Raw genomic sequence first — 57,671 nt, 5'->3', positions numbered from 1 at the left:
TCTTGATAATACGGTTTCTCAAACTCTTCTTCCAGCTGATTCCACCAGCTGTCTTCTAAAAGCTGTTTCAAGATTCAGGCCTCCCTTACGAACGATGAAGTCTGGAATAGACAGGTTTGCCATCCCAAACGATTTCACTTTTTGCTTCCCGTCTTTTCATCTCAGGCTCTTCAAGCAGGACGGCAAAGTTTTTCGTCGGCAGTTCCCCGAGTCCGTGCTTTTCACTTAAACGATCCAAATATTGTTTCCGCTTGGCGCCAAGGTCCGCGGACTGATTGTCTCCCGCGTCACTGAAGGCATACATCACACTGGCGCAAGGGACACGCTTCACCCGGTAATCCTTCGCCGCGCGCAAATAAAAATCCCAGTCCCAATAATTGTGCACATCAGCATCGAAATAACCGATTTCAGCATGCAGAAAACGTCTGTACATGCTTCCCGACGGCACATATGTAGAGAACACTCTCATATCCTCGTAGTCAGCGGTATAAGCAAACAACTTTCGCGAAATTGGATATCTTGTTCCGTTTTTCTCTTCAAATGAGACAATCTCCGCATCAGAATGAACGAAATCCGCCGTTTCTATTTCCTTCGCCATTCTCTCCACATGCCCCGGTGTAAAGAAATCATCGTCATCACAAAGCATAATGCAATCGCCAGACGTCTCTTTTACACCGGCATTTCTCGCAGCCACATGCCCCGAGTTCTTTTCTAAATTGATGACAGCAATCGGCAGCTCCGGATACAGTGCTTTGACCGGCACGACCGATTCCCCGGCATCATTCACAATAATGACTTCATAAGGCTTCAAGGTCTGCTGCGAAATCGACTCCAGAAGCTCACACAAAGCCGGAATCCGATTATAGGTCACAATTACGATAGAAATCTTCATGATGCTCTCCTTCACATTTTCATAGTCATGTACTATTAAAACATATATTGGACGGGAGATCAGTGGGAATATCCTACTGAAAAGGGAAAGGTCGAAAAGAGAATACTAGATGAATCGATAAGCTTTCTATATTGTGATACAGAGAAAATCTAACTATAATGAAAGACAAAACATGATGGAGGTTCAAGACATGTCTATGCATAAAGCACTTACCATTGCCGGCTCAGATTCCAGCGGCGGTGCTGGGATTCAAGCTGATTTAAAAACATTTCAAGAGAAAAACGTATACGGGATGACCGCCTTAACAGTGATCGTCGCGATGGACCCGAACAACAGCTGGGACCATCAGGTATTCCCGATCGATACTGATACAATCCGCGCCCAGCTTGCAACGATTACGGACGGCATCGGAGTGGACGCCATGAAAACAGGAATGCTGCCAACCGTTGATATCATCGAGCTTGCGGCAAAAACGATTAAAGAAAAACAATTAAAAAATGTGGTGATTGACCCGGTCATGGTTTGCAAAGGGGCAAATGAAGTCCTTTATCCGGAGCACGCCCAAGCCCTGCGGGAACAATTAGCGCCGCTAGCCACTGTCATTACACCGAATCTGTTTGAAGCCAGCCAGCTCAGCGGCATGGATGAATTAAAAACAGTTGACGATATGATCGAAGCTGCTAAAAAAATTCACGCACTCGGCGCCCAATATGTCGTCATTACAGGCGGAGGCAAACTCAAACACGAAAAAGCCGTTGATGTTCTCTATGACGGAGAAACAGCGGAAGTCCTCGAAAGCGAAATGATCGATACGCCTTATACCCATGGCGCAGGCTGTACGTTCTCAGCAGCCGTGACAGCGGAGCTCGCCAAAGGTGCGGAAGTCAAAAAAGCCATTTACGCAGCGAAAGAATTCATTACCGCTGCCATTAAAGAATCCTTCCCGCTAAACCAGTATGTCGGACCTACGAAGCATTCTGCGCAGCGTCTGGATAAACAATCATAAACAACATCGGCTGCCTTACTTAGAGGCAGCCTTTTTTATATAACCAATAACTTTTCACAAAAAAAACTGCCGATCCCATCGGCAGCCTGTTTATTTGATTTTTAAATTGTTCGCAGATTTCCTCAAAAATGTTTCTATCGACTGAACAAAAAGTGCGTATTCCTTCATTTGCTCATATGCCCGTGAAAGAATTTCCGCCGTTTCACTGTGCGGTGCGGTCCCGCCAAGCATTTTTTTCAGCTGCAGCAGCACATCCTTATATTCTTCCCGCTTATCTTCAACCTGGTCCGCAGCCTTTTCCAAACATTCCGGTGTTATCTTCTGTTCATGTATATTCAAGAAAACAACTCCTTTTACAGAAAAAAATAGTAGGTTATCGTTGAAGAATAGCACAGATGGCACAGATTTCACATAAGAAAATAGAAGGATTTTCTACATAAGTGTCCAAATTCCGACATTCATTTCAGATTTTCCGGTCGAACTGGCTGTCACGTCATGATTTCCCGGGAAAGGAAAATATCTTGCACTAAAGACCTCTTCTCCATGATTGATAAAGATTTCTATAGATGACGCGTCGATAAACATGTGCACGGTATGCAAATCCTTGATGCGGCAATGTCTCGCTTCTGTTCGTTTTCCGTCGAAGCTCGTTCGCTCCAGCGTAATAACCCCCTCGTTCTGATCAAAGGAGAACGCAGCCGTTCCGCGGATACTGATTGAAAAACCGGACTCTGTCTCAATGTCTTCGATCAAGATCTCAGCTCTTTCAGGGTTTTCAACTGGAAGCGTCCCAGATGATCCATGCATGTTGATTTGTATGTTCTTCTCATTCCTGCGCATGGCTTTCAGCTCAGGCAGCGGCTGCTGAATCAGTTTCTGCCCTGATAGCGTCAGCTGTCTCGGCAGCGTCATACAGTGAATCCAGTGATAGTCAATTGTCGGATGAGATCCTTCATCCTGATCAGGCACAGCCATCCATGCAAACAAAATCCGCCTTCCCTGATCGTCTTCAAATGTTTGCGGAGCGTAAAAATCAAAACCTTGATCAAGCTCAATAAAATCGCCATGCTTCAGTTCAGGCTTGTTATAATCAAGACGTCCGACAACATAACCTGATTGATACACGTTCTGATAATGAAAACCGTCAGCCTCAAGACCCTGAGGTGAGACAATCAGCACATCGGATCCCTGAAGAGTAAACAAGTCAGGGCATTCCCACATGTACCCGAAATCGTCCAGCCCATTGAAGCCCGCGCCAGTTACCGGGCCGAGAAACCTCCACTCCGTCAGGTTATCAGAAGCAAACAACACAGCGTGTCCTTGCCTATTCTCCGTTTGCGCGCCAATCACCATATACCATGTGCCTTCATGCTCCCATACTTTCGGATCGCGAAAATGCGCCGTGTATCCTTCTGGAAGGCGGGCGACAACACCTTTCTTCTCAAAGGTCAGCCCGTCATCAGATACAGCAAGGCATTGATATGTTTCTCGGTTCCCCTCCTGATCCCTGACATTTCCAGTGTAAAACAGATAAAGCCGACCGTCTTTCGTGACAGCGCTGCCCGAGTAGCAGCCGTTTTTATCGAACCAATCACTCGGCGCTAGCGCAATCTCTTCCCGCTTCCAATTCACAGCATCCTGACTCGTATAATGGCCCCAGAATTTTGCGCCGTGCCCCGTCTGAAACGGCTGCCACTGAAAAAAAACATGAAAGCTGCCCTTCCAATATACAACGCCATTCGGGTCATTCAGCAGCCCAACCGGCGGCATGATATGAAAATGCTGGCGGTGCGGATCACTGTCAGCGATAGGCTCTTTTTTCTCCACTTCTTCATATGCCCGGCGACGAAGCTCCTGATCATGTGATGTCATTTTTTTCTCCCCTCATCCTCATTAATCTTCATAATAAACGCTGCGGTAAACGATGACACTCCCGCAATGGCCATCCCAATCAGATAGTTGATCAAGTTTCCAACGCCAAACGGCGCAGCAATGGCGATCATCGGAATCCCTGTTAACCCGTAAGCGTTTGCAGCAACATGTGTAAAGACGACATACGCACCGCCCAATGCGCCTCCGATCATCGCGGCGATAAATGGCTTACGGTAGCGAAGATTGACTCCGAATATGACTGGCTCAGTAATGCCGAGAAAAGCAGAGAATGCAGCCGGAAGCGCAATTTCTTTTGTCTTTGCCTTTTTCGCCATAAAGAAGACAGCAAGGCCGGCCCCACCCTGTGCGACATTCGCCATTGACCAGATCGGCAGCAAGTAGTTTTTGCCGATATCAGCAATAAGTCCTGCCTCAATCGCATGAAAGCTGTGATGAACGCCTGTCAGTACGATGAGTGAATATGTGCCCCCGAAAACCAAACCCGCAACAAAACCGGCATGATCATACACATAAGTCAACGCAATCGTAATGCCTGAGCCAAGTGCTCTGCCCAAAGGACCAATCGCGATAAAAGCGACAAACCCGGTGACAATCACTGTGACAAATGGTGTAACAAGCAAATCTACCGAATGAGGAACCACTTTTCTTGTCCATTTTTCAATCTTGCTCATGACATAAACCGCCAGCAGGACAGGGATGACAGTCCCCTGATAGCCCAGAAGCGCGATATCAAATCCGAAAAGATGCATAAAATCTGGTGTTGCTTCCGCCAACCCCCAAGGATTCAAAAGTGTCGGATGAATCATGATTCCCCCGATAACCGCTCCCAAGTAAGGGTTGCTGCCAAACTCTTTTGAAGCACTGACCCCGATTAAAATCGGCAAGAAAATAAAGGCTGCGCTTGAAAACATATCAAGCAGCTGCAGCAAAGCAGATTCCTTGCTCATCCAATGAAACGCATTGATCATACCCAGTAAGCCCATTAACAGGCCACTGGCGACAATAGCCGGAATGATTGGAACAAAAATATTAGAAAGCGTTTTCGCAAATCTCGCAGCGGGATTCAGTTTTTCTTTCGCCGCATCCTGGTGATTTACATGTTCGTCGCGCTCGACATCAACTTCCTTCGAAAAAGCATCGTACACCTTATTGACAAGGCCTGTTCCGAAAATGATCTGGTACTGGCCAGAGCTGCTGAAAGCGCCTTTGACGCCATCAAGCTCTTCTACTTGTGTTTGATCTATCTTTGATTCATCCTTAATCACTAAACGCAGTCTTGTTGCACAATGAGCCGCGCTGATAATGTTTTCTTTGCCCCCGAGAAGCTCGGTGAGGCGTTTTGCAGTCTCTTTGTAATCCATCTGTTTTTCCCCCTTTTATTTAAACAAAAAAGACCTAAAATTCGCCAACGAATAAAGGACACAGCGATCCTTTTTCATCTACGCAAATTTTAGGTCTTGCCTGCTTTACCAGTCACAATCCCGCTTATTCAGATTGAGAATACGCTTTCATCATAAATCATGACAGCGTTTTCGTCAACTGTTTTTTAGTTAAAAAGTTTGATAAAACATTTAGTCATAAATTCGTAAAATTTAATTGTGAAATACTTCACAATATCATGCTATACTATGCTCAATCATCAAAGAAAGCAGGAAAAGAACATGGAAACTCAAGCATTGCAAAAGGTTGAACAGTACGCTTTAAAAAAACAAAATATATTTATTTCCAGTAAATTCCGTTATTTGCTTAGATCCATTCTGGCCAGCATGTTTATCGGTTTCGGCATTACAGCCGCAAGTAAAACAGGCAGCTATTTCTTCATGGCTGATTCTCCGTTTGCCTTTCCGGCAGCCGCTGTCACATTCGGAGCCGCTATTCTGCTGATTGCTTACGGCGGCGGGGATTTATTTACTGGCAACACCTTTTATTTCACCTATACCGCACTCCGAAAAAAACTTCGCTGGCGAGACACCCTGTACCTGTGGATGACAAGCTATGCCGGCAATTTAATTGGCGCCATCCTATTTGCTATTCTGATCAGCGCGACAGGACTTTTTGAGGAGGCTTCTGTTCATTCCTTTTTGATTCATCTGGCAGCGCACAAAATGGAAACGTCAGCTTCCGAACTGTTTTTCAGAGGTATGCTGTGCAATTGGCTTGTGTGCCTCGCCTTTTTCATTCCGATGTCTCTCAAAGGAGAAGGAGCCAAGCTGTTTACCATGATGCTTTTTGTTTTCTGCTTCTTTATTTCAGGTTTTGAGCACAGCATTGCCAATATGTGCACATTCGCCATCGCACTTTTGATCGAGCACCCTGATACGGTGACACTGATGGGAGCGGTCAGAAACTTAATTCCTGTTACGCTCGGAAATCTGACCGCAGGAATAGTGATGATGGGCTGGATGTACTACACGCTCAATCCCGATAAATAAAAAAACTTCCAGAGATCACTCTCTGCAAGTCAAAGCGGTTATTCCGAGAGATCTTGAAGACGCTGGACATGCAGCGTGATATAGCCGGCCTCGGACTCCGGCAAATGTAATTGATATTCACTTTTCAAAAACTCCGCCAGCTCCAGCGCACATTGATAGGCAAATGAATACTTTTTTTGGATGAAATAAAGCATCTCCTCATCCATATGATGGAGCGCTTCATTTGATTCCAACCGGCTGACCGCGTATCGCAAATGCGTGACAAGGCGTTGATAGGAAATGCTGTTTTCATCCACCTTTCGATTAAAGTAGTTTTCTATTTTCTCTATCATTTCTTTAATCATGGTCGTATGCTTCAGCGCTGAATACATGCTCTCCGCATCCATCTTCGCCGTATGGATGTGAAGGGCAATATAACCCGCTTCATCTTCAGGCAGAGACACGCCCAATGTCTCTTTTACATGTCTGATTGCCCACAGGCCGACCTCATATTCTTTTTTATAGAGCGCCTTTATCTCATGCAGCAGTTTATTCTGCACAAGCAGCCCATTTTGAACCCTTTCGATCGCAAAGGACAAGTGGTCAGAAAGCGCGATATGAATGTGGTCGCTCAACGGCGCCGCGAGCTCCCCCTCCGCATAGCTGATGATATCCTCAGCGATTTCAATATGCTCCTCCGGCAGCGTTTGCAGGATTTGTTTAAACTTTTCATTCTCGTCGCGCACGACAAAGATCTTTTCCACTTTATTCATAGGGATGAGATCATTTTTCTTTTTTTGAAATGCGATTCCCGGTCCCATCACGATTTTTTCCTGATCATCCTCTTTTATTAAAGCCGCATTGTTGTTTAATACTTTATAGATTTTCAAGAGGCTATCTCTCCCGCCAATTTGCTTTTGACTGGGATTTTACCTCCTTTTGACCGCCATGTAAAGGTGCGGTCCAGCTCTCTCCTGCTTTGGCGATTCCTTGAAGGCTTGCAAACACCTTCTTTTATAAAGCGCGGCGGCTTTCGCTTTCTGCTTTTCTTCGTCATTCACAGCCATCCGCCATTCATAAAACGAAACAAGTCCTGCGGCCTGCACCGCCGCTTTTCTTTGGTATGTACGCTGAGCCGAATAGACCGCAGCAGCCGCAGTTTTTCTGTCCGGCGTCACCCAGTTCATCAAAAAGACCATCCACACCCGTAAAGATACAAGCAAACGTTTCATAGAAAAACATCCCTCCGCTTCTTTTTGGCAGGCAGCCTTTTTAGCAGCCCGTTTTCTCAGCCGCAGCCCGCGGGAAAAGACGGCCGATTTCTTTTCTCGCAAACTAGCGGCTCTAGCAAAACTCATGACTCTATGATAGACCGCGGAAAGAGAATTCTTTGTCACAATATGAGTGAAAAAACCAACTAGTTTTTAGAAGTTTTGTTGAAAGCTGAAAGAAATGAAATGAAAATTGGAGAACTGCTCCAAAAACTTTATACACAAGTTATCCCAAAGTTAAGAACAACTTAGTCACAAGAGATATCCACATGTCCACAATCCCTCTCAATATTTTGTATAGGAACATATATTCCCAACTACATATATACACAGGTTTATTCACTTATGCACAGGGTTCTGTGTATAACTCCTTCCTTATACACAGAAGAATTTCAATAAATGGTTCATTTGACACAAGGATTTTTTTGAATTTTCAAGAAATATATACTAGGTCTTTAACATTTTTTCTAAAACACAAAGGGGGAAACACATTGAAAAATGGGATTATTCGCTTTCTGCTTCTAAGTTTCATTTTATTTTTCACGTTATCCACAGGTATGACAGGCGTACAGGCAGCTCCGGCTTCTTCAAAAACGTCGGCTGATCTGGAAAAAGCCGAGATATTCGGTGACATCGACATGACAACTAGCAAAAAAACAACCGTAATTGTGGAGTTAAAAGAAAAATCCTTGGCAGAGGCGAAGGAAGCAGGTGAAAGCCAAACGAAAAGCAAGCTGAAAACCGCTCGCACCAAAGCAAAAAACAAGGCCATCAAAGCGGTGAAAAACGGAAAAGTAAACCGGGAATATGAGCAGGTATTCTCAGGCTTTTCTATAAAGCTCCCAGCTAATGAAATTCCAAAACTTCTCGCGGTAAAAGACGTAAAGGCCGTATACCCAAACGTCACGTATAAAACAGACAATATAAAAGATAAAGACGTCACGATCTCCGAGGACGCCGTATCTCCGCAAATGGATGACAGCGCGCCGTATATCGGAGCAAACGACGCATGGGATTTAGGCTACACAGGAAAAGGCGTCAAGGTGGCGATTATTGATACCGGGGTTGAATACAATCATCCTGACTTGAAGAAAAACTTCGGGCAATATAAAGGATACGATTTTGTAGACAATGATTACGATCCAAAAGAAACACCTACGGGCGACCCAAGGGGCGGAGCCACTGACCACGGAACACATGTAGCCGGAACTGTGGCCGCAAACGGAACGATTAAAGGGGTTGCGCCTGATGCCACACTTCTTGCTTATCGCGTGTTAGGCCCTGGCGGAAGCGGCACAACGGAAAACGTCATCGCCGGCGTGGAACGCGCAGTACAGGACGGAGCAGATGTGATGAACCTGTCTCTCGGAAACTCTTTAAACAATCCGGACTGGGCGACAAGCACAGCGCTTGACTGGGCCATGTCAGAAGGCGTTGTCGCGGTCACGTCAAACGGCAACAGCGGACCGAACAGCTGGACAGTCGGATCACCGGGCACATCAAGAGAAGCGATTTCTGTCGGTGCGACTCAGCTGCCGCTCAATGAATACGCCGTCACATTCGGCTCCTACTCTTCAGCAAAAGTGATGGGCTATGACAAAGAGAATGACGTTAAAGCGCTCAATAACAAAGAAGTTGAACTTGTCGAAGCCGGAATCGGCGAAGCAAAGGACTTTGAAGGAAAAGATCTGACAGGCAAAGTCGCCGTTGTCAAACGGGGCAGCATCGCTTTTGTGGATAAAGCAGACAACGCCAAAAAAGCCGGCGCCATCGGCATGGTTGTGTATAACAACCTATCTGGTGAAATTGAAGCCAATGTGCCTGGCATGTCTGTGCCAACAATCAAACTTTCATTAGAAGACGGTGAAAAACTCATCAGCGCCATGAAAGCAGGCGAGACAAAAGCAACATTCAAGTTGACGGTCTCAAAAGCGCTCGGTGAACAAGTCGCTGATTTCTCATCCCGCGGCCCTGTTATGGATACATGGATGATTAAACCTGATATTTCCGCACCAGGCGTCAATATCGTCAGCACCATTCCGACACACGATCCTAACAACGCATACGGTTATGGATCAAAACAAGGAACGAGCATGGCATCGCCTCATATTGCCGGAGCGGTTGCCGTTATCAAACAAGCAAAACCGAAATGGAGCGTTGAACAGATTAAAGCCGCCATCATGAATACCGCTGTCACCTTAAAGGACGGCGACGGAGAAGTGTACCCGCATAACGCCCAAGGCGCAGGCAGCGCAAGAATCATGAATGCGATCAAAGCCGACTCCCTTGTTTCACCGGGAAGCTATTCATACGGCACATTCTTAAAGGAAAACAAAAACGAGACGAAAAAAGAAACCTTTACAATTGAGAATCAATCTTCTATCAGAAAGTCATACACGCTGGAATACTCATTTAACGGCAGCGGCATTTCCACATCCGGCACTAGCCGCGTTGTGATTCCGGCCCATAAAACCGGAAAAGCTACTGCAAAAGTAAAGGTCAATACAAAGAAAACAAAAGCCGGCACCTATGAAGGAACGGTCATCGTCAGAGAAGGCGGGAAAACCGTCGCTAAGATGCCTACATTGCTGATCGTCAAAGAGCCGGATTATCCGAGAGTAACATCTGTCTCCGTCAGCGAAGGATCTGTACAAGGCACCTATCAAATTGAAACCTATCTTCCTGCGGGAGCAGAAGAGCTGGCGTTCCTCGTCTATGACAGCAACCTTGATTTTGCAGGCCAAGCCGGCATTTATAAAAATCAAGATAAGGGCTATCAGTACTTTGACTGGGACGGCACGATCAATGGCGGAACCAAGCTTCCGGCCGGAGAATATTACCTGCTCGCCTATGCCGTGAACAAAGGCAAATCAAGCCAGGTTCTGACTGAAGAACCTTTTACCTTGGAATAAGAAAAAGCCTTGCCGATTGGCAGGGCTTCTTCTTATTCATTCGCAAATGCTTCCTGTAACAAGCGGTAAGAATCAAGCTTATCTTCAAAATGATGCGTTATGGTTACCGCCATGATTTCCTCCGTCCCATACGCTTTACTCAAAGCCAACAGCTGCGCCTTCACCTGTTCTTTTGTGCCGACAATCATTCGATTTCGATTATCAGCAACTCGTCTCTGTTCATACGGAGAATACGTATTTTCCCGGACAGCTTCATACGAAGGAACTCCTTCTAAAGGGATGCCCTGCTCCCCCGCCAAAAGCGTGAAATCAAGCACTGCCGCAAGCTCCTCTGCCTTCTCCTCTGTGTCAGCACAAAGAACAAAAACAGCGACTGCCGCACGAGGCATGTCTCCTAAAACAGACGGCTTGAATCGTCTCTTATACTGTCTGACCGTATCCTCTCCGCCCTCTCCATTGATAAAGTGGGCAAACATATAGCCAGCGCCTGTCTCAGCGGCAAGCAGCGCGCTTTCTCCGGATGAGCCGAGCAGCCACACATCCGGTGCGGTGGAAATATGCGGCGCTGCCGTCAGGTTCGGAAAACGGTGTTTGTCATCCGCCAAATCATGCAAATACATGGCCAGCTCCTTGATTTGCTGCGGATACTGATCAGCATTGCGCTTCCCGCCGTCATTCAGCGCCCATGACGCAATCGGCATTCCCCCCGGTGCTCTGCCAAGCCCGAGATCAATTCTTCCCGGTGTCAGCCCCTCCAGCACACGGAAATTCTCAGCTACTTTATAAGCGCTGTAATGCGGCAGCATGACTCCGCCTGAGCCAACACGGATTCGCTTCGTTTTCGCCGCTATATGACTGATCAGCACCTCAGGGCTGGACCCTGCCAACCGCTTTGAAAAGTGATGCTCAGATACCCAGAATCGCTTATATCCAAGATCCTCCGCAGCCTGCGCAAGCTCGACGGTTTGCTTCAACGCCGTTTCAGCAGAACTTCCTTCCGAAACAGGAGATTGATCTAAAATGCTTAATGTCATCATCCTTATCACCTCATCCTAGTGTATCACTGAACCTAAAGCCTTCTCACACTGTTTCATTTTTTTGGTTGAGCGTGTCTATATTTGTCGCATTATGTTACACGTGAAACATAAAAGCCTCTCCGTCAACAACAGAGAGGCTGCGGCATTATTTTTTATTAAAGCCTTTTTCTTTTACATATTCATTTAAGTACGTACGCGGCTTTTGCTTCATAAACTGAAGAATTTGGTCAGACCACGTCTCCACACGCTGACCTTTTGTTCTTTCCTTATAATAATCAGAAATCGTTTGATCATACTCCTTCAGGTTTTGGCGAAAATTCTCTTCATTTAGGTCATAGGTATTTTCATGATAGACAGCCTGCTTCGGCAATCTCGGCTTTTTGCCTGATGGGTTTGCAGGATGCCCTACTGCAAGGCCAAAGAGCGGAAGCACGTGATCTGGGGTTTGCAGCACCTCAGCCACCTTGTCCAAATCATTCCGAATGCCGCCGATATAACAAATGCCTAGTCCCATTGATTCTGCGGCAATGCTCATATTTTGAGCTGCAAGCGCCGCATCAATTAAACTAACCATAAACAGTTCCGTATTTTCCAGCAGCTCAGAAATATTCTCGCCTTTTTCCTCAGCTAGTTTTTGATGGCGATATAAGTCCGCGCAAAATACAAAAAAGTGCCCGTTCTTCTCAACGTAAGGCTGAGGCCCTGCAAGCACAGACAGCTCACGTTTCTTCTCAGGATCGGAAACACCGATAATGGAATACGCCTGCACATAGCTGGACGTAGAGGCAGCCTGCGCACTTTTCACTAATATATCAATTTCTTCAGCTGTCAAAAGCTGATCAGTAAAAGACCGGATCGACCGATGATTCAAAATGGTTTCGATTGTGTTATTCATCACAAGAACCTCCTTATCTATTTTTTATCATATCCGAAAAAAAGAGAACTCAAAAGCAAAATGCTCTGCAACAAAAAAGACAGCCTCTTCCAAGGCTGTCTGCATATTAAGAATTAAACAGATAACTTCTGTATTTCGTCAGCTGCACACTCGCGTTATACACAATTCCAAAGCCGATTAGCGTGGAAAGTGTCGAGCTTCCCCCGTAACTGACAAACAACAACGGAATCCCGGTAACAGGCATAATGCCGATGTTCATACCGATATTCTGGAATGTGTGAATCACAATTAACGCCGTAAATCCAACGCAAAAGAAAGAGGCGAAACGGTTAAACGGATGAATCTTGTCAATCAGAACGACAAGCCTGTAGATTAAGAAGAAGAACATGATGACGACAAAGGCACAGCCTAAAAAGCCAAATGATTCACCAATAATTGAAAAGATAAAGTCAGTCGTACTTTCTGGAACATAAACTTTTAGATCAGAAATACCATTTCCTATAATTCCGCCTGAACCTATTGCCATAATAGCCCTTTCAACCTGCCAGCCATTATCACTGGCTTCTTGGGTGTCTACCGCAGAATCCGACATCCATGATGTTACCCTGTTGATTTGGTACTCCTGAATCCCCAAGCTTTGTGCCAGATCAGGGAACTGAATAATGACAAATAAAACTAGGGTTATTAATAGAACCCCTGATCCGCTAATAAGCGCAATCAGTTTCCAGTTAATACCCGACATAAAAATCATTACAAGAACGATAAACATACAAATACCCGCCGTACCAGCATCTTGCATCAGAATAAGACCAACAGGAATAACTGATACACCCGCAATTTTTAATAAAAGGTTAATATCATCCTTAAACGTCCGAACTCCTTTAGGGCTGGCTTTTCCAATGACTGAAGCAAGCATCATAATTAAACCAACCTTCATGAATTCTGAAGGCTGTATTGTAATTTTTCCAATCCTAAACCAACTTTTTGCTCCTTTAATGACAGGTGCAATGGACTCAGGACTGATTTTCAGGATAATCAAAGATAAAATACCAAGAATAAAAATATATAAACTTAACTTTTCAAGCTGTTCTAAATCAAAGTACAGAAGAACTGTAATAGCAACAGCCCCCAAAAAATAAAAGACAATTTGCTGTATCCAATCGGTGTTCCCATACTGCCCAAACTGACCGGCAGCATAAATTGAAACTACACTTATAATAAAAAACACACCAAATATAAAAATCAAATCCCCTTGGTAAAAGGGGTTTTGCTGTTTCTTATATCGACTCATTCTATCCCGCCTTACATTTTCATCGGAAAATCACTAATGTTTATTATACATGAACCACGTTCAAGATGACACGTGAAGCTCGCTTCCATTTATGTTTTTTGCGCGCATACATGGCGCTTTTTCAGCTACACGAAATATGACGTATCATAAACCGAAATGTTTCGATTGATATTAAACTTTTCAAATAAAAAAACCCCATATATATAGGGGGTTAAAAGAAATCCATAAGAAATGGAGGTTTTAACTGAAAAACATCATCAAGTCGTTTGATTTCCGATACCGGTCCTTTTATCATACCTGTTTCATAAAGAAAACGGGCACTTCTGGCGCCAAGGAAGAAAGCGGTTAAAGAAGCTATATCGCATTCTATTAGATGGTCAGACACCTCTTCCGAAATGACCTGTACTTGCCCCGAATCGACGCGGAAAGTCTGTTGATTCCATGGAGCCCATTGATCCGTTACCTTAAAGACAAAGGGTGCTGTCATGCGAGGTTTTGGATATTCCCGCAAAAAACCCTCAACGTCTACGATGCGTGCCATACTATAAGGATATACCTCCTGTTTGACACGGGGTTCGGCAGTTAAAAAATCAAGATCTTCTTCCATCCTTACAGTCAGTTCCACTTCATTTGCCATCGAGTCATGCTGGCAAATAAAATTCCACAAGCCTCTCTGTGCCTCCCTGTTCAAATACACAAATTCCTCAACTCGCATCCTCTTATTCTTGATGTCATACACAAGATATCCACAAGGCTTCCCATCTTCAGAGATATAAATAGCTTTCAATCCAGAGACCTTCTCTGCCCAATGCTCCTTTGAACGCTTCATCAGCCCGTTATGCTTTGTTCTGTACTGATTATAGATGGCATTCATTGTATCTGTTTCATCCTTTTGAAGCCTTCTTACATATCCTGAAACATGGTCTAGCTTTTGCAACTGTTCTTTAAGATACGTCAGACGTTTTTGGTAGAAACAGAGCTCCCACCCAAATTTGCGGTAGAAGGAAATGAGGAACGGATGTAAAAAGCTGATGGTTTGGTTTTCTTTCTTCATGACCGTTAAAGCGTTTAGAATCAGCTCCTTTACTGTTCCTTTTCTTCTGTATTCAGGCCAGGTTGCCACTCCGGCAATACCGCCCATCTTCATCTCCTGCTCCTCCAGCATGACAGAAAAGGGAATGATGTGAAGCTTAGAAAGTAATTTCTCTTGTTCTTTGATTCCAATGACGTAATGGTTCTCTAAAGCCTTTACTTTCTCTTCTCGTTCCTCATCACTGAGTTCTTTCTGAAAAGCGTATTCAGACATATAGATCACTTCCCGCCAGTCTCCTCTTTCAAGCTTTATTACTTGGTACATCAACATCCTCCTTAAAAAGAAAGTCCCGTACATTCTCCTAGCTTATAACACTAAAAAATAAGAAAATAGGTCCAGACCAATTCCGCAAAAACATGTATCAATTTCTGGAAAACATGGTATAATAATTGTAACAAAATGTTCAAAAAACGACCACAAAACAGACACAAATCAGTTCCTCTATTTCATTTTTGTAAACGTTATCACAAAATGAAAGGAGACGGGTATGATGGACATGTTTTTTGCTTATTTATTGGTTGCCAGCGCAACTCCTCTTTTTATTTGGCTTGATAACAAAAAAGTCGCACTCTCAGCTATTCCGCCAATCATCTTAATGTGGGTATTCTTCTTCTTTTACGCAACTGAAAGCCTTTCTCCACTAGGACACACTCTCATGATTATCTTGTTTGCCGTCAATGTCATTGTCGCTCATATCGCCGCATTTATCATTTACGGTCTTCCGTATCTTCGCAGAAAGCGAAGCAGCAGCTGAAACAGCAAAAAAACCCTCTTCTGACGAAGAGGGTTTTTGCTTATTCGTGATGGCCTGAATGCTCTGAGTGTTCAGTGCCTCCAGGAGGATTTCCGTCCATATGGTCACCATGGTGATAGTGAGCCGCGAATATCCAGATGGATCCAAGTACGATAACGATCGCGCCAAAGAATCCGAATAGCGTGTTTCCGACTTGGATGGTGCCGTTTTCGCTCTCTGTCATGTGCATGAACATGAGAAGCTGCAGCGCCGCCTGGATGAAGGCAAAGCCGAAAATGATCCAAAGTTTTGCTGATGGGCTCAATTCAGTATACACTGCAACCCATAGAGCCAGCAGGGTCAAAACGATAGACAGTGCAAAACCTACGATGTGCTTCCATGGAAAGTGACTGTGTTCAGCAGATTTGTTTGCCATTTTACAGACCCCCCAATCCCATGAGATAGACACCTGTAAAGATGAAAATCCATACAACATCTAAGAAGTGCCAGTATAAGCTTGAGATAAAGATTTTAGATGAAGTTTGCGGAGTTAGGCCGCGTTTCTTCAACTGAATCAGAATTCCTATGATCCAGAAAATACCGATTGTTACGTGAGTTCCGTGAGTTCCAAGTAAAACAAAGAATCCAGACCAGAACGCACTGGTACCGAGAGATGCTCCTTCATGTACATAGTGGACAAACTCGGTAATCTCAAAACCGACGAAGCCGGCACCGAGAAGAAGAGTGATAATTGTCCAAATGACGACGCCTTTTAAACTTCCGCGGCGCATTTCATGAACAGCGATCCCGCAGGTAAAGCTGCTGATAAGCAGCAAGAACGTCATAATCATTACCAGATTGACTTCAAACAGTTCGTCCGGTAAGACACCTCCTGCTGTTCTGTTTTGAAGAACGAAGAAGGTTGCAAATAGTGTTGAGAACAACACAATTTCTGCCCCTAAAAAGATCCAAAACCCGAGAATATTAAGTCTGCCGGTTTCAGATTGATATTCCATAGGCGCGTTAGAATTGCCGTGTTCTGCATGTTCCATAACTCACGCCTCCTTATTCGGAAATCTTTCTTTCCGTCTCTTTTATTTCATCAACACTAATGTAGTAGCCGTTGTCGTATTCGAATGAACGCAGAACCATGCAGAGCAGGACTCCGATCAATCCGACTACGCCCATCCAGTACCATTCAAAGACAAGTCCAAAGCCGGCAATACCGAAGGCAACAGACATAAAGAATGGTCTGCCTGAGTTGCTTGGCATATGGATTTTCTTGAATTTGCTTTCAGGGTATAACTCCGTTTTTTCTTCTTTCATCTGATGGAATGCATCTTTAGATTTGACTTCAGGAAGCACCGCAAAGTTGTAATGCGGCGGAATCGCAGAAGAAGTCGCCCAATCAAGCGTACGTCCCACACCCCATGAATCCCCGCTGATTTCACGAGTAGAGTAGCGGAAGCTGTAGTAGATGTTATAGCAAAGGATTAAGAAACCTACACCCATCATGAAAGCTCCGACAGTTGAGAGAAAGTTCAATGCAGTCCAGCCGTCATTCGGTCCGTATGTGTAAATACGGCGAGGCATGCCTTGAAGCCCCAAGAAGTATTGTGGGAAGAAACATACATTGAAACCGATCATAAAGATCCAGAAGAACCATTTTCCGATTCTTTCGTTCAGCTTGTGGCCGAACATTTTTGGATACCAGAAAATAAATCCGGCGAAACAAGCAAATACAGTACCCGCGATCAGCACATAGTGGAAGTGAGATACAAGGAAGTACGTATTATGGTATTGATAATCCGCTGCTGCCATCGCAAGCATAACCCCTGTCACCCCGCCGATGACGAAGTTAGGAATGAACGCAAGCGCCCACAGCATAGGCGTTGTAAAGCTGATTCGGCCTTTATACATGGTAAAGAGCCAGTTAAAGATTTTAACCCCGGTCGGGATTGATATGGCCATTGTCGTAATTGAGAAGAATGAGTTAACGGACGCACTGTTCCCCATTGTGAAGAAGTGGTGAGTCCAAACTAGGAAACTCAATACGGAGATGGCGATAATAGATCCGACCATCGCTGTGTAACCAAACAATTGTTTTCTTGCAAAGCTTGCAATAATCTCAGAGAAAATACCGAACGCCGGAAGAATAACGATATATACTTCAGGATGTCCCCAAATCCAGAACAAGTTAGCCCAAAGCATTGGCATACCGCCTGCTTCCAGTGTGAAAAAGTGAGCGCCGAACAAACGATCAAATGATAAAAGTGCTAAAGCTACTGTCAGCACAGGGAACGCAAACACGATAATAACCATTGTGATCAGTGTTGTCCATGTGAACATTGGCATACGCATTAATGTCATGCCTTTTGTTCTCATCTTTAAGATTGTGACCATAAAGTTGATCCCTGTCATCAGGGTACCGATACCGGCAATCTGAAGTCCGAGAAGGTAGTAGTTCTCACCCGGCCCAGGGCTCATCTCGTTACTGGCAAGCGGCATGTAACTCGTCCAGCCTGCATTCGGAGAACCTCCGATAACGAAAGAAATATTGAAAAGCATCGCCCCTACGAAGAACGTCCAGAAGCTCAGGTTGTTCAAGTAAGGAAACGCAACGTCGCGAGCACCGATTTGAAGAGGTATAACAACGTTGATAAGACCGATTAGGAACGGCATCGCCATGAAGATGATCATGATTGTACCGTGAGTTGTAAAAATCTCATTATAGTGGTTTGAGTCTAAAAAACTGTTATTCGGAAGCGCTAGCTGGGCACGCATCATCAGACCGTCGACACCGCCGCGGAATAACATGATTACAGCAGATATAATATACATGATTCCGAGTTTTTTATGGTCAACAGTAGTGATCCATTCAGACCACAGCCATTTCCACTTTTTGAAGTAAGTCAGTACAAAAATAATGGCAATGGTTGAAAGCGCAATGGAAACTTGTGCGCCCAGGATTAATGGGTCACCAGTTACGAAAAATTCGTCCCATTTGAATTTCATGCGGGCTTCCTCCTTTCCTGATCAATATCATTCTTCTGTATCATCAGACTTTTTAAATTCATTTTCTTTTACGTTTTCAAACGGATCTGTTTTAGAGTGCGGTGAAACGGCTTGGTAGCCAAGGCGTTTGCGCGCTTCCATCGCGTATTCCGCGTCCTGTCCGTGATCAACGTATTTTAAGTGAGTAGATGAGAACGTTAATTCATCCACATTTTCAGGAAGCATCAATTGATCATACTTCTCTTTTGTCAGCTTAGGCGCCTCGTTCTGAGACTTTTTCACCCAGCTGTTAAAGTCTTTTTCTGTGACTGCATTCACATCAAACTCTTGGTCTGCAAAATGTTCACCTGTGAAGTTCGCGTTGCGTCCTTCGTAAGTTCCCACTTCATCAGCCTGTAAGTATTGGTCCATCAGCATTCCTGCCATCGCGTATTTTTGTCCTCCAAGCTGAGGAATCCATAGCGAAGCCATTGAATCTGCAGATGAAATTTTGAACAAGATCGGGCGGTCTACAGGAATGTTTAAGTAGTTGACCGTTTCAATATCCTGTTCAGGGTAGCTGAATACCCATTTCCAGTCTACCGAAGTAGCATAAACAACAAGAGGCTCTTTATCCTTTGTTGCTTCAGGAGCTTTTTCTAACGAATATATCGTCTGTACGGTTGGCACAGAAAGTGCAATGACGATTAAAATTGGGATCACTGTCCAGACTACTTCTAAGAACGTGTTACCGTGAATTTCTGGGTTATAAGATCCATTATCTTTGCCTTTACGGTCGCGGTATTTTACTAAAATAATGGTAAATAGAACAAAGACGACCCCGACGATAAACAGCATAAATCCGATAGATAACAGGATTAAATCAGTTTGCTGTTCAGCTACAGGCCCTTTCGGATCTAGTACTGAAGCATTGCTGCATCCCCCAAGGACGAAAACCACAGTTAACAGCGCTAATACAAGTAACGGTTTTAATGCTCTGAACAAGAAGATCACCATCCTTCCTATTGATGTAATAAATCTGAAGTGCATACTTCCTCAAAATCTTTTCTCTACTTTGTTATGCTATCAAAAAGTTCACTTATTAGCTTTATTTTTTTCTAAACTTCATCCCATTTTCGCTTAAATGTCATAAAATCGACAAAAATTGCTCCAACTTTATTCACATCTATCGCTTAAGATGAAAAGTTTCTAGTTATTTCCGCATATAAGTAAAGAAAGATGATGAAAAACTAATTCTGACAAATAAAGGTTTACCACAATAAAAAACTTAGGTCAATCAAAAATTTCATTTTGTTAAACTTTCTAGATAGGAATTAATTTTCCCTTGTCTAGCATCTTTTCACACGACTACCATTTTAACGCATCAAATTTTGAATGAAAAGGCTTAATAAAGCGGCAATATGCTCTAAACTGTTCCCATTATCCAAGAGAACATCCATTTGTTTAGCTTACACGCAATAGAGGAATGTTATAAGCAAATAAATACAAAATAGGATGTGTTGCATGATGAGTTTTATTATTTCACTTATCGTCGCTATTATTATTGGATGGCTTGGCAGTCTGTTTGTGAAAGGAGATATGCCCGGGGGAATTATCGGGTCTATGATCGCGGGTCTTATCGGCGCGTGGATCGGACATGGGCTGCTCGGAACATGGGGACCGAACCTAGCCGGATTTGCCATTATTCCGGCAGTGATCGGCGCAGCCATTGTCGTATTTCTAGTAAGCCTGTTAGCGAGAAAAAGAGGATAAGAGTGACAGCGCCCGAAGCGTCAGTGCTTTGGGCGTTTGTTTTACGATAAAATCGAAAAAGCCTCAACTCTAGCGGTTGAGGCTTTTGACTGGTTTCACGCCTAAATGATCAATAAACCTTTTGAAGGCCTGTTTTCCTTCCGGTGTTTGTTTAAATACACCGGCGTGTTCAAGAATGCGAGCGAATACATGTCCAAGCTCTTCTTTTATGACTAGATCGGCATTCTCTTTTGTTATCGTTCTTTTTTCCATCATCCGAAGAGCCCACTCCTTATGTTTTGCCGTGAGCGGATTTTGTTCTAAAACTGTTTTCGGATCAGCAGAACACAGCGCCACTGCCGTTTCTTTCATTTCTTCCTGTAAACGGCCCGGCAATATCGCCAATCCCATGACTTCAATCAGGCCGATATTTTCTTTTTTAATATGGTGAACGTCCTGATGAGGATGAAATATTCCTAATGGATGCTCCTCATCCGTCCGATTGTTTCTCAGCACGATATCAAGTTCGTACAAGTCTTCCCTGCGCCGCGCGATCGGCGTAACCGTATTATGGGATGTATCGTCTGTATAGGCGGCTATCCCGGCTATTTCATCGGAATACGTTTGCCACGTGCGGAATATATGATCAGCAGCTTCAGCGACATGATCCGGTTTGTCTCCTTGGAGCCTGAGAACCGACATCGGCCACTTCACTAAGCCCAGCGACACACCGGGATGATCATGTAATTCATATACTTCCTCCGCTTCTGCACGCGCCATCGGAAAATCGTGCGCCCCGCCTTGGAAATGATCATGGCTCAGGATGCTGCCGCCGACAATCGGCAGATCCGCATTTGAGCCGATAAAGTAATGCGGATATTGCCCGAGAAATGACAGCAGCCTTTCAAATGTTTTTCTGCTGATCTCCATCGGTTCATGCTCACCCTTTAAGACGATACAATGCTCTGGATAATAGACGTATGGCGAGAACTGCAAGTACCATTCTTCCCCTTTAAGGATGACCGGAATGATTCTGTGATTTTGGCGGGCCGGATGATTCACGCTTCCCTCAAACCCGACATTTTCTTTACAAAGCAAACACATCGGGTAATGAGTCTGTGTTTGCTCTTTTGCAGCCGCAATCGCTTTTGGGTCCTTTTCGGGCTTTGATAGATTAATGGTCATTTCCAGCTCGCCATATTCGGTCGGCACCGTCCAATGCACATTTTTGGCGATCCTGTCAGACCGGATATAGTAGACATCCTCTGAATATTGATAGAATTCCTTTGTCGCCTGTTTTGGGCCGTATAATGCTTTTGTCTCCTCAAACTTGCGAATGACCTCAGACGGAGGAGGTACGAAACATCCCATCAGCTTTGCGCTGAGCAAGTCACGGTATGTGTCTGTATCCGCTTCCATGCGGCCGGTTTCCGCCGCCCATTTGTAAATAGGAGCAAGCAGGTTCGGAAGGCTCTGTTCCTTCTTGATACGTGTGGAGGAGACCTGCTCAGGATGTTCGATGTCCAATGCTTCATATAGACGGTTTCTCGTGTATTCCCGGTCCCAGATCGAAATCAGTTTTCGTTCCAGTCCATACTCCAGCAGCTGTTCCAGATGTTCAACAATACGCATGTGTCACTCCCCCTTTAGTTCTCTCGCTCCCTCTCCGATATCAGCGATATAAAATTCCGCTTTGAGACCTGTTTTTTCTTGGTATCTGTCTCCAGCCTTTTGGATAAAATCATCAACAAACGCATCCCTTACAATGCTGATGGTGCAGCCGCCGAAGCCCGCTCCCGTCATTCTTGATCCGATGACTCCTTCGTGGTCCCACGCCGCAAACACAAGCTCATCAAGTTCAGGGCATGTCACTTCATAATCATCCTTCAATGAAAGGTGGGATTCCTTCATTAACCGCCCGATTTCATCTACATTGTTTTCTTTGAACATATCGGCCGTCTTGATCGCCCGGTGGTTTTCATATACAGCATGCTTTGCCCGGCGTCTGTTCGTATCATTTCGAATAAGGCTGGAATGCGCGTCGAAATCAGCGGGCTTGATGTCGCCCAGCGAGGCAATACCGAGTGCTTTTTGCAGATCAAGCAACGCGTCATTACACTCTTGGCGTCTCGTATTATAGCTAGAGTCTGCCAATGTCCTTTTTTTGTTCGTGTTCGCAATGACAAGTGCGAGGCCTGAGACATCGAGTTTGCTATATTCATAGTCCAGCGTGTCGCAGTTCAGCAGCATCGCATGGTGTTTTTTTCCCATTCCGATTGCGAATTGGTCCATAATCCCGCAATTGACACCAATAAATGTGTTTTCCGCATACTGCGCCATTTTTACAAGTTCAAGCGCATCCACTTCAGGGTGGAAATAGCTTTGAAGCACGACTCCCATCAGCAGCTCAATAGAAGCGGAGGACGAGAGCCCCGCCCCGTTTGGAATATTCCCTGAAAATACAATGTCAAAGCCATGGGGAACTGAATAGCCCCTTTGCTGAAATTCATAAATGACGCCTTTCGGATAGTTGGCCCAGTCGTCTTCTTTTTGATAGCGGATGTCATCAAGGCTGCACTCCTTGATGCCTGCGTCTTTAAAGTTGTCAGAATACATCCGGACAAGCCCGTCGTTTCTTTCTGCAACTGCAGCATATGTACCCATTGTCAGCGCGCATGGAAAGACATGCCCGCCGTTATAGTCTGTATGTTCTCCAATCAGATTCACTCTGCCAGGTGCGAAAAAAAACCGTAACCCTTCTTTTTCTCCGAATACACTTGCAAATATCCCCTTTAGCTCTTCCCGCATGTGCAATCACCTTTCATGGTTTTATTTTCTTATTTCCCCTTATTTCTTAAGCGAAACGATAGTGCCTGTCACACGCCTTCTTCTTTTGTCTTTTTAAAAACGAGCCATTTGCTTGCGGCATAGTTGACGACAACAATGACCGCGTTGTCGAGTATTTTAGCCAAGGTTTCATTTGTATTGAACTGGCCGACAAGAATGATCATCATGCCTAAATCTATGCCGAGAGACAGAACCCGAACGCTGAAAAAGGCAGTGATCTCTTTCATTAGGCTCTGCAGGTCATGTGTTTTTTGCTGAAACACATATAATTTATTCGTGATGTAAGCAAACAGCACGGACAAAACCCAAGCGGCGACAGTGGCGGCTTTGTAATCCATATTCATGATCTCTACCAATATATAAAAGCTGGCGATGTTCACAATGGTTGTGAAAACCCCCATAATGATATACATAATCATTTCTCTATACTTCACTGATGTTCCTCGCTTTCTGAAAAACTTTTCAAGATTCTTGGTCTCACGCGCTCTCTGTCTAGCGTGAAAAAAATCGAGAGTGCGTCTAAAAAGCTGCGGAATGTGGCGGGCTGTCCCAATACATATGCTTGTTTAATGATTCCGTCGAGTACCGCACATATTATTTTAGCCGTATATCCCGGATCAATACAGGCGTCAATCAGCTTTCTCTCCTTCAGCCACATAATATATAACGCGTTTTCCTCGACCCACAATTCGTACAGCCGTGCATAGGCCTTGCATTTTCGAAGGATTTTATATGTCGGCATATTCATGGCAAATGAGACAATGTCCCACGACGGCTTATTTATGTAATAGGAATATAGCATCTCTGCGGCATGTTTCGCAGCCTCGTCCAATGTCAGCGGTTTCACTGAAATCTGCTCCATTTGATCAAGATACCCTATGATCATCTTTATTTTCATTTGGCGTTTTTCGAGAAGATGCTGCAGAAAATCCTCCTTGCTGACAAAATGAACATAAAAAGCTCCTTTGCTGTACCCGGCTGATCTGCTGATATCCTCTACAGAAACCGGATCATACGCTCGGTCAATCAACAAATTCAAGCCAGCTTCTATAAAACTTTCAAATGTTGCTTCTCTTTTAATTTGAAATTTGTTTTTTTTCATATTTTTCTCCAGGCGGCATGATTATCCTTATCTTACAACGGATCAATCTTTAGCGGTATTTATTTCTTTGAACGCTTATGCTATTCGGTTTCCCCGGGGTCATTTTTAATAGGCTAAATGATTTATTTTCATTTACGTACTATCCAGTCAGTATTTAATTGTTTATTATTATAAATAAGATTCATTGGTTATATTAGTCATTTTTTTAGGGAATAGGTAGGTGGTTTTTCCTTCAGTTTGTGAACACCGGGCAACTATGTGTGAAATTTGTTGTACTCGCCTCATCATCGCGCGGCTTTCTTTATTGCCCGCATGTTGCAGGAAAACATTTTATACAATTGGAGGTTACTATGAAAACTCATGTTAAAAAAGATTTGGACAAAGATTGGCATATGCTAATGCAAGAAGCTAGATCCATTGGGTTAGGCATTCGTGATGTGAGGCAGTTTTTAGAATCTGAGACAGCTTTGAGAAAGAACAATCACAAAAAAACCGTCCGCCAAGACTAATCCGAACAGGCGGATCTATTACATCTGGCTTTTCTATCATCTGATCTGAGTTTTCACCATATCCTCTATTCGAAAGCGATTGCCGCGCCGAGCTTGAGGACAAACGGTGTGTCAGCTAACATACGACAGACAGCCGGTGATGCGGTCACCTCTTGGCACATGCATTGTCATTAAGAGGTGATGCGAACATCCATAACCAGGCTCTGGTAAACAGCAGCTTTGCCGAGAACAAGCTGCATTCGGTGAGGTTTTGAAAGCAAACTCGTATATACGCGGCCGAGCTGGAAAACCTTCGCCTGTCTTTCTGCCAATTGCGTTCCTATCTTCACGACTTCCTTCTGTTTTCATTCTTCAGATATTCTTCAATGCATAAATCAGACTTTCAGTACATACCTATTGGTGTACCTTTTTGCTTACGTTTAGTCAATAAAAGGAGGAAAGCCATGTACAAAGCTGATTACAAACAGATTGCTGCAACGCCGTCTTTCCAAGCTTTTTTAAAGCAGAAACACGCTTTTATTGTTCCTTCTGCGATTTTCTTTTTCGTCTTTTATTTTTCACTTCCTGTTTTGACGTCTTATTTCACCTTTTTGAATGCGCCGGCCATTGGAGCTGTTTCATGGGCTTGGCTGTTTGCCATCGCCCAATTCGCCATGACCTGGATACTGAGTACGGTGTATTCCCGAAGGGCAGCTCATTTTGACCAATATGTAAGCGCTTTAAAGGAAGATTTGAAGGGTGAACAGACATGAATATGACTGCTTTTCTATTATTTTTAGCAATCGTCGGCCTAACGCTTGTCATCACCTATTTTGCCGCGAAGAAGACGAAAACGACGAGTGAGTTTTATACGGCTGGCGGCGGGCTCACCGGTGTTCAGAATGGACTGGCAATTGCCGGCGACTACATGTCTGCAGCCTCGTTTCTCGGGATTGCCGGAATGATTGCGTTATATGGATTTGATGGATTCTTTTACAGCATCGGTTTTCTGGTGGCTTATCTCGTTGTCTTGTACATCGTGGCGGAACCGCTTCGGAATCTTGGGAAGTATACGATGGCTGACATGATTGCGGCTCGTTTTAAGGAAAAGAAAATCCGCGGCGTCGCGGCTCTGAATACCATTGCCATCTCTACTTTTTATATGATCGCCCAGCTCGTGGGGGCCGGTGCGCTGATCAAACTGCTGCTTGGGCTGGATTATACCGTGGCGGTTCTCATCGTCGGAGTGCTGATGACCATTTATGTCGTGTTTGGCGGCATGATCGCGACAAGCTGGGTTCAAATCATTAAAGCGGTTTTGCTGATGGCCGGCACACTCGTGATTTCAATCATCGTGTTTTCGAAATTCGGCTTTAACCTTAATACCATGTTTGAACAGATGAAAACGGTCACTCCGCTTGGCGCTGATTTTTTAAATCCCGGAAATAAATACAAGGTGCCGCTTGAGACTTTGTCGTTAAACTTGGCACTCGTGCTAGGAACTGCCGGGCTTCCTCATATTTTGATCCGGTTTTATACCGTTAAGGATGCTAAGACGGCCCGGACATCTGTTGTGTCAGCGACATGGATTATCGGCGTGTTTTACATTATGACGGTGTTTCTCGGCTTTGGCGCGGCTGCGTTTGTCGGTTTCGACGCGATTACGGCGGCTGACCAAGCGGGAAATATGGCGGCTCCGCTTTTGGCGAAAGCGCTCGGGGGAGACTTTCTGTTTGCGTTTGTGTCAGCCATCGCCTTCGCAACCATTTTAGCTGTCGTGACCGGATTGGTGCTGTCTGCCGCCTCAGCGTTTGCCCATGATATTTACAGCCAAATCATCAGAAAGGGAGAAGCAACTGAAAAAGAACAGATGAAAGCGGCCAGATGGGCTTCGGTCGCCGTGTCAGTGCTCTCCATTCTTCTTGCGATTTTTGCACAGTCTTTAAATGTGGCGTTCCTTGTCGCACTTGCGTTTGCGGTGGCGGCCAGCGCAAACCTCCCGCTGATTGTGTTTACGGTCTTCTGGAAGAGATTCAATGCCTCAGGCGCTTTATGGGGCAGCCTGACAGGCCTGATCAGCGCGCTTGTGCTTGTGTCGATGAGCCCTAGTGTGTGGGATCCGTCCGGAGGTGCTGTTTTTATCGGCGATCCGCTCATTCCGCTTTCCAATCCGGGTATTATTTCCATCCCGCTCGGCTTCCTCGGCGCGTGGCTTGGAACGGTGCTGTCGTCAGATAAAACAGTTGATGAAGATACGTTTGCGGAAATACAGGTGAAGGCACATACCGGCATTCATATGGATCAAGAGTAAAAAAGAAATAGGAAAAACCAATCTGTGCTTGAAATCCAAAAAAGGTTGTCGAGGTACTCTCGACAGCCTGAGATTGTAGACAAAGTCCTAAAACGGTTTTTGTTTTAGGATTTTGTCATCTTGTCAGCGTGATTGAAAACCCTTGAAGTCTAGGAAGGGCGAGCATTGGAGCGGAGCGAATGTTATCATTCGTGAGCACCAACGCGCAGGACTGACAACGAATGCGAGGGTTTGTCGACACGCTGAGGCTGTCGAGGTACTCTCGACAGCCTGAGCTTTCTTGTATAGAGAGTTTTCCTTACTTTTTCTGCTGTTCCTCAGAAATCGCTTGTTCAAATACATCCTTGCCGGCAACACCCGGAATCACAGTGTCGCCAATGATAAAGGTTGGAACGGCTGTGATGTCAGCCTCTTCGTAGGCGTGCTTTAAGGCTTGGCGCTGCACATCCTGATATGTTCTTAATTCCAGTGCGGATTTGAATGAAGCTCCGTCTAGCCCCACTTCCTTGGCAAGCTTCGTCAAGATGTCAATGTCGCCGATATTTTGGCCCTCTTGGAAAAATGCCTGAAAGACACGGGTATTGTATTCATGTCCTTTATTGTATTCCTTTGCAAAGTGGAAGCCTTCAAACGCCAAATCTGTATATGGATGAGGCGAGATGTTTGGAAAATTAATCTCGACTCCTAATTTCTCCGCCATTGGCTGAATTGATGTCTGCCACATGTACTGTTTGGAAGGATCATTGACCGGGTCAAGCTTTGGAGATGGGCTTGGGCGCAGTTCAAACGGCATCCACTCGACTTCAATATCCTTTCCTTTAGTCGCTTCTTCAAAAGCGGCTTTGCCAATGAAACAAAATGGGCAGACGTAATCTGAATAAACTTTGATGTGTATTGTCATGATAATCTCCTTTCGTATAGGTTGATTTTAAACTGTAACTATTAAAGTTACAAATGTTTTTTTAAAAAAGAAGCCGATAAAGGCTTCTTTTATGATTCCAGCAAACGCTGGGCAATATATTCGCCCTTTTTGCAGCCGCCTGGACATGCATATAAAGCGGAACCGATTGTTTGCGTGTATTCGTTTAACGCATCCTTTGCCGAAAGGGCCTTCAGCATGGGGATGAACTGATTGTCGGGATTTTTTTGAAAGCTGATAAACAGGAGGCCCGCATCCATATAGCCGGTTTTCGGATCAAGTCCTTCTGTGTAAGAGAAAGCCCTACGCAAAATTTGTTTTCCCGTAGATTTGGAAAGGCTGACGTGTGAATTTGACGGGATTTGATTCAGCTTCACAGGGTCTGTTTCCTTTTTCTGGCCGAAAGGCGCCCCCGAGCTTTTTCTGCGCCCGAAGGTATCCTCTTGATCCTTGAGGGAAGAACGGTCCCATATCTCAAGGAACATTTTTATTTTCCGAAAGGCCATATAGGTGCCGCCCGTCATCCAGTCAGGCTCACCGGACTGAATCCACACGATCGAGTTCATCAAGGTATCATCCTTCGTGCTCTGGTTGCCTGTTCCATCTTTAAACCCGAAGAGATTGCGCGGCGTTTCGCCATTTTTCCCTCCGCTTAAAAAGCCTTTGTTCACAAAGCGGACCTCACAGGTGCCGATCGCTTGGTTCAGCAGATTTCTCAGCGCGTGAAACGCCACTTGTTCATCGTCTGCGCATACTTGAATGCAGATATCTCCGCCTCCCTGTTTTTCATCCAAGTTGTCATTCGGCATAGCTGGAAAAGCGGCAAGGTGCTTCGGTTTTTTGTTTTTCAGCCCGAAGCGGTCCTTTCCGTCTTTTTCAAAAAAGCCAGGCCCGAATCCGAATGTGATCGTTAAATTGGAAGGGGATAAATCAGCAGATTCACCTGTATCCTGCGGCGGCAAATATTGATTTTTCTGCTCAACTGACATTTTCTTTCCTGACGTCAGCATCTGTGTCAGACTTGTCCAGTTTCTGAATAATGTAATGATGTCGCTCTTCTCTTTTGCTGTTATATCCAGCGCGGCAAAATAGACATACGTCTGATGGGCAGTTGTGATTCCGGCCTGATGCTTTCCGTAAAACGGGACGGCCTGCTCCTCCTCTTGCTCATCCTTTTTTGATGACTTAGCAGCAGTCTGAACAAGCGGGGCAAGACCGCCGAGTCCGCTGGCACCGATCGCAACGGCCGCACCTGCCATCGCTCCCCATTTTAAAATGTCCCGTCTATGAATTTGTTCTGGCTTTTTTTGTTCATCGCTCATGCTGTTACAAAACTCCTTTTATAGCACATTCGCAATCTTCGACATGGTTTCAGAAAGAGTCGTCAGCTTTGTGCTCAGCTCTCTGATTTGATCTTCACTTAATTTATCATAAGACGTATAAGACTGATCATTTGATTTGTATTTTGCCATTAAAACTTCAAATTTGCTGAATTCCGTATCCAGTTTTTCCGTCAGGTCAGAGTGATCTTTAACAAGCGCGCTTTTTACTGTTTGATAAACAGCTTCGGAGCCTTCCACATTCGCCATAAGGTCGACTAAATCAATTCGTGAGTAGCGCTCCTCTTCTCCCGTGATTTTCGAAATGCCGGCTTCGTTCAGAAGCTCCATCGCGCCTGCTACCATTTGTTCAGGTGTTAATGTCAGTGATTCAATTGAACCGTCAAGCTCCTTTACATCCTTGAGAAGCTGGTCAGCTATTGCCTTTTCCCCGGAAATATCTTTATCCTTCCAGATGGCTTTCTCAAGCTTATGGAAACCTGTCCATTTGCCCCCTTCTTCTACATCATTTTCACGGGCGTCAATTTTCGGATCGAGATCACCGAGGCTTTCAGCGATCGGTTCGATTCGTTCGTAATAAACACGCGCTTTCGCGTATAACGTTTTAGATTTTTTAATATCGCCTGATTTCACAGCGCTTGTAAATGTTTCAGTCGCTTTTACAAGCTGATCGCTCTGTTCTTTGACATAGTCTTTATATTCGTCCGCTGCCTTTGCCAGCTGTTCGCTTGCCTTTTTGCTGCTCTTCTTCGCTTCTGTCAGGTCTTCTAAGGATGCTTTCAATGACTCGGATTCTGTCTTGATTTTGTCAGTATCTGGTTTGTCTTTTTGCGCTTCTGTATAGATGGGCTGAAGGTGCTTTTCGATTTCTGTATACTCGAACGGATAATCGCTGCGGATATCATTTTCAAAGGAAAGCCAGTAGCTGTTTAACTCTTTCCCCTTTTTTTCGATCTCTTGTTGGTCTCCTTTTTCCGCTGAATCATTCAGCTTGGCAATCATGGTTTCCATTTTATCTACGGATGCGGCGATCTCTTTAGTAACCCCGCTTTTTTCAGGTGAAGCTTTTTCTTTGGTTGAGGATGTGTCATTGGCTCCGCAGCCTGCTAGCGCAAGGATGCAGCCTGCTGATACAGCGATTTTTGTGAAATTCATTTTGTCAGTTCCTTTCCGTTTGTAAAATGTTTTGCCGCTTCTGAGATAAGCGCAATCAGTAAAAAGAGTAAGATCAACAATTGCGGAATCGTGCTGTACACGGACGGATAAATACCAAGCACCGATATAGACGGCAGCCAGCTTTCCGCATCAGACGGAAGAATGCCCGCCAGTTGCAGGCTGTGAACGCCTGTTCCGAGAAATTTCACGCACATATACAGGACGACCGCCATGGACAGCAGGAAAAACGGCTTTAATGGAATACGCATTCCGAGCTTGATCATCAGAACACCGACGATGACGAGAACGACAAGCCCCGCGGCAGTTCCCCCGATCAGCTCAGTGAGCGGGAGCTTCCCGACAAGGCCGATGAAAAAGATGACCGTTTCGAGCCCTTCTCTTACAACTGCCAGAAATGCAATGAGCGCAAAGGAAAGCAGGCTTCGTTTTTTAAGTGCCTGTGACTTCTGGATATTGATTTTTTCTCTCCATTTATCCATTGAGGCGTTTCTGTGCAGCCACACCCCGACATATAAAAGCATGAGAGCGGACAGTACGCCGGTGACGCCGCCAAGCAAGAAGTTGTTTTCTCCGAATACGCTGGAGGAGAACAGAAGCGTGACACCGATGCCGGCTGTCAAGGAAATAACCATGCCGGCTGACGCTCCGCCCCAGATCCATGCCGAGGAACGCGTGACAAGGGCTTTCTTTGTCATGGTCAAAAGCGCCCCGATGACTAGCAGCGCCTCCATCCCTTCACGAATCGGGATCAGCGCAGCATCCCACCAGCTGTAGCTGCTTGAAGCGATCGGCTCGAGCAATTGGATCATGTCGTCAATTTGCTTTGATACCTTTTCGGGATGGCTGCCGATCTCAGCCTTCATCAGCGCCAGATTTTCCTCTGATGTCGTATAGGCTTCTTTCGATTGGGAAACGACGTCTCCCTCAACAGCGAGCCAGGATGTAATTAAATTGTCGATTGCGGATGACGCTTCATCCAACCGGTTTTGCTCTATTAACGTTTTTGTGTCTTTTAAATTTTGAATATAGGCTGTTAAGGACGCCCTTGATTGACCCGAGGATGTCTTTTTCAGCACGACAGCCTGCTGATAGGTTTCTAGATGAGAAAAAAGCTCTTCAAGCTGTGTTTTGAGTTTATCTGCATCTTGATTAATGAAAGAAAGAGAAATCATCGCGATATTCGAGTCCATTTTGCTGTGGGAAGAAAGGTTTTCCTTTTTAATAGAAGGTTCTTCTTTTTTCCACTTTGCCTTGAATGTTTCAAACATTTGTTGTGCCGATTCCGTATCTCCGTCTTTTACGGATTCGGTCATTTGCTTGTTTAATTGAATCAGCGTAGCGATCGGATCGTCTTCCGCATATGCCGCAGAACCGAAAACCATCAACAAGCTAAATAAAATAAGCGCCAGCCCCCGAGTCATCATGCTCCTCCTATAATTGAAAATGATTATCATTGTATAACATAATCATAGCCAGTTCCTGTTTTTTGTCAATTAAAATTTGAAGGTCTGAAAACCTTGATACCACGGCAAAAAGGCTGTCCATTACGGAACAGCCTTTCGAAGAAATAAGAACGCTTATCTACCCTTTTTATACGTTTGAATGTCTTCATAAAACTTGCGTGCGGCACCCTCAGGATCATCCGCTTGACTGATGGCGCTGATCATACTGACACCGTCGGCCCCCGCTTGGATAACATGTGCTGCATTTTCGATTGTGATGCCGCCGATGCCGACAATTGGAATGCCGATGCCTTGGCGGCGAACCGCTTCGATAAGAGATACACCCTGTACGGCTTTCGTATCCTTTTTCGTTTCTGTCGGGTAGATTGGCCCGAGTCCGATATAATCCGCTCCATCTTCTTCAGCTTGCTTCACCTCAGACATTGTATGGGCGGAAACGCCAAGAATCATATCACCTATAGCACTTCTTACTTCTTTTGCGCTGGCGTCTTCCTGGCCGATGTGGACACCGTCAGCCTTCAGTTTCAGAGCCAGCTCCACATCATCATTGACAATGAAAGGAACGCCGGCTTTACGGCAGGCTTCCTGCACGTTTTTAGCGAATTCAATCCGCACCTCCCCTGTCAGCGCATCCCCGCCCTTTTCACGAAATTGGAACAGCGTGGCGCCGCCTTTTAACGCTTTTTGTACGACTGTGACAGGATCGGCTTTCGTATTGTTTGACCCCATAATGAAGTAAACAGACAATAACTTTTTCATCATTTCCCGAGAAATACGTGTCATGAGACAGTCACCCTTTCTATTGTTGCCAGTTCTTGGACGTCTTGTTCAGTAACAGATGAAAGCTTGTTCAGCAATTCAATTTGAAAGCTTCCCGGACCTTTGTCAGCTGTCTCTTGTGCGGCAAGCTGGGCTGCGACCCCATATGAAGAAATGGCAGCGATAGCAGCAAACAATGGATTTTCTTCGACAGCGCAAAACGCACCGACAACGGAAGTCAGCAGACATCCGGCGCCTGTCACTTTCGTCAGCAGCTTGTGGCCGTTATGGAGGGTATATACGTTTGACGAGTCAGCTATGACATCGACTTCGCCAGTGATCGCAATGACCGTGTTGAGCTTTTGTGCCGCCTGCTGAGTCAGGCGGATGATGTCGCCTCCGCCTTCTCCCGCATCCACACCTTTGATCAGCCAATCGGTCACGCCGACGGTATGGGCAATTTCCGCCCCGTTTCCTCTAATCGCAGAGAGGCGCACCTCACGAATGATGTCACGCGCTGATTCGGTGCGGAACGGTGTTGCTCCGGCACCGACAGGATCAAGAATGACGGGGACGCCATGTTCATTGGCTGATTTTCCCGCGATGATCATCGCTTCGACTGACTCCTTGCTCAGCGTTCCGATATTTAAAACAAGGGCTCCCGCTATCTTCGCCATGTCGGCGACCTCTTCTTTCGCGTACGCCATCACGGGCGATGCGCCAAGGGCGAGCAGTCCGTTCGCTGTAAAATTCGTAACGACATTGTTGGTTATGCTGTGCACCAGAGGGCTATGGCGGCGGACAGCAGTAAGACATTTTGCAGCTGATTGTGCATCCATGTTTGCATCATCCTTTACTTTCTTTTTTCGGGTCCCATAAATACGATTTCGTGTGTTCAAGCCAAGCTCTGGCCGCAAAGGACAAGTAGCGGTCTTTTCTCCAAATAATGGCGAGGTGCCAAGGGATGACCGGCTCAACAAGCGGGATGACTTTCACTTTTTCCAGATCAAGCCCGCGGCAGATTCGTTCCGGCAAAAGCCCGATTCCCAGGTTGGCTGACACCATCTCACTGATAAAATCCCATTGTGAGGTTTCATAAATGATATGAGGCCGGAATCCAGCCTTGATACACTCGGTCATAATTCGATTGTGCAGGACAAAATCCTCCCTGAAGAAAATAAAAGGCTCGTTCTTCAACTCACGCAGCCTGCACTCTTTTTCTTCTGCTAGCCGATGGGATGGGTGAACGACAAGCATTAAGGTTTCTTTTACGATTGTAAACGAATGAAAGATGTCTTCGTTTGCAGGAAGAACCACAACGCCGATATCGAGAGAGCCGTCTCCAACACCTTCTTGGACTTTTATAGAACCGTCTTCGACTAACTGAAAGGTGATATTCGGATAGTGTGCACGAAAATCGCCGAGCACTCTCGGGAAAAATCCCGACCCGATCATCGGCGGCAGCCCGATCCGCACATGGCCTTTCTTGACCTCCATAATATCATTTAATTCTGACGTCAGGTTTTGAAATGATTTAATAATTTCTTGCGCCTGCACATACATGCTCTGCCCGGCGTCAGTCAGTTCCACCTGCCTGCCGTTCCGGTAAAACAGCTCAATTCCGAGCTCTTCTTCTAAATTTTTGATCATTTTTGATATCGTCGGCTGCGAAACATAAAGAGATTGGGAAGCCTTCGTAAAGCTTTTTAAACGGGCGACTTCCAAAAAGTATGTTAAATGGCGGATATCCATGTGCTTCACCCTTCCTATAGACAAAAGGAATACTTATTATTCTTAATATATATTTTACCTATAGCGAGACCTTATGTACAATATGAATATAAGGGAGGCATCAATATGAAAAAACTGCTGCTAACCGTTATTCAAATCGCTCTGTTATTTATATTTGCCCGGCTGATTAATTGGGTGACAGCCCTTCTTCATATAAATATTCCCGGCAGTATAATTGGGATTGTGATTATTTTCACATTATTACACTTTAAGATTATCAAGCTTGAATGGATAGAGCTTGGCGCGGCGTGGCTTCTCGGGGAGCTGCTTTTATTTTTTATCCCGTCTGCCGTCGGAGTGATTGAATACGGAGACATTATGTCGAAATTTGGTGTCAGCATTCTGCTTGTTGTCATCATCAGCACGTTTGTCGTGATGGTGTCCACAGGAACGCTTACACAAATCATTGCAAAAAGAAAGGAGAAAAAGCATACGTGTTCATCGGAATTGTAAGTTTGTTTTTAACGGTCTTGGTGTATGTAGGAGCAAAAAAGGTATATCAACGCTTTCCGCGTGTCTATACGTCTCCGCTATTGGTAACGCCCGCTGTGTTAGTCGGTCTGCTGCTGCTGGTGAATGTCCCGTACGAGTCATATAATCTTGGCGGCGAATTGCTGACCGATATGCTTCAGCCGGCCACCGTAGCTTTTGCGATCCCGCTATATAAATATTTCCCTGTTTTGAAGAAATACGCAGTGGAAATTATTTTGAACGTAGCCGTCGGCTCATGCATCGCGATTATTTCAACTGCTCTTATTGCGAAATGGCTTCACCTCGGCACCGGCTTAATTGACAGCCTCGTCCCGAGATCAGTGACAACGCCGATCGCTATGAACGTATCTGAAATGATCGGCGGAATGCCTGCCGTCACAGCCGTGTTTGTGATTTTGACCGCTTTGTTAGGCACAGTGATCGGCCCAATGGTCATCCGCTATTTCCGTATTGATAACGAAATCGCGCGGGGCGTGCTGCTCGGCACAAGCGCACATGGAGCGGGAACGTCAAAAGCATTTGAACTCAGCTCTGTGTCCGGCACGATTTCCAGCGTGTCGATGATCTTAGCTGCGATTATGACGCTTTGCGCGGCGCCGTTTTTACTTTCATTTATGTAAGAAAAAACTGTCCTCTCGAGGGCAGTTTTTTATGTGCTTCTCCTTATTGAAAAGCTGGCAGATTACAATATAATGTAATTTGTGGATACTAAAGGAGGCACCCCCATGCATAACTTGCAGGTGAGACGGCATTACGCCGCGTTAAAAGGATTTTATTTGTTTGCCTTTCTCGGCACGGGCAGCATGATCCCCTTACTCAGCATGTATTTAACGAAAGAACAGCATTTAAGCGGATCACAGGTCGGCTTGATCATGTCACTCGGCCCGATTGTGATGATTTTCTTTCAGCCGTTTTGGGGCATGCTGAGCGACTATACGCAAAAAACGAAAAGCCTGCTGGCGGTTTGCACAGCAATCACAGGCATCATCGGATTAGGCTATATTGCATTTGACGGGTTTCCTCTTTTTATTTTAGTTGCGGCCTGTTTTGCAGTCTTTCAAAGCACGATTATTCCATTATCGGACAGCATTTCACTAAGATACACACAAGAAACAAACGGCAACTACGGCGGAATCCGCCTGTTTGGTTCTCTGGGCTTCGGCGTCGCCGTGTTTGTCATGGGACAGGTGACGAATCAGCTGTACCCCATTCACGTGATCTTTATTTTTGGCTGTGCCTTTCTCTGTATTGCCGCCATACTGGCCTCACAAATGCCGGGCCAGCAGAAGACAAAAACAAAGGTCAATATCCGCAAAGGATTCCGGGAGCTTATCAGCAACAAAACGTTCCTCATCTTTATGATCATCACCTTTACGACATTTGCTCCAAACTTAGCGAACAATACGTATTTCAGTCTTTTTCTGGACAAAAGCGGCGCGTCCCTTTCCGCTATCGGCATTTTATTTTTTATCGGCGTGATCTCGGAAATTCCATTTATGCGATTCGCCCAAACATTTATAGATAAAATGGGGCTGCTCAATGTCATTATGCTGTCAGGCGGGGTCTCATTATTCAGGTGGGCGCTCTATTTCACAGCGCCTTCATTATGGATCATTTATGCGACAGTCTTTCTTCAGGGAGTGGCCATCGGTTTATTTATCCCGGCGGCGCTTCAATACGTGAAAAAAATCACCCCAAGCCACGTTGAAGCGACGGCGTTAACCATGTACGCGGCCATCGGCAATGGATTCGGCAACTGGTTCTGTACATTTGCGGGCGGGTACATTTTTGACTACGTGTCCATCTTCGCAGTCTACCTGCTTTTTAGCATTCTGAGCATAGCAGGCTTTGGGCTGACATTCTATTTAATGAGGGCTGAAAAAAACAAAAATACACTTCATCAGCCGGCTGTTACTTTTAAACCATAATGACTATAATGAAAAAAAGAAAGGATGAGCGCGATGAACGGGCAAGAGCGAAGAAGCATTTCGAAAGGTTTACAGGTGGATATTGTATTGAAAGAAGACCAAAAAACAGGAAAACTGACGAGAGGCACAGTGAAGGATATTTTGACGAAATCAAGCTATCACCCGCACGGCATTAAAGTCCGGCTTGAAGATGGCCGCATCGGCCGCGTCCAGCAGATCATTTCTACATAAAAAAGCTGCTCCTGAACAGGGCAGCTTTTTGCTTTATTTTTTCTGCAGAAAGACCACTTTTAGGTAGTTGCCTTCCGGAAACGCCGAAATCGTTTTAAAATCCTCCGGCAGCGTAAATTCTTCAATGATTGTGTAGCGTTCATTGGTTTCTTTAAAGGCTGCATCGATAAAGCCTTTGAATTTCTTCATGCCGAAGGCGCTGCTGTTTGTTGAAGCAACGATGACGCCCTTGTCAGCTGTGATGGCGATCGTTTCCTTCAGCAGGTTTTTATAATCCTTGGCCGCGCTGAAGGTGCGTTTTTTTGTGCGCGCAAAGGAAGGCGGGTCGAGAATAATCAGATCAAAGCGCAGATCCTTTTTCGCCGCGTACGAAAAATAGTTAAACACGTCCATCACTTTAATGTCGTGTGCCTCGTAATCCAGCTTGTTCACGCTGAATTGCTCGATCGTTTTGGCCAGGCTCCGGTTTGCCACGTCCACGCTTGTTGTTTTCTCCGCTCCGCCAAGCGCAGCTGCCACGGAGAATGCCCCCGTATAAGAAAACGTGTTTAAGACGGTTTTTCCTTCTGCATAGCGGTCTCTGATCGCCTTGCGCACATGTCTTTGATCCAAAAAGATGCCTGTCATGGCGCCTTCATTCAGATCTACCGCATATTGAATGCCATTTTCCTGAATAATGATCGGGAATTCGCCTCTTTTCCCCTTCACGAAGTCATCATCTTCGACGTATTGCCCAGCCGTGTCGAAGCGCTTTTTCTCGTAAATCGCTTGATAATCCAGATCAAGCTCATCCAAAGCGGAAATCAGCATATCTTTAAAGGCGTAAATGCCTTTGCTGTACCATTGAACCAGCAGATACCCGCCATAATAGTCGATGGTGACGCCGCCGATGCCGTCACCCTCACCATTGAACATACGGAAAGCTGTTGTGTCTTGAGCCTCGAAAAGTTTGGCGCGCGCTTCGATCGCTTTAATTAATTTGCTGAGAAAAAATGCTTGGTCTATCTGTTCTTGTTTATTGCGGGTAAGCGTCCAGCCGACCCCTTTGTTTTGCAGGCCGTAATAACCCCGCGCGAGAAACTCGCCGCTCTCTGACACGATATCAACGAGGTCTCCTTCTTTCACGTGCCCCGCACTCCCTGCGAGAGCTTCCTTATCGATGAGCGGATAGCCTTTTTTGATTTTTGCAGCATGTGCTTTCTTTAGAGTGAGTAGCTTCATATCTGTTCGTCCTCTTTCTGTTTGCTTTCTCTTATCGTACCACAAAACGCCAAGATGTCTGCATTGACAGAAAGGAAAGGTTTTTCTACGATAGACAAAAAGAGTTACGAGGAGGAGCAGCATGGCAAAACGAATTGACCATACAGGCATTATGGTAAGGGATATCAACGCGTCCATCACATTTTATGAAGAGGTTCTCGGCATGAAATTGAAGGATCGCATCACTCACACGAACGGTATAATCGAGCTTGCTTTTCTTGGCTTTGAAGACGGGCCGGAAACAGAAATCGAACTGATTCAAGGCTATAGCAGCGAGCTTCCCGCCGAAGGAAAAGTGCACCACATTGCCCTGCTGACGGATGACATCGCGGCTGAATATACAAAAGCGGAAAGAATGAACGCGAAATTTATCGACGAAGAGATCACAACCCTTCCAAACGGATACCGTTATTTCTATATCGAAGGTCCTGACGGTGAATGGATTGAGTTCTTTCAGCGGTAAGAAAAAAGCAGCATAACGCTGCTTTTTTTCGTTAATTAAATGCTTACAAAATCACAAAACATTCTTATCCCCAGATTCAATCCCACTTTCTTCACGCCATTTTTGATGGTCCCATATTCTGAAAAACGGATAGTAGATCGCACAGGTGACCACAAGATTCACCAGCTGCATAACGGCTCCGGATACTTTTCCGCCTGTCGCCAGGTAGCCTGATATGAGAGGAGGCATCGTCCATGGCACGGCGATTCCCGCCGGCCTTGCCACCAGTCCTGTGCTCATGCCGATATAGGTTGCGGTAATCGTGAGGAGCGGCGCGATGATGAATGGAACGATGAGGAGCGGGTTCATGACAATCGGCATGCCGAAAATGATCGGCTCGTTGATATTAAATAGCGCAGGTCCAATCCCTAGTCGGCCAAGCTGCTTCATTTGTTTGCTCCGGGAGCGTACCAGCATCGTCAGAACAAGCGCCAGCGTCGCTCCGCTTCCGCCGACATTAATCCAAATTTGAAAAAACTGGGCCGTAAAAATACTCGGCATCGCCTCTCCCGCTTGGAACGCGAGACGGTTGGCATCCATCGCGCCATACCAAATCGGCGCCATAATTCCGCCAATGATGGAAGCTCCGTGAATCCCGCACGACCACAGCAACATCTGCACAAATTCAGCGATCAGGCTTCCGCCGAGACTGCCTCCAAGGATGGAAAGCGGCGTGCCAAGCAAGTCTCCTACGACATTATGCAGGCTCTGAAAAGGCGTCATTTCAATCAGAAGACGCGCCAGCCACACGAGAAACACAATGATAAAACCGGGAATCAGCGCGACAAATGATTTGCTTACCGCCGGCGGCACGCCGTCTGGCATTTTGAAGACGATATTTTTTTGAATAATGTACCGATAGATTTCAGTCGAAAACAAAGCGATCAGCATGGCGACAAATAAACCCTTGCTGCCAAGCAATGTAATCGGAATTCCGCCCCCGACCATGATGGATTCCGTTGAGCCATCCGGCGTAAACGGCACCTCAAACGGCGTTGCCAACAGAAATGCGGCAATTGATATCGCGCCGGCCGACAGCGCATCAACACCATAGCTTTCCGCCAGCCGATAGGCGATTCCAAATGCGGCGATCATCGCCATAATATCAAACGAAGCATTAACAGGATAACCGAGTTTATCGGCCCACTGATCTCCAAACACACTCGCCATGAAATCAGCATAACCGGTAATCGGCAGGCTCGTTAAAATCAAAAAGACAGACCCGATAATAATCAGCGGCATGGTCAGGATAATGCCGTCACGCAAAGCGCTGAGATGCCGCTGCCCGGCAATTTTCCCAGCGACAGGCATGATTTTTTCTTCCATCACCCGAGTGAATGCGCTCATCTGAAAAGCCCCCTTTTTGCATTGCTTTGTAAACAACCTTCGCAATGTTTTCTTTATCTTATTTTGAAAACACTTACAAATTCATTTGGAAAATTTCCTCTTCCTGCGGAAAAAACCTGCGTTCTGCTCTACAGTCCTGTCAATGAAGAAATTTTTCCTCCTAACTATTAAACTCTCTTTTTTCTCCGATATATATATCAAACATCATAGAAAGAAGGAGATGAATCATGAAAAACGTGTCGTGCAAGCTTGTCATATCAGTCACTCTGTTTTTCAGTTTTCTCGCCATAGGCCCTTTCGCGCATGCGCAAAACAGCAGCGGGAAAGAAGTTATTGTGGTTTATAAAAATAAGGCCGGCAAGGAAACTGTCCTTGACAGCGATGCAGAGGTTGAACAGCAGTATAAGCATCTTCCCGCGGTAGCGGTCACAGCAGATCAGGAGACAGTGAAAGAATTAAAACAGGATCCTGATATTTTGTATGTCGAAAACAATGTCTCATTCACCGCAGCAGGCAGCACAGATTTCAAAGTGCTGACAGACGACACTGAGGATGAGGACACTGAAAATTTTGAACAATGGAACCTTGAACCCATTCAAGTGAAACAGGCTTGGAAAGCAGGACTGACTGGCAAAGGTGTCAAAATCGCAGTCATTGACAGCGGGATCTCCCCCCACGAAGACCTGTCGATTGCCGGCGGGTATTCAGCTGCCAGTTACACCTCTTCTTACAAAGATGATAACGGCCACGGAACACATGTCGCTGGGATTATCGGAGCCAAGCATAATGGCTACGGAATTGACGGCATCGCACCGGAAGCCCAAATATACGCGGTTAAAGCGCTTGATCAGAACGGTTCGGGGGATCTTCAAAGCCTTCTCCAAGGAATCGACTGGTCGATCACACACGGGATGGACATCGTCAATATGAGCCTTGGCACGACCTCAGACAGCCAAATCCTTCATGACGCCGTGGACAAAGCTTATGAACAAGGCATTCTGCTTGTCGCCGCCAGCGGTAACGATGGGAACGGCAAGCCAGTGAACTATCCGGCGGCATACAGCAGTGTCGTCGCTGTTTCAGCGACAAACGAAAAGAATCAGCTTGCCGGATTCTCAACCACTGGAGATGAAGTTGAATTTTCAGCGCCGGGAACCAACATCACGAGCACTTACTTACATCAATACTATGCGACAGGAAGCGGAACTTCCCAAGCGACGCCGCACGCCGCTGCCATGTTTGCTTTGTTACAGCAGCATCATCCTGCCGAGACAAACGTGCAGCTTCGCGCAGAAATGAAAAAAAATATCATTGATCTTGGAACCACAGGCCGCGATCAGCAATTTGGCTATGGGATGATCCAGTATAAAGCGCAGAAAGCAGATTCTGCATACGCTGCGGCAGAGCAAGCGGTGAAAAAAGCGGAACAAACAAAAACACAAACAGATATCAACAAAGCGAGAGAACTCGTCAGCCAGCTGCCGGATTCTGACGCCAAAACAGCCCTGCAAAAAAGACTGGATAAAGTACAGTCATTCAGAAATGTAAAAGACGCGAAAGACAAAGTCGTAAAAGCTGAAAAATATAAAACACAGCAAACCGTTGATACAGCACAAACTGCCATAAACAAGCTGCCGAACGGAACAGACAAAAAGAACCTGCAAAAACGTTTAGACCAAGTAAAACGCTATATCGCATCAAAGCAGGCGAAAGAGAAAGTGGCGAAAGCGGAAAAAAGCAAAAAGAAAACAGATGTTAACAGCGCACAATCAGCAGTCAGCAAGCTGCCGGCAGGTTCAGAAAAAACGTCCCTGCAGAAGCGCCTTGCCAAAGTAAAAAGCACCAATTTGAAAACAGCGAAGCAATCCGTATCTGCAGCAGAAAAGAAATCAACTCATGCCAATGCGGCAAAAGCACAATCAGCCGTCAATCAGCTTCAATCAGGCAAGGATAAAACGTCATTGCAAAAACGGTTAGACAAAGTGAAGAAAAAAGCGGCCGCAGCCGAAGTGAAAAAAGTTGAAACTGCCAAAGCAAAAGTGAAGAAAGCGGAAAAAGCCAAAACGAAAAAAGCAAAGACATCCGCTCAGTCTGCAGTGAATCAATTACAAAAATCCAATGAAAAAACAAAGCTGCAAAAACGGCTAAATGCCGTCAAACCGAAAAAGTAACCAAAAAGCCTTTAAGACTTGTATTCTAGGTTTTAAAGGCTTTTTCCATTGTAAGAACATCACACACAACCATTTTCCCATACACCGCACAGGCTTTTCCTACTATTGCTATCCAGCCATGAACAGCATAAAATGTACGTTATTACAGTTATCGCCACATATGGAGGGATTGTGACTGGTCAGCAGGCAAGACCCAATGATGCAAAGGGAGTATTAGTGCCTAATAAACAGGGCATTTTTTACCCTTCTTTTCGTGTTGGGCTCATAACGGCGCCATGGACAACCCCTATTCCTATTTTCATGCTCCGTCACCGACGCGGGCATTTTTTGTTGTCCCTGCTCGTTTTGTCATTTTGAGCCGGTATTTCTCACTTTTTTCATTTTGATTGTCAACTTTTCATTTGATACGATGAACAAGCCGACTTTTCTTCAGCAAAGGAGGTTTTGATTGCTTGCAAAAAGAGATTGCAAAAGAATTATTCCTCCTCACAGGAGGAAAGAGCAATATCATCAGCATCAGCCATTGTACGACCCGTCTTCGTTTTGAGGTAAAAGACGAGACGAAAATCGATATACATGCCATTAAACAGCTGCAAGGTGTGCAGGGCACCTTTTTCCGATATGGGTTATTCCAGATTATCTTCGGTGCAGGCGTCGTCAACAAAATATATAAAGAACTCGTTCACGTGTGGGAGACCGCGCCATCTGAAGAGCCTGGCCAACAGAAAAAGGCCAGCCGGAAGCTGACCCCTGTCGCAGCATTCGCGAAAACGCTGTCCGATATTTTTGTGCCGATTATCCCGGCAATCACAGCAAGCGGCCTGCTCATGGGGCTGATTGGCATGATTAAGGTGTTTCACTGGTTTGCAGCCGGCAGCCCTTGGATCAAAATGCTCGACCTCGTGTCCAGCACAGCCTTTATTTTGCTGCCGATTTTGGTTGGCTTCAGTGCCGCACGGCAATTTGGCAGCAATCCCTATTTAGGGGCAGTGATAGCCGGGCTCCTGACGCATCCCGATCTTCTGGACCCGTCTATGCTCGGCAGCAAAACCCCCGCTTCTTTAGATGTATGGGGGCTACATATTCCAATGATGGGCTATCAAGGCTCCATTATACCGATTCTTTTTTCCGTTTATGTCATGAGCCGAATCGAGAAGCTATTAAAGTCGATAGTGCCGAAGTCGCTTGATGTCGTCATCATTCCCTTTACTACGATCTTGATGACTGGGTTTCTCGCGCTGATTGTCATGAATCCCGCCGCGTCCATCATCGGCCAGATCATGACACAGTCGATTGTCTATATTTATGATCACGCCGGCATTGCCGCAGGTGCCCTATTCGGCGGCATCTACTCCACTGTCGTTCTATCTGGCTTGCATCATAGCTTTTATGCGATTGAAGCAACGCTGCTTGCTGACCCGCATGTCGGTGTGAATTTTTTAGTGCCGATATGGTCGATGGCGAATGTGGCCCAAGGCGGAGCGGGACTTGCGGTCTTTTTCAAAACGAAACAATCAAGCCTGAAAAAAATTGCGCTCCCTGCTGCCCTCACCGCGTTTTTAGGCATTGTGGAGCCCATTGTGTTCGGGGTAAATGTCAAACTGATCCGTCCCTTTATCGGAGCTGCCATCGGCGGCGCTATTGGCGGAGCATACGTGGTTGCGGTACATGTCGTGTCGAATTCCTACGGGCTGACAGGCATTCCGATGATTTCAATCGTGCTGCCGTTCGGCGCCGCCAATTTTGTTCATTATATGATCGGTTTTTTGATCGCGGCCGTCTCTGCTTTTATAGCTACATTGTTTCTCGGGTTTAAAGAAGAGACAGAATAACTGGATTTATTCGTTTTCATTCATAAAACGGGGGATGAAAGGACAAAAAAAGCTATGAAAATTAAAAGAATCTTAAATCATAATGCTATTGTCGTAAAGGATCAAAGTGAAGAGAAGATTCTCTTAGGTGCGGGAATTGCGTTCGACAAAAAGAAAAATGATATTGTCGATCCGTCGAAAATAGAAAAAACCTTTGTTAGAAAAGATACAGCTGACTATAAGCAGTTCGAAGAGATTTTAGAAACATTGCCGGAAGACCATATTCAGATTTCTGAGCAAATTATCTCCCATGCCGAAAAAGAGCTGAACATTAAAATCAACGAGCGCATTCACGTCGCTTTTTCAGACCATCTTTCCTTTGCGATCGAACGCCTGAGCAATGGAATGGTGATCAAAAATCCGCTGCTGAATGAGATCAAAGTCCTTTATCCGAAGGAATTTCAGATCGGCTTGTGGGCCAGAACGCTGATTAAAGATAAACTCGGGATTCACATTCCTGACGATGAAATCGGCAATATCGCCATGCATATCCACACAGCAAGAAACAATGCCGGTGATATGACACAGACGCTAGATATTACAACCATGATCCGTGATATCATCGAAATTATTGAAATTCAGCTGTCGATCAATATTGTAGAAGATACCATTTCTTATGAACGGCTTGTGACCCATCTTCGCTTTGCGATCCAGCATATAAAAGCGGGGGAATCCATTTACGAGCTGGACGCAGAAATGATCGACATTATTAAAGAGAAGTTTAAGGATGCATTCCTCTGTGCCCTAAGCATCGGTACATTTGTAAAGAAGGAATACGGCTTTGTGTTTCCTGAAAAAGAATTATGCTATATCGCCATGCATATTCAGCGATTTTACCAACGGTCAGTCGCACGCTGAGGCAAAAAAAAACGCTTTTGAGATCATCAAAAGCGTTTTTATATTCAGTTTATTGGTTGATCGCCGGATTGCTGATTGTATTCCACTTCGTATACGACATGTAATGGAAATACTGTTCGCGATACGGGTGTTTCGTATTGGAATTCCAAGGCTTTTCTCCGCCGCAGAAGTGGACAATGGCCGGGTTCTCTCTCGTTTCTCTATAAAGCTTCTGGCCTGACAGCGTCGCAGGCGTTTTTTGTTTTAATATGATATAGGTTTGAGCGTTCCAGCGCGGATGAAGTTCATACCACTGATCATACAAGATCGCATTCAGCGCATCTTGGTCGTGAAGCACAAGAAAGTCTTCAGACGGGTTTTCATTGATAAAGTTGATGACTTTTTCAGTGATGTTTTGCTTTCTCCAAGAATCAAAATCAATAATCATCATACCTGAATTAAAATACTTCCCTGTATCACTGACGTTCATTTCTTTCAGGCGTTCATGCTGCCCCGCATCCTCAACTGCAGCGACCGTATATGGCGCAATATCCAAATCCCACAGTTTCGAAATATCTTCCAGAATAATTGCATCACAATCGATATAAATCATTCGTTTGATACTCTCATCCTTAATTAAGTCAGGAATTGAGATGCGGTAATACGCCGCTTTTGTAATATGGCTGCTTTCCACCGCATGTTCATACATGTTGGCATCCACTTCTAAAAATTCAATCGGCACGCCGAATTTCAATGTGGTTTCTTCCAGCCTTTTTTTGTTATCAGGCTCGATTCCTCCATCAATCACATATAGCTTTACTTCTCTGTTCTGGTCCATATTTGTCAATAAAGAAACGAACATTCCACCTAAATGACGAGCATAATTATCATCAGCGCATGACACGATATGCATAATTTCATCTTTCTTCAATGGTATTCATCTCCCTTTGTGTTGTACAAGTTACATTCCCGATTTCAGAAAATTAAACACTATTCATCAATACTTTTTTAGACAGAATGTGCTATACAACAAAAAAGGCGTCATGTTTTAAACCTGCGATAAAGCCAATAAAGAATGTAAAAGCATGCGATCGTAATGGCTTCAGCCGAGGCGATATACCACGGCCACGGCCCGAGAACATCCAAAAGAGAAGAGCCCCCCGGTTTTTTCGTCAAATACATATAATTCGCGCCAAGCCAGCGATCAAGCAAATAAATACAGACCCCGTACACATTGACAATGAGGACGGTCACCCACAAAGAACGCTGTCTGAGCCTGTACGTCCCAATTACCGTCATCAGCAGGCAGGAGAGAAACACAGATCCGTGCGAAATAAAAAAGAGGATATACCGGATATGCGGAAAAGAAAACATACCGAGATCAGGAGTGGCAAGAGCCTGAATCGAACTGCCGATGCCGACAAAGTATAAAAATATAAACAGCTTCCTGCTTTTGGTCACCAGCATAATGGCCGACAAATACACCGACAGGTCACTAAGCTGGAGAGGCAATGAAGTCCGCACCGACCACCTGCCCGTGGCGATCATCCATATTTGATAACCGATTTGCGAGCCAAGCAGCAGAAACACAAACAAATAACGCAAAAACCGGCTGACCTTAGGCCGCTTGACCGCCTCGCGGAACAGAAACAACAGAATGGCCAAAAGAGCGATGATCGCTAACGTTACCACATGCTCTGCTGAAAAAAGGTGAAATGGATCATGTTTATAGACGGATTGAACATATTTTTGCAAGATTGCACCCCGTTTGCGAGTTTTTGTTTATTTTGGTGTTGTGGGGGCCTTTTTTATTCAACCGATATATAGGCTTGAAGTTCAAATCGGTCTCTGTTACAATTCATTTCATAGCTAATGATTCTGATAATTTAAGGCAGGCCTAAAAAATGGAACGTTCCTATCAACATCAGCAGCTTCGGAAAGAAGAACATGACACACTTTCTAAGCTTAAACAAATGCCCGTTGAGTCACTCAACCTGGAAGCCATATCGATTGCGACGAATTTGTATCGGTCTGCGCAAAAGCTCCGTGTCAAAATGGAGACTGAGGTTCTTTCTTCCTATAGTCTTTCTTGGACCGCTTTCTCCATTCTTTATGATCTATGGATATGGGGAGCGCTCGAAACGAGAAAAATTGCTGAGCTGTCAGGCATTTCAACAGCTACCGCAAGCAACGTGATCAAAACGCTCGAAAGAAAGAATTTTTGCAGCAAAAGCATCGACACAAGAGATCGACGGCTCGTGTTTGTCTCCATCACCGATTCCGGAAAACAAGCGATCGAAGAGCTCTACCCGGAGTTTCACAAAGGGGAAACAGAGCTCATTGCGGGTATGACGAAGAACGAACAGAAAACATTGACAGAGCTGCTTAGAAAGGTAGCTGACAATCTTCATACAACATAAGCTTTGACGGGAATCCAGTAGCGTTTTGTCTCCCTGTTTCAGAGAGCCGGCGGAAGGTGCGAGCCGGCGCACAGGCAACCGTGAATTACCTCCCCGAGCTTTCTTTGTGAACCTTAGTAGCAAAGAACGGGAAACCGTTATTCGAATGAGCGGAAGACGATGTCTTCAACCAGGGTGGTACCGCGTGCATTGAGCCACGTCCCTTATCGGGATGGGCTCTTTTTTGTGTTTCTAAAAAAGGAGGATGAACGATGAAAACATTTGATCAGCTTACAGCTGCACAGCAAAAAGAAGTCGAAAGACAGCTTCAGTTATACATGACAGGCGCCCATGAGGTCATACCGCCGGAGGAATTAAAGGCCAAGCTAGTCAAATCCGTTTCCACAGGCACACCGCTTAAAATTAAGCTCGGATTAGATCCGTCTGCACCGGATGTACATTTGGGCCATACAGTTGTGTTAAACAAGCTTCGCCAATTTCAAGAAAACGGCCACATTGTCCAGCTGTTAATAGGGGATTTCACAGGAAAAATCGGTGATCCGACCGGAAAATCAGCAGCCAGAAAGCAGCTGACTGATGAAGAAGTTCAGCACAACGCCAAAACATACTTTGAGCAATTCGGGAAAGTTCTGGATCCAGAAAAAATCGAGCTTCACTACAACTCGAAATGGCTGAAAACATTGAATCTGGAAGATGTCATTGAATTGGCAGGCAAAATAACGGTAGCCCGCCTGATGGAACGCGACGATTTTGAAGAACGAATTGCCATGCAAAAACCGATCTCGCTTCATGAATTCTTTTACCCGTTGATGCAGGGATACGATTCCGTCGTTCTCGAAAGCGATATTGAATTAGGCGGGACAGACCAGCATTTCAATGTGCTGATGGGGCGGCATTTCCAAGAACGATACAACAAAGAAAAACAAGTCGTCATCCTTATGCCGCTCTTGGAAGGCTTAGACGGGGTTGAAAAAATGTCGAAGTCAAAAAATAACTACATCGGCATTGATGAACATCCAAATGACATGTACGGAAAAACGATGTCACTGCCCGACAGCCTGATGAAAAAGTACATCCAATTGGCAACGGACTTAGAGCTTGAGGAGAAAAAACAGCTCGTGAAAGACCTAGAAACCGGCGCTGTTCATCCGCGGGATGCCAAAATGCTTTTAGCCAAAACAATCGTCCGAATGTATCACGGAGCCGAAGCGGCTGAAGCTGCCGAACACTCGTTTAAAACAGTCTTTCAGGAAAACAGCCTGCCTGATGATATTCCGGCTGTCCAATGGGAAGGCGAGAAAACATTATCGATTGTCGATCTGCTAGTCACATTAGAGCTCCTCTCTTCGAAGAGCGAGGCACGCCGCATGCTTCAAAACGGCGGTGTCCGAATTGACGGAGAGAAAATAACAGATATTCACGCCAATGCGGAGATAAAGGAGAATATGATCATCCAAGTCGGCAAACGCAAGTTTTTAAAACTCCAATAGATTGATATCCCAAAACGCTTATGACCCTTCATTCATAAGCGTTTTTTTACAGGTATTAAGCACTGTCTTTTCAAAAACGCTCTCCTTTTTGCAGGAAATTCCCTTAGTATCCCGAAATATTCCCCATCCATACATTAGGGGAGGTTTCTTTTTGATGAAAAAACTTTTAACTGTCATGACGATGGCCGTTTTAACTGCCGGTACGATTCTCATGTCGGCACAGAGCGTCACCCCTGCCGCCCGCGCTGTTCAAATATCAGATAACGAGCGGGAGCTTCCATTTCACGCAAAGCGTGCGTACTCAACCATTTCTCAGCTTAGTGAAACAATTGGCCCCAGATTAGCCGGAACTGCCGCTGAAAAAAAGAGTGCCCTTTTGATCGCTTCATCCTTGAGAAAATTAAAGTTTGATGTGAAGGTTCAACGATTCGGTATTCCTGACCGGCTGGAGGGAACGCTTTCTTCAGAAGGACACGATATTCTTCTCCTAGCGGCATCAGGCTCAGCCCCTACTGATGAAAAAGGGCTGACGGCTCCGCTTTACAATGCCGGCTTGGGCTATCCAAAGGACTTCACCGCTGACGCCAAGGGCAAAATCGCCTTGATTTCCAGAGGAGACCTTACATTTTACGAGAAAGCGAAAAATGCCCAAACCGCCGGAGCCAAGGCTGTCATCATTTATAACAACAAAGAAAGCCTCGTGCCTGTGACGCCAAACCTGTCAGGCAATGAAGTCGGCATTCCCGTCGTCGGAATTAAAAAAGAAGACGGCGAAACCCTTACCCAGCAAAAAGAAGCAACCTTAAACCTAAAAGCAATCACAAACCAGACCTCCCAGAACATCATCGGTATCAAAAAACCGAAAAACATCAAACATCCAGACATTGTATACGTGACGGCCCATTACGACAGTGTTCCTTTTTCGCCCGGAGCAAACGACAATGGCTCAGGAACCTCTGTCATGCTGGAAATGGCGCGCGTCTTAAAAAGCCTTCCTTCCGACAAAGAAATCCGCTTTATCGCTTTTGGCGCTGAAGAGCTTGGCCTGCTCGGCTCCTCCCACTATGTAGATCATCTATCGGAAAAAGAGTTGAAACGAAGCAAAGTAAACTTCAACTTAGACATGGTAGGCACAAGCTGGGAAAAAGCGTCTGAGCTGTATGTCAACACATTGGACGGCCAATCTAACGATGTTTGGGAATCCAGCCATACGGCGGCTGAAAAAATTGGATTTGACAGCTTGTCTCTCACACAGGGAGGATCATCTGATCATGTACCGTTCCACGAAGCTGGCATTGATTCCGCCAACTTTATTTGGGGAGACCCTGAAACCGAAGAAGTTGAGCCGTGGTACCACACCCCTGAAGACTCGATTGAACATATCAGCAAAGAACGCCTTCAGCAAGCCGGCGATCTTGTGACAGCCGCTGTCTATCAGGCTGTGAAAAAAGAAAAGAAACAAAAAGCCATTAAAAAACAAATGAAGGCCAAAGCCTCCGACATTTATGAAGATATCAAATAAAGAAGACGGCACTTTGCTGCCGTCTTTTCTAATCCACTTCTTTCTTAATCCCCAGCATTTTCTCATCTAAATAATGGGCGATCTCCGCGGCTTCCTTCAGCTCATCTGTTAATGGCTTAGGAACGTCATTGTTCAATTTATAGTAAATTTTATGCTCAAGACTCGCCCAAAAATCCATCGCGATCGTCCGAATTTGAATTTCCGCTTTGACGTATTCCACACGGTTCGTTAAATTCACAGGCATCTCAATGATTAAATGCAGGCTTCGGTAGCCGTTCGGTTTTGGCGTCTGGATATAATCCTTCACCTTTATGATTCGCAGGTCATCATGCTGCTTTAAGACATTCACGACATTATAAATATCCGAAATAAAGGAGCAAATGATGCGAACACCGGCAATGTCGTGAATGTGCTCCTTCATTTCCTTCGTCGTAATCTCGCAGCCCTTTCTCATTAACTTATTCACGATGCTTTCAAAGCTTTTGACACGGGATTTCGTATGTTCAATCGGGTTGTGTCCGTGAATGAGGTTATATTCCTGGCTGATAATTGAGAACTTTGTATCCAGTGCATCAAGCGCAAATTTATAAACTAATAATTCATTTTTCCAATCTTCCATTACCGTTTTTAAATCGTCCATATGCGTTACAGATAAATCCATTTTCGTCATCTCCTTTAACGGATCTTTATCCGCTGTCCATGTACTAGACGGCCCTGCTTCCAGTATGGTTCTATGAATTTTTTTACAAAATGCGGTCGAATGTAACAAAAAAAGACCGCACGAAAAACAAGCGGTCTTTCTTTTTACCGGAAGTAACTGATCAATAATCCGATTGAGAGCAGGAATCCGAAAAATGTATTCGTTTGGGCTGTTGATTTCATTGCGACAATCATATTCATCGGCAATTCTTTTTGGACGAAGCCCTTCACTGCCTGAACCGGCTTAGGCACACTCAAAAAGACGACAAACAGCCACGGGCTTGCGGCACCGGTGATGACCAAGCCGACAACCCAGATATAAGCGACAGCAAACGACGCAGCTAAGACCGTGACAGCTCCCTTATGCCCCATCAAAATCGCTAATGTTTTGCGTCCGCCTTTTTTGTCCTCTTCAATGTCGCGAATGTTGTTCGACAGGTTAATCGCACCGACAAGTATCGCAATCGGGATCGAAATCAAAATGCTTTGCAAATTGATTTTATCTGTCTGAATGAAAAACGAAATCAGCACAAACACCGAACCCATACAAATGCCTGAGAATAACTCACCGAACGGCGTGTATGCAATCGGCAGCGGCCCTCCTGTATACAGGTAGCCGATCGCCATGCCGACAAGGCCGATCAGAGCCAGCCACCAGCTGCTGCTCGCGCAAATATAGACGCCGAGTAAAATGGCAATCCCATATGATACAAGGGCTAATTGCAAAATCGTGATCGGCTTCATTCCGTGGCGTACAATCGCACCTCCGATTCCGACAGATTCTGCTGTATCTAACCCGCGTTTAAAATCGTAGTATTCATTAAATAAGTTCGTCGCAATCTGGATCCATAAGCAAGAAAACAGCATAGCCAGAAACAGCAGCAGATCAACCTTCACATAAAACATCGCCAAAACCGTTCCGAGCAGCACAGGCACAAACGATGCGGTTAACGTATGAGGACGGGTTAACTGCCAAAGGATCTGCCCCATGCTTTCTTTTTCCGGCGCTGTCTGACCCTCACCCTTATTTGTTTGGTTCATCTTCCTCTTCCTTTCTATTAAAAGGCTTACTTTTTTTCAGCCGGCAGCTTTGATAAAAACTCCTTTTGCTTCCTTATCTATCATAATGACTTCTCCCCCATTTCACAAGATACCGCAAGAAGGCGTTTTCTTTCTTATTATACGCTTTCCGCCCCGATTTCATCAGTTTTCTGCTTTCACCTGAACGAACAAATACAGAAAATTTTTTTTAAGTGCATTACGCTTTTTAAAAGTTAAAAAGATCATTTTTACTCCTTCTACCTTTACCTTTTATAATGAATCAGCCTCAGACAATTCATTCTTGCCCTAGCGGGTATAAAGATTCATTTTCAATAGCAAAATGCCGATATATTTATTTGAGGAGTTTAGGGAAAAAATGAAACTTTTTGAGCATCTAATCGTCAAATACTCATGTGATTGTCGAAAAAACGGGAAAGGACTTTTGATATGCTGCAATTGATGAAACAGCTGTATGAAAAGCCCGCTGTCAAGTGGACATGTCATACAGGTTTTTACTTGATAATACTGCTTGTTTTGTTTTTTATGTATGGTTTTCACACCGCGAACACCGGTTCATATATTTATAACGATTTCTAATTGGAGAGAGAATAAAGATGAAACTTTTACATGCTATTCAAACACATGCGGAATCTTATCCGCAAACCGTTGTCTTCCGCTCTCAAGGCCAGTCGCTCACGTATCAGGAATTATGGGAGCAGTCTGACCGTGCGGCTGCCGCGATCCAACAACGCATTTCCGGGGAAAAGAAAGCCCCTATCCTTGTGTACGGCCATATGGAGCCGCACATGATCGTTTCCTTCTTGGGAAGTGTCAAAGCGGGACATCCTTATATTCCGGTTGATCTATCGATTCCGTCCGAGCGGATCGCGAAAATTATCGAAAGCTCTGGAGCAGAATTGTTAATCCATGCTGCCGGACTTTCAATTGATGCAGACAGCTACCAGATTCAGACGGTTTCAGCAGAAGAACTGCTGGAAAACGAAGACGGCTCTGTCAGCCAAGGTCAATGGGTCAAGGAACACGAAACGTTTTATATCATTTACACTTCCGGAAGCACAGGAAATCCGAAAGGCGTGCAGATTTCCGCCGCGAATCTTCAAAGCTTCACAGACTGGATTTGTGCAGATTTTCCGGTCAGCGGAGGAAAAACATTTTTAAACCAAGCGCCGTTTTCATTTGATTTATCTGTCATGGACCTTTATCCGTGCCTTCAATCAGGCGGGACTTTGCACTGCGTGACAAAGGATGCTGTGAATAAGCCGAAAATCTTATTCGAGGAGCTGAAGAAGTCCGGGCTGAATGTGTGGACATCAACGCCTTCCTTTGTGCAGATGTGCCTGATGGACCCGGGTTTTTCACAGGACCTGCTGCCTCATGCGGACACATTTATGTTCTGCGGAGAGGTACTCCCGGTTTCTGTAGCAAAAGCGCTGCTTGAGCGTTTTCCGAAAGCAAACATCTTTAATACGTACGGTCCGACCGAAGCAACAGTGGCTGTCACATCCGTTGAGATTACGGATGACGTCATAAGCCGCAATGAATCGCTTCCCGTCGGCTTCGCTAAGCCAGATATGAACATTTTCATTATGGACGAACAGGGACAGCCGCTTCCTGATGGAGAAAAAGGAGAAATCGTCATTGCAGGGCCGAGCGTAAGCCGAGGCTACCTCGGTGAACCTGAGCTGACGGAAAAAGCGTTTTTCTCTTATGAAGGCCAGTGGGCATACCGAACTGGCGATGCCGGCTATATCCAAGATGGTCAGATTTTCTGCCAAGGACGTTTAGATTTCCAAATTAAGCTTCACGGCTACCGAATGGAGCTCGAGGAAATCGAGGTCCATGTCAGACAGTCTCAGTACGTTCGCTCTGCTGTCGTGATTCCTTATCAGCCAAACGGAACAGTTGAGTACCTAATCGCGGCTATTGTGCCTGAGGAGCATGAGTTCCAGAAGGAATTCCAGCTGACAAGCGCCATTAAAAAAGAGCTTGCCGCTTCCCTTCCGGCTTATATGATCCCGAGAAAATTCATTTACCAGGATCACATTCAAATGACGGCTAACGGCAAAATTGACCGGAAACGCATCGGCGAAGAGGTTCTTGTATGACGCCTTACAGCTCGTTTTTATTCTTTATACTGCTTGGCATTCTTCTTCTGCCGACGATCATTCTCGGCCTGAACGGAAAAAGATTTCAAGCATACAACATGTTCATATCTATCATTATATTAGCTTTAATTTTTTCGCACGACGTACACGGGGTCATCGCCCTGTGTCTGTTTACGATATGGCAGGTGCTTTTGATCAGCGGCTACTTGGCGTACAGGCAGAAAGCGAATAGCGGCTTTGTCTTTTGCGGGGCTGTGATCGCATCGATTCTGCCTTTATTCTTGTCAAAAATATGGCCGTTTCTTTCACACCCGCAGCCGCACCACCCGCCACATAATCTGATCAGCTTTTTAGGGATATCGTATTTAACCTTTAAAGGCATTCAGCTAATTATGGAAGCAAGAGACGGTCTGCTGAAGGAACAGCTGCCGCTGCACCGCCTGCTGTATTTCATCCTGTTTTTCCCGACGATTTCCTCCGGCCCGATCGACAGATACCGCCGGTTCGTCAAGGATGAACAGAAGGCTTGGACGAAAGAAGAATACGCCGATCTATTGTATACAGGGATTCATAAAATCTTTATCGGTTTCCTGTACAAGTTTATTATCGGCTACGCCATCAACACGTACTTCATCATGAATCTTCCCGCGATCACGCACAATAAGATTCTTGGGAACCTCCTGTACATGTACGGCTACAGCATGTATTTATTTTTTGATTTCGCCGGCTACACGATGTTTGCCGTCGGGGTCAGCTATATAATGGGCATTAAATCACCTGAAAACTTTAATAAACCGTTTATCAGTAAAAATATTAAAGATTTCTGGAACCGCTGGCATATGTCTCTGTCATTCTGGTTCAGAGATTATGTGTTTATGAGATTTGTATTTTGGATGACAAAGAAAAAGTGGATCAAAAACCGTATGGCCGTCTCAAACATCGGGTATTTCCTGTTGTTTATGCTGATGGGGGTTTGGCACGGGCTTGCCCCTCAATATATCATCTACGGCCTCTATCACGCCGTGCTGATGACGTGTTACAACTTTTTCGAGAAGTGGAATAAGAAATACAAATGGCTGCCGTCCAACCGCTGGACAACCGTTCTTGCGATTGTGATCACATTCCACTTCGTTTGCTTCGGATTTTATATTTTCTCAGGAAAACTATTTCATCACCACCATTAAAGGAGATTAGAAAGCTATGGATTTTAAACAAGAGGTATTAGACGTTTTAGCAGAGGTTTGCCAGGATGACATCGTAAAGGAAAATCCTGATATTGAAATTTTTGAAGAAGGTTTGCTTGATTCTTTTGGAACAGTAGAATTGCTGCTTGCGATTGAAAACCGTTTTGATATTTTAGTGCCGATCACTGAGTTTGACCGGGATGTATGGAATACACCTAACAACATTGTAAATCAGCTGTCTGAGTTGAAATAATGAAAAAGCGTTTTTTCGGTCCAATTATTTTGGCGTTTATTCTATTCGCAGGCGCCATCGCAATTCCATCTTCATGGCTGACAGGCTTCATCACCGATAAGCGGGTGAAAGAATCAGCAACAGCCTTGAACCCAAGTATGTTTCAAGGGCTTTATTTACAAGACCAGATGCTCAAAGATCCGGCGTATCTTCCGATTTACGGATCTTCTGAGCTTTCCCGGCTGGACGAGTTCCACCCATCTAACTATTTTCAGGTGAACAATGAGGGGTTCACGCCATACCTTGTCGGCAAAGGCGGATCACAGTCATTGATTCATTCTTTAAACTTCGCTGCCCATATGGATCAGTTGAAGGGCAAAAAAATCGTATTCATCGTGTCTCCGCAATGGTTTATTAAGCGCGGGTCTGATGAACAGCATTTCGCGCCGAACTATTCCGCGCTGCAAGGGCTTGATTTGGCGTTTAACGAGCAGGTCGACCCCGATGTGAAAAAGAAAATGATAAAACGCATGCTGCGCTTTAAGGCCGTTCAAAATGATGCGATTCTTTCCGAGCTGTACAAAGCAATCGTAAACGGGCAGACGTGGAAAGTGAACGCGCTGAAGCCGGCGGCAAAAGTGTATTACAGCATGCTGGAAAAGAAAGACCTGTATTATTCAGCGACGGAATCATCCGGTCCAAAGCGGCATATCTCACAGTCAGTAAAGGATAAGTCATGGGCTGAATTAAATAAACTCGCAGAACAATCCGGCAAACGCCACTCCGGGTCTAACGATTTTCACATCGACAACCCTGTTTATAAAAAGCTAAAGCCGAAAGTGCCTAAGCTGAAAGGGAAAAACAAAGGAAAATCGTATGCGGTGTCACCGGAATACGGTGATTTCGAGCTGATGCTTGATATCCTGAAGGATGCGGGAGCAGAGCCTATGTTTGTCACTATTCCTGTTAACGGAAAATGGTACGACTACACAGGCTTCCCGAAAAAAGGCCGCACTGACTATTACCAAAAGGTGAATAAACAGATTAAAGCGAAGGGCTTCCAGGTTGCTGATTTTTCTGGGCATGAACATGACCCGTACTTCATGAAAGATACCATTCACATCGGCTGGAAAGGCTGGGTGTATGTCGATAAAGCGATTGACGAATTTTATAGAACCGGAAAAGTCACTTCATCCTGAGCATCCCATAGGACGCGGCTGCATATTTCCTGCTAAGATTTGAAATAGTAAAGGAATCACAGCCAACTGAATTAGAGGTGTTACATCCATGAAGATGACAGGCAATACAGTTTTAATCACAGGCGGTTCCGCGGGGATCGGGCTTGAACTGGCCAAGCGGCTTTTGGAACTCGGCAGTGAAGTCATCATTTGCGGACGCAGCGAAGCGCGTCTCAAGGAAGCGAAACAGCAGCTCCCAAACATCCACACAAAGCAATGTGATGTTGCAGACCGTTCGCAGCGGAAAGCTTTGTTTGAATGGGCTCTAAAGGAATTTCCGGAGCTGAATGTTCTCGTCAACAACGCGGGCATTCAAAAGGAAATCGACTTTACCAAAGGGACTGAGGAGCTTTTTGTGGACGGAGATGAAATTGAACTTAATTTCCAAGCGCCTGTCCATTTATCAGCCCTTTTCACACCTCATTTAATGAAGCAATCCGAGGCGGCAATTGTTCAGGTCACGTCGGGGCTTGCGTTTAACCCGTTAGCTGTTTATCCAGTGTACTGCGCAACAAAAGCGGCGCTGCACTCGTTCTCGCTTACGCTCAGACACCAGCTTCGCGATACGAGCGTGGAAGTGATTGAAATGGCGCCTCCTATGGTGGACACGGGATTAAACCAAAAGTCACGCGATAAACAAGGCCTGACGTACCGCGGCATTTCAGCTGAAGAATATGTTCAATATTTCTTGGACGGCTTGAAAG

58 protein-coding genes and 1 other annotated feature (2 of these 59 running past the window's edge) are annotated in these 57,671 nt (G+C 45.2%); of the genes, 25 read left to right on the top strand and 33 right to left on the bottom strand.

Features of this window, described 5'->3' with window-relative positions; translation table 11 throughout:
• On the bottom strand, positions 1-71 hold the start of the coding sequence (locus ACMX2I_RS02210) for a uracil-DNA glycosylase (RefSeq protein ID WP_414956042.1). The gene continues 607 nt to the left of window position 1, outside the view; only the first 71 of its 678 coding nucleotides appear in the window; the start codon lies at positions 69-71; its stop codon lies off the left edge, out of view.
• A gap of 14 nt (positions 72-85) precedes the next feature.
• Positions 86-892, bottom strand: coding sequence for a glycosyltransferase family 2 protein (locus tag ACMX2I_RS02205; RefSeq protein ID WP_394715384.1), 807 nt, complete (start codon positions 890-892; stop codon positions 86-88).
• Positions 893-1,082: 190 nt separating this feature from the next.
• Between ACMX2I_RS02205 and ACMX2I_RS02200 the strand changes: the two genes are divergently transcribed.
• Positions 1,083-1,898: a bifunctional hydroxymethylpyrimidine kinase/phosphomethylpyrimidine kinase gene (locus ACMX2I_RS02200; RefSeq protein ID WP_087992795.1), complete on the top strand. Its 816-nt coding sequence runs from the start codon at positions 1,083-1,085 to the stop codon at positions 1,896-1,898.
• 90 nt (positions 1,899-1,988) lie between these two features.
• On the opposite strand, the gene ACMX2I_RS02195 is transcribed toward ACMX2I_RS02200, so the two are convergent.
• From ACMX2I_RS02195 to scrA, 3 genes are all read right to left on the bottom strand, one after another.
• Complete coding sequence (locus tag ACMX2I_RS02195; protein WP_087992796.1) at positions 1,989-2,237, bottom strand: hypothetical protein; 249 nt, start codon at positions 2,235-2,237, stop codon at positions 1,989-1,991.
• Positions 2,238-2,330: 93 nt separating this feature from the next.
• Positions 2,331-3,770: a sucrose-6-phosphate hydrolase gene (gene sacA, locus ACMX2I_RS02190; RefSeq protein WP_414956041.1), complete on the bottom strand. Its 1,440-nt coding sequence runs from the start codon at positions 3,768-3,770 to the stop codon at positions 2,331-2,333.
• Positions 3,767-5,152, bottom strand: coding sequence for a PTS system sucrose transporter subunit IIBC (scrA, locus tag ACMX2I_RS02185; RefSeq protein ID WP_333517885.1), 1,386 nt, complete (start codon positions 5,150-5,152; stop codon positions 3,767-3,769). Before scrA ends, sacA begins: the two co-directional genes overlap by 4 nt.
• Positions 5,153-5,452: 300 nt before the next feature.
• Here scrA and ACMX2I_RS02180 point away from each other — a divergent pair, with 300 nt between their 5' ends.
• On the top strand, positions 5,453-6,223 hold the full coding sequence (locus ACMX2I_RS02180; RefSeq protein ID WP_414956040.1) for a formate/nitrite transporter family protein: 771 nt from the start codon (positions 5,453-5,455) through the stop codon (positions 6,221-6,223).
• Between the two features lie 38 nt (positions 6,224-6,261).
• Here ACMX2I_RS02180 and sacT read toward each other — a convergent pair whose 3' ends face one another.
• Complete coding sequence (gene sacT, locus ACMX2I_RS02175) at positions 6,262-7,092, bottom strand: sac operon transcriptional antiterminator SacT (protein WP_394715388.1); 831 nt, start codon at positions 7,090-7,092, stop codon at positions 6,262-6,264.
• A 39-nt stretch (positions 7,093-7,131) separates the two neighbouring features.
• The gene (locus ACMX2I_RS02170) at positions 7,132-7,434 is read right to left on the bottom strand and encodes a hypothetical protein (protein WP_087992814.1); all 303 of its coding nucleotides are present in this window, start codon (positions 7,432-7,434) and stop codon (positions 7,132-7,134) included.
• A gap of 530 nt (positions 7,435-7,964) precedes the next feature.
• Here ACMX2I_RS02170 and vpr point away from each other — a divergent pair.
• The gene (gene vpr, locus ACMX2I_RS02165) at positions 7,965-10,385 is read left to right on the top strand and encodes a serine protease Vpr (RefSeq protein WP_414956039.1); all 2,421 of its coding nucleotides are present in this window, start codon (positions 7,965-7,967) and stop codon (positions 10,383-10,385) included.
• A 32-nt stretch (positions 10,386-10,417) separates the two neighbouring features.
• Here vpr and ACMX2I_RS02160 read toward each other — a convergent pair whose 3' ends face one another.
• The 4 genes from ACMX2I_RS02160 to eis all read right to left on the bottom strand — a co-directional run bounded on the left by ACMX2I_RS02160 (position 10,418) and on the right by eis (position 14,965).
• Positions 10,418-11,422 (bottom strand): LLM class flavin-dependent oxidoreductase, encoded by a 1,005-nt coding sequence (locus tag ACMX2I_RS02160; protein ID WP_414956038.1) that lies wholly within the window; start codon positions 11,420-11,422, stop codon positions 10,418-10,420.
• A 145-nt stretch (positions 11,423-11,567) separates the two neighbouring features.
• Positions 11,568-12,317, bottom strand: a complete 750-nt coding sequence (gene nfsA, locus ACMX2I_RS02155; protein ID WP_202327885.1) for an oxygen-insensitive NADPH nitroreductase — start codon at positions 12,315-12,317, stop codon at positions 11,568-11,570.
• 106 nt (positions 12,318-12,423) lie between these two features.
• Complete coding sequence (locus ACMX2I_RS02150; protein WP_333517879.1) at positions 12,424-13,608, bottom strand: FtsW/RodA/SpoVE family cell cycle protein; 1,185 nt, start codon at positions 13,606-13,608, stop codon at positions 12,424-12,426.
• 211 nt (positions 13,609-13,819) lie between these two features.
• Positions 13,820-14,965 carry an enhanced intracellular survival protein Eis gene (gene eis / locus ACMX2I_RS02145; RefSeq protein WP_414956037.1) on the bottom strand — a complete coding sequence of 382 codons (1,146 nt, stop codon included), beginning with the start codon at positions 14,963-14,965 and terminating at the stop codon, positions 13,820-13,822.
• Positions 14,966-15,188: 223 nt separating this feature from the next.
• On the opposite strand from eis, the gene ywcE reads away from it, so the two are divergent.
• Entirely contained in the window at positions 15,189-15,455 is a 267-nt protein-coding gene (gene ywcE, locus ACMX2I_RS02140; protein ID WP_081638379.1) for a spore morphogenesis/germination protein YwcE, read from the top strand.
• 40 nt (positions 15,456-15,495) lie between these two features.
• On the opposite strand, the gene qoxD is transcribed toward ywcE, so the two are convergent.
• The 4 genes from qoxD to qoxA are packed head-to-tail and all read right to left on the bottom strand — an operon-like array spanning position 15,496 to position 19,442.
• Positions 15,496-15,870, bottom strand: a complete 375-nt coding sequence (gene qoxD, locus ACMX2I_RS02135) for a cytochrome aa3 quinol oxidase subunit IV (protein WP_394715393.1) — start codon at positions 15,868-15,870, stop codon at positions 15,496-15,498.
• A 1-nt stretch (position 15,871) separates the two neighbouring features.
• Positions 15,872-16,486, bottom strand: coding sequence for a cytochrome aa3 quinol oxidase subunit III (qoxC, locus tag ACMX2I_RS02130; protein ID WP_010329034.1), 615 nt, complete (start codon positions 16,484-16,486; stop codon positions 15,872-15,874).
• Positions 16,487-16,499: 13 nt separating this feature from the next.
• A complete protein-coding gene (qoxB, locus tag ACMX2I_RS02125) occupies positions 16,500-18,449 on the bottom strand; it encodes a cytochrome aa3 quinol oxidase subunit I (RefSeq protein ID WP_414956036.1) in 1,950 nt (649 codons plus the stop codon).
• Between the two features lie 27 nt (positions 18,450-18,476).
• Entirely contained in the window at positions 18,477-19,442 is a 966-nt protein-coding gene (gene qoxA / locus ACMX2I_RS02120) for a cytochrome aa3 quinol oxidase subunit II (RefSeq protein ID WP_394715627.1), read from the bottom strand.
• Between the two features lie 513 nt (positions 19,443-19,955).
• On the opposite strand from qoxA, the gene ACMX2I_RS02115 reads away from it, so the two are divergent.
• Positions 19,956-20,201: a GlsB/YeaQ/YmgE family stress response membrane protein gene (locus ACMX2I_RS02115; RefSeq protein WP_003222176.1), complete on the top strand. Its 246-nt coding sequence runs from the start codon at positions 19,956-19,958 to the stop codon at positions 20,199-20,201.
• Positions 20,202-20,270: 69 nt separating this feature from the next.
• Here the strand turns inward: ACMX2I_RS02115 and galT are convergent, their stop codons facing one another.
• The 4 genes from galT to ACMX2I_RS02095 form a co-directional block, all read right to left on the bottom strand.
• On the bottom strand, positions 20,271-21,812 hold the full coding sequence (galT, locus tag ACMX2I_RS02110; protein ID WP_414956035.1) for a UDP-glucose--hexose-1-phosphate uridylyltransferase: 1,542 nt from the start codon (positions 21,810-21,812) through the stop codon (positions 20,271-20,273).
• Between the two features lie 3 nt (positions 21,813-21,815).
• Positions 21,816-22,988 (bottom strand): galactokinase, encoded by a 1,173-nt coding sequence (locus tag ACMX2I_RS02105; protein WP_414956034.1) that lies wholly within the window; start codon positions 22,986-22,988, stop codon positions 21,816-21,818.
• Positions 22,989-23,056: 68 nt separating this feature from the next.
• Positions 23,057-23,440: a GtrA family protein gene (locus ACMX2I_RS02100; protein WP_148963448.1), complete on the bottom strand. Its 384-nt coding sequence runs from the start codon at positions 23,438-23,440 to the stop codon at positions 23,057-23,059.
• A 17-nt stretch (positions 23,441-23,457) separates the two neighbouring features.
• Positions 23,458-24,129 (bottom strand): TetR/AcrR family transcriptional regulator, encoded by a 672-nt coding sequence (locus ACMX2I_RS02095; protein WP_414956033.1) that lies wholly within the window; start codon positions 24,127-24,129, stop codon positions 23,458-23,460.
• A 350-nt stretch (positions 24,130-24,479) separates the two neighbouring features.
• Between ACMX2I_RS02095 and slrA the strand changes: the two genes are divergently transcribed.
• Positions 24,480-24,638 (top strand): transcriptional regulator SlrA, encoded by a 159-nt coding sequence (gene slrA, locus ACMX2I_RS02090; protein ID WP_014115625.1) that lies wholly within the window; start codon positions 24,480-24,482, stop codon positions 24,636-24,638.
• Positions 24,639-24,808: 170 nt separating this feature from the next.
• On the opposite strand, the gene ACMX2I_RS02085 is transcribed toward slrA, so the two are convergent.
• Complete coding sequence (locus tag ACMX2I_RS02085; RefSeq protein ID WP_414956032.1) at positions 24,809-24,967, bottom strand: hypothetical protein; 159 nt, start codon at positions 24,965-24,967, stop codon at positions 24,809-24,811.
• Positions 24,968-25,081: 114 nt separating this feature from the next.
• Here ACMX2I_RS02085 and ACMX2I_RS02080 point away from each other — a divergent pair, with 114 nt between their 5' ends.
• Both ACMX2I_RS02080 and ACMX2I_RS02075 read left to right on the top strand, forming a co-directional pair.
• Positions 25,082-25,390: a DUF485 domain-containing protein gene (locus ACMX2I_RS02080; protein WP_414956031.1), complete on the top strand. Its 309-nt coding sequence runs from the start codon at positions 25,082-25,084 to the stop codon at positions 25,388-25,390.
• Positions 25,387-26,928 (top strand): cation acetate symporter, encoded by a 1,542-nt coding sequence (locus tag ACMX2I_RS02075; protein WP_414956030.1) that lies wholly within the window; start codon positions 25,387-25,389, stop codon positions 26,926-26,928. The genes ACMX2I_RS02080 and ACMX2I_RS02075 overlap by 4 nt, the downstream gene beginning before the upstream one ends.
• Positions 26,929-27,226: 298 nt before the next feature.
• Here ACMX2I_RS02075 and ACMX2I_RS02070 read toward each other — a convergent pair whose 3' ends face one another.
• The 7 genes from ACMX2I_RS02070 to cidR all read right to left on the bottom strand — a co-directional run bounded on the left by ACMX2I_RS02070 (position 27,227) and on the right by cidR (position 34,337).
• Positions 27,227-27,829, bottom strand: coding sequence for a DsbA family oxidoreductase (locus ACMX2I_RS02070; RefSeq protein ID WP_414956029.1), 603 nt, complete (start codon positions 27,827-27,829; stop codon positions 27,227-27,229).
• Positions 27,830-27,918: 89 nt separating this feature from the next.
• A complete protein-coding gene (gene efeB, locus ACMX2I_RS02065; RefSeq protein ID WP_414956028.1) occupies positions 27,919-29,169 on the bottom strand; it encodes an iron uptake transporter deferrochelatase/peroxidase subunit in 1,251 nt (416 codons plus the stop codon).
• A gap of 18 nt (positions 29,170-29,187) precedes the next feature.
• Positions 29,188-30,342, bottom strand: coding sequence for an iron uptake system protein EfeO (efeO, locus tag ACMX2I_RS02060; protein WP_414956027.1), 1,155 nt, complete (start codon positions 30,340-30,342; stop codon positions 29,188-29,190).
• Positions 30,339-31,784 (bottom strand): FTR1 family protein, encoded by a 1,446-nt coding sequence (locus ACMX2I_RS02055; RefSeq protein WP_414956026.1) that lies wholly within the window; start codon positions 31,782-31,784, stop codon positions 30,339-30,341. Before ACMX2I_RS02055 ends, efeO begins: the two co-directional genes overlap by 4 nt.
• Positions 31,785-31,940: 156 nt before the next feature.
• Complete coding sequence (gene thiE, locus ACMX2I_RS02050; protein WP_414956025.1) at positions 31,941-32,609, bottom strand: thiamine phosphate synthase; 669 nt, start codon at positions 32,607-32,609, stop codon at positions 31,941-31,943.
• Complete coding sequence (gene thiM / locus ACMX2I_RS02045; protein ID WP_414956024.1) at positions 32,606-33,424, bottom strand: hydroxyethylthiazole kinase; 819 nt, start codon at positions 33,422-33,424, stop codon at positions 32,606-32,608. Before thiM ends, thiE begins: the two co-directional genes overlap by 4 nt.
• Positions 33,425-33,431: 7 nt before the next feature.
• The gene (gene cidR, locus ACMX2I_RS02040; RefSeq protein WP_414956023.1) at positions 33,432-34,337 is read right to left on the bottom strand and encodes a cidABC operon transcriptional activator CidR; all 906 of its coding nucleotides are present in this window, start codon (positions 34,335-34,337) and stop codon (positions 33,432-33,434) included.
• A gap of 105 nt (positions 34,338-34,442) precedes the next feature.
• Here cidR and ACMX2I_RS02035 point away from each other — a divergent pair, with 105 nt between their 5' ends.
• The 4 genes from ACMX2I_RS02035 (at position 34,443) to ACMX2I_RS02020 (ending at position 37,027) form a co-directional block, all read left to right on the top strand.
• Positions 34,443-34,829 carry a CidA/LrgA family holin-like protein gene (locus ACMX2I_RS02035; protein WP_087993206.1) on the top strand — a complete coding sequence of 129 codons (387 nt, stop codon included), beginning with the start codon at positions 34,443-34,445 and terminating at the stop codon, positions 34,827-34,829.
• Positions 34,811-35,488 carry a CidB/LrgB family autolysis modulator gene (locus ACMX2I_RS02030; protein WP_087993207.1) on the top strand — a complete coding sequence of 226 codons (678 nt, stop codon included), beginning with the start codon at positions 34,811-34,813 and terminating at the stop codon, positions 35,486-35,488. The genes ACMX2I_RS02035 and ACMX2I_RS02030 overlap by 19 nt, the downstream gene beginning before the upstream one ends.
• A 105-nt stretch (positions 35,489-35,593) precedes the next feature.
• Positions 35,594-36,796, top strand: a complete 1,203-nt coding sequence (locus ACMX2I_RS02025; protein ID WP_333519043.1) for a major facilitator superfamily domain-containing protein 6 — start codon at positions 35,594-35,596, stop codon at positions 36,794-36,796.
• 33 nt (positions 36,797-36,829) lie between these two features.
• On the top strand, positions 36,830-37,027 hold the full coding sequence (locus ACMX2I_RS02020) for a YwbE family protein (protein WP_202327873.1): 198 nt from the start codon (positions 36,830-36,832) through the stop codon (positions 37,025-37,027).
• A 33-nt stretch (positions 37,028-37,060) separates the two neighbouring features.
• Here the strand turns inward: ACMX2I_RS02020 and ACMX2I_RS02015 are convergent, their stop codons facing one another.
• On the bottom strand, positions 37,061-38,248 hold the full coding sequence (locus ACMX2I_RS02015; RefSeq protein ID WP_414956022.1) for a class I SAM-dependent rRNA methyltransferase: 1,188 nt from the start codon (positions 38,246-38,248) through the stop codon (positions 37,061-37,063).
• 121 nt (positions 38,249-38,369) lie between these two features.
• Between ACMX2I_RS02015 and glxA the strand changes: the two genes are divergently transcribed.
• On the top strand, positions 38,370-38,750 hold the full coding sequence (gene glxA / locus ACMX2I_RS02010) for a glyoxalase GlxA (RefSeq protein ID WP_087993211.1): 381 nt from the start codon (positions 38,370-38,372) through the stop codon (positions 38,748-38,750).
• Positions 38,751-38,801: 51 nt separating this feature from the next.
• Here the strand turns inward: glxA and celB are convergent, their stop codons facing one another.
• Positions 38,802-40,136: a PTS cellobiose transporter subunit IIC gene (gene celB / locus ACMX2I_RS02005; RefSeq protein WP_414956021.1), complete on the bottom strand. Its 1,335-nt coding sequence runs from the start codon at positions 40,134-40,136 to the stop codon at positions 38,802-38,804.
• A 227-nt stretch (positions 40,137-40,363) separates the two neighbouring features.
• Between celB and ACMX2I_RS02000 the strand changes: the two genes are divergently transcribed.
• From ACMX2I_RS02000 to sacY, 3 genes are all read left to right on the top strand, one after another.
• On the top strand, positions 40,364-42,307 hold the full coding sequence (locus ACMX2I_RS02000; RefSeq protein ID WP_414956020.1) for a S8 family serine peptidase: 1,944 nt from the start codon (positions 40,364-40,366) through the stop codon (positions 42,305-42,307).
• Positions 42,308-42,759: 452 nt separating this feature from the next.
• Positions 42,760-44,139, top strand: a complete 1,380-nt coding sequence (locus tag ACMX2I_RS01995) for a sucrose-specific PTS transporter subunit IIBC (RefSeq protein ID WP_414956019.1) — start codon at positions 42,760-42,762, stop codon at positions 44,137-44,139.
• Positions 44,140-44,193: 54 nt separating this feature from the next.
• The gene (sacY, locus tag ACMX2I_RS01990; protein ID WP_253268661.1) at positions 44,194-45,036 is read left to right on the top strand and encodes a transcription antiterminator SacY; all 843 of its coding nucleotides are present in this window, start codon (positions 44,194-44,196) and stop codon (positions 45,034-45,036) included.
• 49 nt (positions 45,037-45,085) lie between these two features.
• Here sacY and ACMX2I_RS01985 read toward each other — a convergent pair whose 3' ends face one another.
• Positions 45,086-45,946, bottom strand: a complete 861-nt coding sequence (locus ACMX2I_RS01985) for a glycosyltransferase family 8 protein (RefSeq protein ID WP_414956018.1) — start codon at positions 45,944-45,946, stop codon at positions 45,086-45,088.
• 110 nt (positions 45,947-46,056) lie between these two features.
• A complete protein-coding gene (locus ACMX2I_RS01980; protein WP_414956017.1) occupies positions 46,057-46,770 on the bottom strand; it encodes a TIGR02206 family membrane protein in 714 nt (237 codons plus the stop codon).
• A gap of 149 nt (positions 46,771-46,919) precedes the next feature.
• Between ACMX2I_RS01980 and ACMX2I_RS01975 the strand changes: the two genes are divergently transcribed.
• The 3 genes from ACMX2I_RS01975 to ACMX2I_RS01965 all read left to right on the top strand — a co-directional run bounded on the left by ACMX2I_RS01975 (position 46,920) and on the right by ACMX2I_RS01965 (position 50,447).
• Positions 46,920-47,435, top strand: coding sequence for a MarR family transcriptional regulator (locus ACMX2I_RS01975; RefSeq protein ID WP_414956016.1), 516 nt, complete (start codon positions 46,920-46,922; stop codon positions 47,433-47,435).
• Positions 47,430-47,642, top strand: a binding site (T-box leader). It overlaps the preceding gene by 6 nt.
• A gap of 44 nt (positions 47,643-47,686) precedes the next feature.
• Positions 47,687-48,925 (top strand): tyrosine--tRNA ligase, encoded by a 1,239-nt coding sequence (gene tyrS, locus ACMX2I_RS01970; protein ID WP_414956015.1) that lies wholly within the window; start codon positions 47,687-47,689, stop codon positions 48,923-48,925.
• 154 nt (positions 48,926-49,079) lie between these two features.
• Positions 49,080-50,447 carry a M28 family metallopeptidase gene (locus tag ACMX2I_RS01965; RefSeq protein WP_414956014.1) on the top strand — a complete coding sequence of 456 codons (1,368 nt, stop codon included), beginning with the start codon at positions 49,080-49,082 and terminating at the stop codon, positions 50,445-50,447.
• 28 nt (positions 50,448-50,475) lie between these two features.
• Here the strand turns inward: ACMX2I_RS01965 and ywaC are convergent, their stop codons facing one another.
• Positions 50,476-51,108 carry a GTP pyrophosphokinase YwaC gene (gene ywaC, locus ACMX2I_RS01960; protein ID WP_333561677.1) on the bottom strand — a complete coding sequence of 211 codons (633 nt, stop codon included), beginning with the start codon at positions 51,106-51,108 and terminating at the stop codon, positions 50,476-50,478.
• 143 nt (positions 51,109-51,251) lie between these two features.
• Positions 51,252-52,187, bottom strand: coding sequence for a 1,4-dihydroxy-2-naphthoate polyprenyltransferase (locus ACMX2I_RS01955; protein ID WP_087993222.1), 936 nt, complete (start codon positions 52,185-52,187; stop codon positions 51,252-51,254).
• Positions 52,188-52,634: 447 nt separating this feature from the next.
• Here ACMX2I_RS01955 and ACMX2I_RS01950 point away from each other — a divergent pair, with 447 nt between their 5' ends.
• The 6 genes from ACMX2I_RS01950 to ACMX2I_RS01925 form a co-directional block, all read left to right on the top strand.
• A complete protein-coding gene (locus ACMX2I_RS01950) occupies positions 52,635-52,784 on the top strand; it encodes a teichoic acid D-Ala incorporation-associated protein DltX (RefSeq protein WP_039075082.1) in 150 nt (49 codons plus the stop codon).
• A 17-nt stretch (positions 52,785-52,801) separates the two neighbouring features.
• Positions 52,802-54,313 carry a D-alanine--poly(phosphoribitol) ligase subunit DltA gene (gene dltA, locus ACMX2I_RS01945; protein WP_414956013.1) on the top strand — a complete coding sequence of 504 codons (1,512 nt, stop codon included), beginning with the start codon at positions 52,802-52,804 and terminating at the stop codon, positions 54,311-54,313.
• On the top strand, positions 54,310-55,497 hold the full coding sequence (dltB, locus tag ACMX2I_RS01940; RefSeq protein WP_414956012.1) for a D-alanyl-lipoteichoic acid biosynthesis protein DltB: 1,188 nt from the start codon (positions 54,310-54,312) through the stop codon (positions 55,495-55,497). Before dltA ends, dltB begins: the two co-directional genes overlap by 4 nt.
• 16 nt (positions 55,498-55,513) lie before the next feature.
• Positions 55,514-55,750, top strand: coding sequence for a D-alanine--poly(phosphoribitol) ligase subunit DltC (gene dltC, locus ACMX2I_RS01935; protein ID WP_003227325.1), 237 nt, complete (start codon positions 55,514-55,516; stop codon positions 55,748-55,750).
• Positions 55,750-56,928 carry a D-alanyl-lipoteichoic acid biosynthesis protein DltD gene (gene dltD / locus ACMX2I_RS01930; protein ID WP_253268666.1) on the top strand — a complete coding sequence of 393 codons (1,179 nt, stop codon included), beginning with the start codon at positions 55,750-55,752 and terminating at the stop codon, positions 56,926-56,928. The genes dltC and dltD overlap by 1 nt, the downstream gene beginning before the upstream one ends.
• Before the next feature lie 88 nt (positions 56,929-57,016).
• On the top strand, positions 57,017-57,671 hold the 5' portion of the coding sequence (locus ACMX2I_RS01925; RefSeq protein ID WP_414956011.1) for an SDR family oxidoreductase. The gene runs 104 nt beyond the window's last position; only the first 655 of its 759 coding nucleotides appear in the window; the start codon lies at positions 57,017-57,019; its stop codon lies off the right edge, out of view.

Origin of the sequence: Bacillus sp. SW14, assembly GCF_047608225.1 — a bacterium.
Classification (GTDB): Bacteria; Bacillota; Bacilli; order Bacillales; family Bacillaceae; genus Bacillus; species Bacillus subtilis_G.
Note: the sequence above shows the minus strand (reverse complement) of the source record. Positions and strands in the feature narration are given on the sequence as shown.

Coding starts and splice junctions, on each gene's coding strand:
- ACMX2I_RS02205 (WP_394715384.1), bottom strand. CDS start 892: ATGAAGATTTCTATCGTAATTGTGACCTATAATCGGATTCCGGCTTTG.
- ACMX2I_RS02200 (WP_087992795.1), top strand. CDS start 1,083: ATGTCTATGCATAAAGCACTTACCATTGCCGGCTCAGATTCCAGCGGC.
- sacA (WP_414956041.1), bottom strand. CDS start 3,770: ATGACATCACATGATCAGGAGCTTCGTCGCCGGGCATATGAAGAAGTG.
- scrA (WP_333517885.1), bottom strand. CDS start 5,152: ATGGATTACAAAGAGACTGCAAAACGCCTCACCGAGCTTCTCGGGGGC.
- ACMX2I_RS02180 (WP_414956040.1), top strand. CDS start 5,453: ATGGAAACTCAAGCATTGCAAAAGGTTGAACAGTACGCTTTAAAAAAA.
- ACMX2I_RS02170 (WP_087992814.1), bottom strand. CDS start 7,434: ATGAAACGTTTGCTTGTATCTTTACGGGTGTGGATGGTCTTTTTGATG.
- ACMX2I_RS02160 (WP_414956038.1), bottom strand. CDS start 11,422: ATGATGACATTAAGCATTTTAGATCAATCTCCTGTTTCGGAAGGAAGT.
- nfsA (WP_202327885.1), bottom strand. CDS start 12,317: ATGAATAACACAATCGAAACCATTTTGAATCATCGGTCGATCCGGTCT.
- ACMX2I_RS02150 (WP_333517879.1), bottom strand. CDS start 13,608: ATGAGTCGATATAAGAAACAGCAAAACCCCTTTTACCAAGGGGATTTG.
- eis (WP_414956037.1), bottom strand. CDS start 14,965: ATGTACCAAGTAATAAAGCTTGAAAGAGGAGACTGGCGGGAAGTGATC.
- ywcE (WP_081638379.1), top strand. CDS start 15,189: ATGATGGACATGTTTTTTGCTTATTTATTGGTTGCCAGCGCAACTCCT.
- qoxD (WP_394715393.1), bottom strand. CDS start 15,870: ATGGCAAACAAATCTGCTGAACACAGTCACTTTCCATGGAAGCACATC.
- qoxC (WP_010329034.1), bottom strand. CDS start 16,486: ATGGAACATGCAGAACACGGCAATTCTAACGCGCCTATGGAATATCAA.
- qoxB (WP_414956036.1), bottom strand. CDS start 18,449: ATGAAATTCAAATGGGACGAATTTTTCGTAACTGGTGACCCATTAATC.
- ACMX2I_RS02115 (WP_003222176.1), top strand. CDS start 19,956: ATGAGTTTTATTATTTCACTTATCGTCGCTATTATTATTGGATGGCTT.
- galT (WP_414956035.1), bottom strand. CDS start 21,812: ATGCGTATTGTTGAACATCTGGAACAGCTGCTGGAGTATGGACTGGAA.
- ACMX2I_RS02105 (WP_414956034.1), bottom strand. CDS start 22,988: ATGCGGGAAGAGCTAAAGGGGATATTTGCAAGTGTATTCGGAGAAAAA.
- ACMX2I_RS02100 (WP_148963448.1), bottom strand. CDS start 23,440: ATGTATATCATTATGGGGGTTTTCACAACCATTGTGAACATCGCCAGC.
- ACMX2I_RS02095 (WP_414956033.1), bottom strand. CDS start 24,129: ATGAAAAAAAACAAATTTCAAATTAAAAGAGAAGCAACATTTGAAAGT.
- slrA (WP_014115625.1), top strand. CDS start 24,480: ATGAAAACTCATGTTAAAAAAGATTTGGACAAAGATTGGCATATGCTA.
- ACMX2I_RS02080 (WP_414956031.1), top strand. CDS start 25,082: ATGTACAAAGCTGATTACAAACAGATTGCTGCAACGCCGTCTTTCCAA.
- ACMX2I_RS02075 (WP_414956030.1), top strand. CDS start 25,387: ATGAATATGACTGCTTTTCTATTATTTTTAGCAATCGTCGGCCTAACG.
- ACMX2I_RS02070 (WP_414956029.1), bottom strand. CDS start 27,829: ATGACAATACACATCAAAGTTTATTCAGATTACGTCTGCCCATTTTGT.
- efeB (WP_414956028.1), bottom strand. CDS start 29,169: ATGAGCGATGAACAAAAAAAGCCAGAACAAATTCATAGACGGGACATT.
- efeO (WP_414956027.1), bottom strand. CDS start 30,342: ATGAATTTCACAAAAATCGCTGTATCAGCAGGCTGCATCCTTGCGCTA.
- ACMX2I_RS02055 (WP_414956026.1), bottom strand. CDS start 31,784: ATGACTCGGGGGCTGGCGCTTATTTTATTTAGCTTGTTGATGGTTTTC.
- thiE (WP_414956025.1), bottom strand. CDS start 32,609: ATGACACGTATTTCTCGGGAAATGATGAAAAAGTTATTGTCTGTTTAC.
- thiM (WP_414956024.1), bottom strand. CDS start 33,424: ATGGATGCACAATCAGCTGCAAAATGTCTTACTGCTGTCCGCCGCCAT.
- cidR (WP_414956023.1), bottom strand. CDS start 34,337: ATGGATATCCGCCATTTAACATACTTTTTGGAAGTCGCCCGTTTAAAA.
- ACMX2I_RS02035 (WP_087993206.1), top strand. CDS start 34,443: ATGAAAAAACTGCTGCTAACCGTTATTCAAATCGCTCTGTTATTTATA.
- ACMX2I_RS02025 (WP_333519043.1), top strand. CDS start 35,594: ATGCATAACTTGCAGGTGAGACGGCATTACGCCGCGTTAAAAGGATTT.
- ACMX2I_RS02020 (WP_202327873.1), top strand. CDS start 36,830: ATGAACGGGCAAGAGCGAAGAAGCATTTCGAAAGGTTTACAGGTGGAT.
- ACMX2I_RS02015 (WP_414956022.1), bottom strand. CDS start 38,248: ATGAAGCTACTCACTCTAAAGAAAGCACATGCTGCAAAAATCAAAAAA.
- glxA (WP_087993211.1), top strand. CDS start 38,370: ATGGCAAAACGAATTGACCATACAGGCATTATGGTAAGGGATATCAAC.
- celB (WP_414956021.1), bottom strand. CDS start 40,136: ATGAGCGCATTCACTCGGGTGATGGAAGAAAAAATCATGCCTGTCGCT.
- ACMX2I_RS02000 (WP_414956020.1), top strand. CDS start 40,364: ATGAAAAACGTGTCGTGCAAGCTTGTCATATCAGTCACTCTGTTTTTC.
- sacY (WP_253268661.1), top strand. CDS start 44,194: ATGAAAATTAAAAGAATCTTAAATCATAATGCTATTGTCGTAAAGGAT.
- ACMX2I_RS01975 (WP_414956016.1), top strand. CDS start 46,920: ATGGAACGTTCCTATCAACATCAGCAGCTTCGGAAAGAAGAACATGAC.
- tyrS (WP_414956015.1), top strand. CDS start 47,687: ATGAAAACATTTGATCAGCTTACAGCTGCACAGCAAAAAGAAGTCGAA.
- ACMX2I_RS01965 (WP_414956014.1), top strand. CDS start 49,080: ATGAAAAAACTTTTAACTGTCATGACGATGGCCGTTTTAACTGCCGGT.
- ywaC (WP_333561677.1), bottom strand. CDS start 51,108: ATGGATTTATCTGTAACGCATATGGACGATTTAAAAACGGTAATGGAA.
- ACMX2I_RS01955 (WP_087993222.1), bottom strand. CDS start 52,187: ATGAACCAAACAAATAAGGGTGAGGGTCAGACAGCGCCGGAAAAAGAA.
- ACMX2I_RS01950 (WP_039075082.1), top strand. CDS start 52,635: ATGCTGCAATTGATGAAACAGCTGTATGAAAAGCCCGCTGTCAAGTGG.
- dltA (WP_414956013.1), top strand. CDS start 52,802: ATGAAACTTTTACATGCTATTCAAACACATGCGGAATCTTATCCGCAA.
- dltB (WP_414956012.1), top strand. CDS start 54,310: ATGACGCCTTACAGCTCGTTTTTATTCTTTATACTGCTTGGCATTCTT.
- dltC (WP_003227325.1), top strand. CDS start 55,514: ATGGATTTTAAACAAGAGGTATTAGACGTTTTAGCAGAGGTTTGCCAG.
- dltD (WP_253268666.1), top strand. CDS start 55,750: ATGAAAAAGCGTTTTTTCGGTCCAATTATTTTGGCGTTTATTCTATTC.